We start from the raw sequence: 56,670 nt of genomic DNA on the forward strand, positions 1-56,670 counted from the left end.
AGTGGCTGATGTTTATCGCGAGAACGCGCCGAAAGCCGACGCGCCGAAAAATCGCGTAATCAATGGCGTGGTAGAACTGCCAAAAGATCAGGCTATCGCGCTTGAGCCTTATGACACCGTGACCGTTCAGGGCTTCTACCGCAGCCAGCCGGAAGTGAACGACGCCATCACCAAAGCGGCGAAAGCCAAAGGCGCAGCCTCTTTCTGGATCGTGCGCCAGGTTGATACCAACCAGGGCGGCAACCAGCGCATCACCGCGTATATCTATAAAGCCGACGCTAAAAAACGCGTACTACAAAGCCCGGATGCGATTCCGGCGGATTCCGAAGCGGGCCGCGCGGCGCTCGCCAAAGGCGGCGAAGAAGCCAAAAAAGTGGAAATTCCGGGCGTTGCCACCACCGCTGCGCCAAGCAGCGACGTAGGCCGCTTCTTTGAAACCCAGGAATCCAAAGGCGGACGTTACACTGTCACTCTACCGGACGGAACCAAAGTCGAAGAAGTGAACAAAATCACCGCGGCGCAGATGGTGCCGTTCGACAGCGTCAAGTTCACCGGCCACTACAGCAGTATGACCGATATCTCCTACAACGTGGCGAAACGTGCCGCGAAGAAAGGAGCTAAGTACTACCACATCACCCGTCAGTGGGAAGAGCGCGGCGGCAACATGACCATCAGCGCCGACCTCTACAAGTAAGACTCAGTCTCAAAACCAAGCGGCTACGGCCGCTTTTTTTGTTTTTCCGCTACATTTTGTGTACGTCGCATTGCAAGCGAGCTTCGCACTCCGTAAAATCCCGCGCCTTAGTGCGATCCACCATTTTTATGCGCTCTGGCACAATAATTATTCTGGATCTTTCCTTTTGCAAAACAGGTTGTCTATGGAAAAGAAGCTGGGCCTCGCCGCGTTAACCGCGCTTGTTTTAAGCTCTATGCTGGGTGCCGGAGTTTTTAGTTTGCCGCAGAATATGGCCGAGGTGGCGAGTCCTGCGGCGTTGCTGATTGGCTGGGGCATTACCGGCGCGGGGATCCTGCTGCTGGCGCTGGCGATGCTGTTTTTAACGCGCCTGCGACCTGACCTCGACGGCGGCATCTTCACCTACGCCCGCGAAGGGTTCGGTGAACTGATTGGCTTCTGCTCCGCCTGGGGTTACTGGCTGTGCGCCGTGATCGCCAACGTCTCATATCTCGTTATCGTCTTCTCCGCGCTGAGCTTCTTTACCGACACGCCGCAGCTGCGCCTGTTTGGCGACGGCAACACCTGGCAGGCGATTGTTGGCGCGTCAGTGCTGCTGTGGGTGGTGCATTTTCTGGTGCTGCGCGGCGTGCAGACCGCCGCGAGTATTAACCTCGCGGCGACGCTTGCTAAACTCCTGCCGCTCGGCCTGTTTGTGGTGCTGGCGATTATCGCGTTCCGCCTGCCGACCTTTACGCTGGATTTCACTGGCGTCGATCTCGGCGTGCCTGTCTGGGAACAGGTGAAAAACACCATGCTGATTACGCTGTGGGTATTTATCGGCGTGGAAGGCGCGGTGGTTGTCTCTGCCCGTGCAAGGCAGAAAAAAGATGTCGGCCTGGCGACGCTTCTGGCCGTGCTTGCGGCGCTCACGGTCTATCTTCTGGTGACGCTGTTGTCGCTCGGCGTACTGGCGCGCCCGGAACTGGCGCAGATGCGTAACCCATCAATGGCGGGCCTGATGGTCCAAATGATGGGCCCGTGGGGCGAAGTGATTATCGCAGCCGGGCTGATTGTTTCGGTGTGCGGCGCGTACCTGAGCTGGACCATTATGGCGGCGGAAGTACCGCTACTGGCCGCGCAGTATAAGGCGTTCCCGCGTCTTTTCGCCCGCCAGAACGCGCGTAACGCGCCGTCGGCCTCGCTGTGGCTGACGAACGCCAGCGTGCAGATCTGTCTGGTGCTTATCTGGGCGACCGGCTCGGATTACAACACCCTGCTGACCATCGCCTCCGAGATGATTCTGGTGCCCTATTTCCTGGTCGGCGCTTACCTGCTCAAGATCGCAAAGCGTCCTTTACATCAGGCGATTGCTGTCGGGGCGTGCATTTATGGCCTATGGTTGCTGTATGCCTCAGGCCCGATGCATCTGCTGCTTTCCGTTGTCCTGTACGCGCCTGGGGTGGTGTTTTTCCTCTATGCGCGCCGTACCCATGTGGATAACGTGGCGCTGAAAGGTCAGGAGAAAATCGTCATCGGCCTGCTGCTGATTGCCGCGCTGCCGGCGACCTGGATGCTGGTGCGCTAATCTCCTGCCGCTAACGCTAAAGGAGAGTTGTGGTGAAAAAACTGGATAAACCCATTGTTATCACCGGCGCGGGCCGCCGTATCGGCCTTGCGCTGGCGCACCATTTCCTGGCGCAGCATCATGATGTGATTGTCAGTTACCGCACCCGTTACCCGGCGATTGACGTGCTGGAAGAGGCAGGCGCGGTGTGCATCGAAGCCGATTTCTGCCATGACGAGGGCATTCTGGCGTTTGCCGACGCCGTAAAAGCGCGCACCACGCATATTCGCGCGCTGTTGCATAACGCCAGCACCTGGCAGGATGAAAGCCCGCCTGTGCCGCCCGCTGAGGTGCTGAACGCCATGCTGCAAATTCACGTTCACGCGCCCTATCTTCTTAACTTTGCCCTGGAGCCGCTGATGCGCGGCCAGGGCCACGCCGCCTGCGATATTATTCACTTTACCGATTATGTCGTGGAGCGCGGCAGCGCGAAGTATATCACCTATGCCGCCAGTAAAGCGGCGCTCGATAATCTCACCCGTTCGTTTGCCCGCAAGCTCGCGCCGGAGGTGAAAGTTAACGCTATCGCCCCGTCGCAAATCCTCTTTAACGAACATGACGACCCGGAATACCGGCAGAAGGCGCTGAATAAATCGCTGATGAAAATCGCGCCCGGTGAAAAAGAGATTATCGACCTGGTGGATTATCTCCTCACCAGCCGTTACGTGACGGGCCATAGCTACCCGGTGAACGGCGGCCGCCCGTTGCGTTAAGCGGTTGAGTTGCCGTTGCTGGCGCGTTGCGTCTGCCCGGTGTATCCTGGTGTTTTTACCGCAACGCAGAAACCTATGAGCAAGATCGTTTTTGTTGAAGATGACCCGGAAGTCGGCGAGCTTATCGCCGCCTATCTGGGCCGCCACGATATCGATGTGATTGTCGAAAGCCGCGGCGATCGCGCCGAGGCGGTGATTGAGCGTGAGAACCCGGATCTGGTGCTGCTGGATATTATGCTGCCCGGCAAAGACGGCATGACGCTGTGCCGCGATCTGCGTACCCGCTGGCAGGGGCCGGTGGTGCTGTTAACGTCGCTCGACAGCGATATGAACCATATTTTGTCGCTTGAAATGGGTGCCAGCGACTACATCCTCAAAACCACGCCGCCTGCGGTGCTGCTGGCGCGCCTGCGTCTGCACCTGCGCCAGCATATGACCGCCGCGCCCGTGACGGCGGATAGCGCCCCGACGCTTCAGCCTCACAAGGCGCTGCGTTTCGGCACGCTGTGTATCGATCCGTTAAACCGCCAGGTCACTCTGGTGGGCGAACAAGTGGCGCTCTCAACAGCGGATTTTGACTTACTCTGGGAGCTTGCGACCCATGCCGGACAGATCATGGATCGCGACGCGCTGTTAAAAAACCTGCGCGGCGTGACGTATGACGGGCTGGATCGCAGTGTAGACGTGGCGATTTCAAGGCTGCGTAAAAAGCTTAACGACAGCGCGACCGAGCCTTATCGCATCAAGACGGTGCGCAACAAAGGGTATCTGTTCGCGCCGCATGCCTGGGAAAGCGAGACGTAACGCAACGCGCCGCGCTTCCCGCGCGGCGCTGACGCTTAAATTTGCACCATCCCGCCATCGGCAAACAGCTCAACGCCATTCACAAAACTCGCCTCGTCAGACGCCAGGAACAGCACCGCTTTGGCAATCTCCTCGGGTTTGCCGACGCGTCCGAGCGGGATCTGCGCGGTGAGTTCGTTTTTCACCGCTTCCGCCTGCTCACCTCCGCCGAAAAGGTCATTAAGACCCGCCGTATTGACCGGCCCGGGGCTAATGGCGTTGACGCGAATGTGACGGTCTTTTAAATCAAGTATCCAGTTGCGCGCAAAACTGCGTACCGCGGCTTTGCTCGCGGCATAGACGCTGAAGGCGGGCGTGCCGCTGGAACCGGCGGTGGACGCGTTCAGCACCACGGCGGCCCCGTCACGCAGCAGCGGCAGCGCTTTCTGTACGGTGAACAGTACGCCTTTCACGTTGGTGTCGAAGGTATCGTGATAATGCGCCTCGGAAATCGCGCCGAGAGGTGCCAGCTCACCGCCGCCCGCGTTGGTAAAGACCACATCGATATGGCTGTGGCGCTGCTGCACCGCCTCATACAGGCGGTCGATATCTGCAAGCTGGCTCATATCGCCGCGCACGCCGGTGACGTTGTCACCTAATTGCTGTAATGCCGCGTCAAGCGCCGCCTGCCGACGCCCGGTAATAAACACGTGCGCGCCTTCGTCGGCGAACGCTTTAGCGGTAGCAAGGCCAATGCCGCTGGTGCCGCCGGTCACAATAACCACCTTATTGCTGAAACGTGCGTTCATAGTTTTATCCTCAGTGAATGATGACCTCTGTCATCGGCTGAGAATAAGCGCTTTCCATCGGGCTGTGTACTAGGACAAAATGGCACCCTGCGTTCTGTCTGAGGAACGATAATGCAAAGCGATCTTAACGACTATTTTTACTATGCCGAAGTGGTGAGCCACGGCGGTTTTGCCGCCGCCAGCCGGGCGCTGAAGCAGCCGAAATCAAAGCTCAGCCGCCGCGTGGCGGGGCTTGAGGCGCAGCTTGGCGTGCGCCTGATTGAGCGTTCCAGCCGCCGTTTTCGCGTCACCGATATCGGCCAGGCGTTTTACGACCAGTGCCGCGCGATGTTGCTGGAGGCGGAAAAAGCGCAGGCGATCATCGCCCAGGCGCGTAAGGAGCCGCAGGGCGTGGTGCGTTTCAGCTGCCCGACGGGCATGGTGGAGATTATCCAGGCCATGCTGCCCGCGTTTATGCACCGCTACCCGCAGGTAAAGCTGCAAATCATCGCCATCGACCGCCCTGTCGATTTAATCGAAGAGCGCGTGGATGTGGCGCTGCGGGTGCGCACCGAACTGACCAGCGACGCCGAGCTGATTATGCGCACGCTGGGCACGTCCAACCGTATCCTGGTAGCCAGCCCGCAGCTTGCCAGTAAACTTAGCGGAGCTGTCGACACCCTCGCCTGCCATCCGACGCTTGGCACCAGCGACGAGCCGGGTGAAATCAGCTGGGCGCTGGAACATGAACAGGGAAAACGGTGTCTGATTCGCCATCAGCCGCGGCTCAGCTGCAGCGATTTTACGGCTGTCCGCGCGGCGGCTATCGCCGGGCTGGGCATTGCGCTACTGCCGGATCACGTTTGCGCCAAAGCGCTGAAAACCGGCGAACTGGTGCATGTTTATCGCGGCTGGCAGGGCCAGCGCGGAATTGTGCATCTGGTGTTTACCACGCGTCGTGGTCTGCCGCCCGCGGTCAGAGCGTTTATCGATCATCTGGCCGCGCACTTTCCGCACACCACATCGGCTTTCCAGTAACCGCGCCGCTGGCGTGAGAGATTGTCATGAAAAAACTCTTTATACAGTTCTATTTGCTGCTGTTTGTCTGCTTTCTGGTAATGACGATGCTGGTTGGGCTGGTCTATAAGTTCACCGCCGAGCGCGCCGGGCGTCAGTCGCTGGATGACCTGATGAAAAGCTCGCTCTACCTGATGCGCAGCGAACTGCGTGAAATCCCGCCGCATGAGTGGAACAAAACCATTAAAGAACTGGATTTGAACCTGTCGTTTAAGCTGCGTATCCAGCCGCTGAATCAGTATCACCTTAACGACATCAACAGCCGCCGCCTGCGCGAAGGCGAGATTGTGGCGCTGGACGATGAATATACATTTATCCAGCGGATCCCGCGCAGCCACTATGTGCTGGCGGTCGGCCCGGTGCCCTATCTTTATTTTCTGCACCAGATGCGGCTGCTGGATATCGCCCTGATTGCGCTGATCGCGATTTCTCTGGCGCTGCCGGTGTTTATCTGGATACGCCCGCACTGGCAGGAGATGCTGCGCCTTGAGACCGCGGCGCAGCGGCTCGGCGAAGGGCATCTGGATGAGCGCATTCATTTTGATAAAGCGTCGAGCTTTTCGCGGCTCGGCGTGGCGTTTAACCAGATGGCCAACAATATTAACGCGCTGATCGCCAGTAAAAAGCAGTTGATTGACGGGATAGCTCATGAGCTTCGCACGCCGCTGGTGCGCCTGCGTTACCGGCTGGAGATGAGCGATAACCTGAGTACCGCAGAATCGCAGGCGCTGAACCGCGATATCGGCCAGCTGGAAGCGCTTATAGAGGAGTTGCTGACTTACGCGCGGCTGGACCGCCCGCAAACAGAGCTCCATCTGACGCACCCGGAACTGCCGCGCTGGCTGCATGACTATGTGGACGACGCGCGCCTGCTGCACCCGGAGCGCGAGTTAATTCTCGCGCGCGTTGACCAGGGCGATTACGGCGCGCTGGATATGCGTCTTATGGAGCGCGTGCTGGATAATCTGGTGAATAACGCGCTGCGCTACAGCGAGCAGCGGCTGCGAATTGGCTTATCGCTTGAGGGCGAGCAGGCGACGCTTGAAGTGGAAGATGACGGCACAGGCATACCGGAAGATGAGCGCAGCCGGGTGTTTGAGCCGTTTGTGCGCCTCGATCCGAGCCGCGATCGCGCCACCGGCGGGTGCGGTCTGGGGCTTGCGATTGTGCATTCCATCGCCACCGCCATGAGCGGTGAAGTGAGCGTCACGCAAAGCGAACTCGGCGGCGCGCATTTTCGTTTTCGCTGGCCGGTGGTGGCGTTGCCCACAGAAGGCGTGTAAGGGTTACGGCGTGTCTGGCGGGTGCGCTTTGCTTACCCGCCCTACGGTTAACTGCATTTTGCGTTATATCCTGTTTTGCGGCGGGTGCGCTGCGCTTACCCGCCCTACGGTTAACTGCACTGGCGTTATCTTCTGTTTTGCGGCGGGTGCGCTACGCTTACCCGCCCTACAGTTAGCTACACTGGCGTTATCTCTTGTTTTGCGGCGGGTGCGCGGGCTTACCCGCCCTACGGTTAGCTGCACTGGCGTTATCTCTTGTTTTGAGGCGGGTGCGCTTTGCTTACCCGCCCTACGTTACTGCGAATCTCATGCACTGTGTTTTGTAGGGTGGGTAAGCGCAGCGCACCCACCACTTTCCTCATATTCACATTTCCCGCCTCGCCAATTTTCCTGCCCGGCTTTTAACTCGCTATGGTCAAACCTGGCGAAACTGTGCTAAACATAAAGTATGTTGTAACTAATGTGAGAGCATCATGGCCCGTTACGATCTCGTTGAACGCCTTAACGTCACTTTTCGCGAATTAGAACATGCATTAATGGAGATGCGGGATGGCCTCGCGGCCTGCCGTCTGCTGGCGGCGCGGGTATTTAGCCTGCCCCAGGTGGAAAAAGGCAAAGAACATGACCCGCTGCTCACCATATCGGTGACGCAAAAAATCGGCAAAGAGGCGCAGGAGGCGGCGCTGCGTCACTTTACGCACCTGTTCATCCAGCAGCAGTCGGAAAAGCGCAGCAGCAAGGCGGCGGTGCGCCTGCCGGGCGCGGTCTGTTTCAGCGTCGATGACGCGCAGCACGAGGCGCTGCACGCGCTGGCCGATAAAATCAACGCGCTGAAAACGCAGCTGGAAGAGATTATCACCGTGGAATCGGGCCTGCCCTCCACCCAGCGTTTTGAGTGGGTGCACCGCTATCTACCAGGGCTGATTACGCTCAACGCGTATCGCCGTCTCACGGTGCTGGATAACCCCGCCACGCTGCGTTTCGGCTGGGCGAATAAGCACATCATTAAAAACCTGACGCGCGACGAGGTGCTGGCGACGCTGGAGCGCGGGCTGAAAGCGCCGCGCGCGTTGGGCGGATTAACCAAAGAGCAGCGGCACGCGCGCCTCACGCAGGAATATAACGATATCGCCGCCCTTCCGCAGAATGCGCGGCTGAAGATTAAACGTCCGGTGAAAGTGCAGCCGGTGTCGCGCGTCTGGTATGCGCAAAACCAGCGGCAGGTGCAGTATGCGTGCCCGTCGCCGCTGATTGTGCTGTGCCATGAAACGCGCGGCGGCGCGGTGCCGGATATTGGCGAACTGCTGAACTATGACGCCGAAAACGTGCAGCACCGCTACAAGCCGCAGGCGGAAGAACTCGTCATGATGATCCCCCGCCTGCACCTTTACCTCGCGCCCTGATCAGGGCTTCATGCTGCCCACCATCTCTTCCGGGCGTACCCAGGCGTCAAACTCCTCCTCGCTGAGATAACCGAGTTTCAGCGCGGAGGCTTTCAGCGTCAGCCCCTCTTTATGCGCTTTTTTAGCAATCTCGGCGGCTTTGTCGTAGCCAATATGCGTATTGAGCGCCGTCACCAGCATCAGTGATTCGTTAAGCAACTGGCTAATGCGGTCACGGTTCGGCTCAATCCCGATGGCGCAGTGATGGTTAAAGCTCTCCATGCCGTCGGCCAGCAGACGCACCGATTGCAGGAAGTTATGAATGACCATCGGGCGGAACACATTGAGCTCAAAGTTGCCCATCGCCCCGCCCATATTGACCGCGACGTCATTACCCATCACCTGACAGCACAGCATGGTCAGCGCTTCGCACTGCGTCGGGTTCACTTTGCCCGGCATGATGGACGAACCGGGTTCGTTTTCAGGAATCGAGATTTCGCCGATGCCGCAGCGCGGGCCGCTTGCCAGCCAGCGCACGTCGTTGGCGATTTTCATCAGCGAGGCGGCGAGCCCTTTCAGCGCGCCGTGGGCATGCACCAGCGCGTCGCAGGTGGCGAGCGCCTCAAATTTATTAGGTGCGGTGACGAACGGCTGGCCGGTAAACGCGGCGAGCTCTTTGGCCACGCGCTCCGCGTACTCCGGGTGCGTATTCAGCCCGGTGCCGACCGCTGTGCCGCCAAGCGCCAGCTCCGCCAGATGCGGCAGGCTGTTATTGATATGCTTCAGGTTATGCTCAAGCATCGCCACCCAGCCGGAGATCTCCTGGCCGAGCGTCAGCGGCGTGGCGTCCTGCAGGTGGGTACGGCCAATTTTCACGATATCGCTGAACGCGCTCGCCTTGTCGCTGAGCGTTTTGTGCAGCACGTTAAGCTGCGGGATCAGCTGTTCGCGCAGCGCGATCACCGCCGCGACATGCATCGCCGTCGGGAAGACATCGTTCGAGCTCTGGCTCTTGTTAACGTCATCGTTCGGATGCACTTTGCGCGCCATGCCGCGCTCGCCGCCGAGAATTTCGCTCGCGCGGTTCGCCAGCACCTCGTTCATGTTCATGTTAGTCTGGGTACCGGAGCCGGTTTGCCAGATAGCGAGCGGGAACTCCTGCGGATGCGCGCCTTCCAGCACTTCGTCGGCGGCCTTAATGATGGCCTCGCCGCGCTCTGCGGGCAGTAAGCCGAGATCCATATTGACCTTCGCGGCGGCGCGTTTGGTGAGCGCCAGCGCCTCAATCAGCGCGGTCGGCATTTTCTCGGTGGAAATGCGGAAGTGCTCCAGCGAACGCTGCGTCTGCGCGCCCCAGAGTTTATCGGCCGGCACGTCGATAGCGCCCATGGAATCTTTTTCACTGCGGTAGGCGGTCATTACTTTCTCCTTGATAACAAAGATGGGATTGCTCGCATGCTTCAGGAATAAGTATTGATGGCTTCGGGGAAATTGTATGGCGCTTTGTGCGCTCTTTTTTGCGGTCAAAAGGCCGGGCGGCTGCGCCTTACCCGGCCTGCATCAGGGTCTGTTACGTTACTTCAGGCACGCCGAGCACTGCCCGGCCTGGATTTGCTGGAAGAAATCGTTGCCTTTGTCATCCACCAGGATAAACGCCGGGAAATCTTCAACCTCGATTTTCCAGATAGCTTCCATGCCCAGTTCCGGGTATTCGACGCACTCCAGATGCCGGATGCTGTTCTGCGCCAGCACCGCCGCCGGGCCGCCGATGCTCCCGAGATAAAAACCGCCATGTTTCTTACAGGCGTCCGTCACCTGCTGGCTGCGGTTGCCTTTAGCGAGCATGATCATGCTGCCGCCGTTGGCCTGAAGCAGATCCACGTAGGAGTCCATGCGTCCGGCCGTTGTCGGGCCGAGCGAGCCGGAGGCATACCCTTCCGGGGTTTTGGCCGGGCCTGCGTAGTAGATCGGGTGATCTTTCACGTACTGCGGCAGCCCTGCGCCGCTGTCGATGCGCTCTTTGAGTTTCGCATGGGCGATATCGCGCGCCACGATGATAGTGCCGGAGAGCGACAGGCGCGTGGAGACCGGGTACTGCGAGAGCTGCGCGAGGATTTCGCTCATCGGACGGTTGAGATCGACGCGCACCGCTTCGCCCTCGCCCGCGCGACGCAGCGCTTCGGGAATGTATTTGCCGGGGTTGCTTTCGAGCTTCTCGATCCAGATACCGTCGCGGTTGATTTTGGCTTTGATATTACGGTCTGCCGAACAGGAGACGCCCATCCCCACCGGGCAGGACGCGCCGTGGCGCGGCAGGCGGATGACACGGATATCGTGCGCGAAATATTTACCGCCGAACTGCGCGCCAAGGCCGAGATTGCGCGCCTCCTGCAACAGCTCTTCTTCCAGATGGACATCGCGGAACGCTTGGCCGTGTTCGTTACCTTCGGTCGGCAGGCCATCGTAATATTTGGTTGAGGCGAGTTTAACGGTTTTGAGCGTCGCTTCCGCCGACGTGCCGCCAATCACAAACGCCACGTGGTACGGCGGGCAGGCCGCGGTACCGAGCGTGCGCATTTTCTCCACCAGATACGCTTTCAGCTTGCCGGGCGTGAGCAGCGCTTTGGTTTCCTGGTACAGGTAGGTTTTGTTCGCGGAGCCGCCGCCTTTGGCGATGCACAGGAATTTGTACTCTTCGCCGTCAACGCTGTAGAGGTCAATCTGCGCCGGCAGGTTGGTGCCGGTGTTGACCTCTTTGTACATATCGAGCGCCGCGTTTTGCGAATAACGCAGGTTATCCTGGGTGTAGGTCTCGTAGACGCCCTGCGCCAGCGCGGCTTCATCGCCGCCGCCGGTCCAGACGCGCTGGCCTTTTTTGCCCATGATAATGGCGGTGCCGGTGTCCTGGCAGGTCGGCAGAATGCCTTTGGCGGCAATCTCCGAGTTGCGCAGGAATTGCAGCGCGACATATTTGTCGTTTTCGCTGGCTTCCGGGTCGCTCAGGATATCCGCCACCTGCTGCTGATGCGCCGGGCGCAGCATAAACGAGGCGTCGTGGAAGGCGTGGCGGGCCAGCAGGGTCAGCGCCTGCGGCTCGACTTTCAGGATTTCCTGGTCTTCAAATTCGGAAACGGAGACGTGATCGCGGGTTAACAGGTAATACTCGGTCTCGTCCTTTTTCAGTGGAAAAGGCTCTTGCCAGAAGAAGGGTTTGCCAGACATTGCACTCTCACTTACAGCTACAGTTAAGAAATTTGTCGTTCCGCCACTGAGTCCGTGTGCGGCATGAAAAAGCGAGTCGCTACATCGTACACAATTTTTTAACAAAAACTGAGACTAAACCGACTTTTTACCCAGCCGGGTTACTTCGGGGCACTTTATTGGTTTAATACCGAAAAGTGTTTTCCTTCGAATACAGGGACTGATCATGCAGAAACTCATTAACTCGGTGCAAAACTACGCCTGGGGCAGCAAAACGGCGTTAACGGAACTCTATGGCGTGGCGAACCCGGAAGGCCTGCCGATGGCGGAGCTGTGGATGGGCGCTCACCCGAAAAGCAGCTCGAAAATTCAGGATGCGCAGGGCCAGACCCGCGCGCTTCGCGAGGTGATCGACGCGGATAAAACCGCCCTGCTCGGCGCGCCGGTGGCGGAGCGCTTCGGCGAGCTGCCGTTCCTGTTTAAAGTGCTGTGCGCCGACCAGCCGCTCTCCATTCAGGTACATCCGAACAAGAAAGCTTCCGAAGACGGCTTCGCGCGTGAAAACGCGGCAGGCATTCCGCTGGACGCCGCCGAGCGTAACTACAAAGATCCGAACCACAAGCCGGAGCTGGTTTTTGCACTGACGCCGTTCCTCGCCATGAACGCGTTCCGTGAGTTTTCTGAGATTGTATCCCTGCTGCAGCCGGTCGCGGGCGCACATACCGCTATCGCGCATTTCCTCGCCGAGCCGAATGCCGACCGCCTGCGTGACCTTTTCGCCGGGCTGCTGAATATGCAAGGCGAGGAGAAATCCCGCGCGCTGGCGGTGCTGAAAGCGACCGTCGCAAGCCAGCAGGGCGAGCCGTGGGACACCATTCGGTTTATCGCGCAGTTCTACCCGGACGACAGCGGTCTGTTCTCCCCGCTGCTGCTGAACGTGGTGAAACTGAACCCTGGCGAGGCGATGTTCCTGTTTGCCGAAACGCCGCACGCCTATTTGCAGGGCGTGGCGCTGGAAGTTATGGCCAACTCCGACAACGTGCTGCGCGCAGGCCTCACCCCGAAATATATCGATATTCCTGAGCTGGTCGCCAACGTGAAGTTTGTCGCTAAACCGGCGGGCGAACTGCTGACGCAGCCGGTGAAGAAGGAAAGCGCGCTGGAGTTCCCGATCCCGGTCGAGGATTTCGCCTTCTCGCTGCACGATCTCCATTCGCAGCCGCAGAGCCTTGCGCAGGAGAGCGCCGCGATCCTGTTCTGCGTCGAGGGCGAAGCGGTGCTCAGCAAAGGCGACGAGCGTCTGACCCTAAAACCCGGCGAATCGGCTTTCGTCGCGGCCAGTGAATCGCCGGTCAGCGCAAGCGGTGTGGGCCGTCTCGCGCGCGTCTATAATAAGCTCAACTAAGTTACTGATCTTTTAAGCAAGGATTGCTAAGCTTGGTAACATCTTTACCAGTCATGCCAGACGGACCGCCGTCTGGCTTCGTTTTAAGGGAACTGAACTATGAAAAAATCACTGGTTGCCGTGGGCGTGATTGTCGCCCTCGGGGTCATCTGGACAGGTGGGGCGTGGTACACCGGTAAGCAGTTTGAGAAACATGTCGGCGAGATGGTGGCAGAAGCCAACGCGCAGCTTAAGCGCAGCGCGCCGCAGGCGGGGCTTGAGCTAAGCTACCAGGATTACCAGCGCGGGCTATTCAGCAGCCATCTGCAACTGGTGGTAAAACCGGCGGCCGGACAGCAGGAAGCGCTGCTGAAGCCGGGCCAGAGCGTCGTGCTTGACCAGGTGGTAAGCCACGGTCCGTTCCCGCTCGCCGATCTGAAAAAGCTCAATATTCTGCCGGCAATGGCGTCTGTGCATACCACGCTTGTGAACAATGACACCACCAAAGCGCTGTTCGATATGGCGAAAGGCAAATCGTTCGCCGACGTGCAGACCCGCATCGGCTACGGCGGCGCGACCTCCAGCGACATTCAGTTCCAGCCGCTCAATTACGAAGCCGCGGATGAGAAAGTGGCGTTCAGCGGCGGCGAATTCCAGCTCGATGCCGACAAAGACGGCAATGACGTGAGCCTGAAAGGCGAAGCGTCCAGCGGCCTGGTCAGCGCGGTGAATGAGTATGGCCAGCATGTGCAGTTGACCTTCAACGGCCTGAAAGCTGACGGCAACACCAAAATGACAAGCTTTAACGAGCGCGTCGGTGAACAGAAACTGGATCTCGAAAAACTGGCGATTGCGATTGAAGGCCAGGAGATGGCGCTGCTGGAAGGCATTAGCCTGAACGGCAAATCCGACGTGGCTAAAGATGGCAAGAGCATCGACAGCCAGATGGATTACGTCATGAAAAGCCTGAAAGTGCAGAATCAGGATCTGGGCAGCGGCAAGATGACGCTGAAAATCGGCAACATCGACGGCCAGGCGTGGCATCAGTTCAGCCAGCAGTATAACGAACGCAGCCGCTCGCTGATGGCGCAGCCGGGCATTATGGATAACCCTGAGCAGTATCAGCAGCAGGCCACCGAAATTCTGGTCTCTTCCCTGCCGCTGCTGCTGAAAGGCAACCCGGTTATTACTATCGCGCCGCTGAGCTGGAAAAACGCCAAAGGCGAAAGCACCTTTAATATGTCGCTATTCCTGAAAGATCCGGGCCAAACGCCGGTGAGCGCGACCCAGGCCGCGCCTGCCGAACAGCTCGATCGCGTGGTGAAAAGCCTCGACAGCAAGCTGGTAATTCCGGTGGATATGGCGACCGAGATGATGACGCAGGTGGCGAAACTGGAAGGCTACCAGCAGGCCGATGCCGAGAAGCTGGCGAGCCAGCAGGTGAAAGGCCTTGCGGCGATGGGCCAGATGTTCCGTATCACCACGATGCAGGACAACAGCATCGTCACCAGCCTGCAATACGCTAACGGCCAGGTGAATCTGAACGGGCAGAAAATGCCGCTTGCGGAATTTGTCGGCATGTTCGGTCTGCCGGGCATCACTGCGCCAGAGCCGCAGGCGATGCCGGCACCCGGTGCGCCGGGTGTGACGCCGCCAGTCGCGCCGCAGCAGTAAAAAGAAAACGGCCTCTCAGGAGGCCGTTTTTTATTGCGCCTGTCAGCGCCGCGCCACCAGCCGCGGGCCGAGGATCAGGCTGCCGGTGGATTCATCGCCGTGCTGAATGCGCTGCATCATGCGCTCTGCCACGCAGTGCCCCATTTCACGCGCGGGCGTCGTCACCCAGGTCAACGGCACATCATCCAGCCGTGCCTCCGGCACCTCTGCGAACGCCGCCAGCGTCACGCTGTTCTCAAAATAGCTCTCATACCCGCCTTCACCGCTCTGCCGCCCGGCACGCATCAGGCCGAACCACGCGCCCATCGCCACGGTGCTGTTATGACACAACACGGCGGTAATGGTCGGGTTTACGCGCAGCAGTTCGTTAATGGCCTCCGCGGCCTGTTTCTGCCCCGCCGCACATTCGACTATCCACTCGCTGTGAAACGGCAGGCCGTACTGCAAAAGCGTCGCGCAATAGCCGCCGAGCCGTTCGGCGCGGGTCAGCGACGAGCTCGCCCCGCCAAGCCAGGCGATGCGCTGATGGCCGCGGTGAATAAGATGTTCGGTTAACAGCCGCGCCGCCTGCTGGTTATCCGGGCGCACCGTGTCCACTTCATCGTGATGGCTGGCGCGGGAGGCAAAAAGCAGCGGAATATTACGCGCGCGGGCCTGCGCCTGCCACGCAGTGACCTGCCCCGCGCCGCCTGCCACCACCACGCCGTCAACGCCCTGGTCGAGCAGCGTATCAAAACAGCGCTGCATTTGGGCTTCATCCCGGCCGCCCTGGAGCAGGAACAGCATTCGCCCCTGTGCTTCCAGCGCCTCGGAGAGCCCTGCAGTGAGTTCGGCGTAAAACGGCGTAGTGAGATCGCGCACGATAAGCCCAATCACGCCGCTTGGCCCGCCGCGCAGCGCCGACGCCTGCCGGTTGCGCACAAACCCGAGCTGCTCAATGGCCTCGTTCACCCGCTGGCCGGTGGCGCTGGAGATCCGTCCTTTACCGCTCAGCACCAGCGAAACGGTGGCGACCGACACCCCCGCCGCCTGTGCGACATCATTAATAGTGATTCTTTTCGCCTGACTCATTGGCTACGCTTTTTGCTCCACAACTGGCAGATAAAACCTTTTACCTGTCCCACTATTATAACTGTCAGGCTTGGGTAATGTTCTGTGATTCAACGCGCATTAAAGTTTGATAAAACGTTTTATCTTGCGATCCTTCGTTCAGGGGCTGGGATCATTTAACGCGAGGTGTCGTTTATGACGGCGAATACAGGTCAAAAAAATACGCTTTGGGGATTTATGCAGCAGCTCGGCAAGACGTTTATGTTGCCGGTGGCGCTGCTGTCGTTTTGCGGCATTCTGATGGGCATCGGCAGTTCGCTCAGCAGTCATGACGTCATCACGCTGATGCCGTTACTCGGTAATAGCGTGTTGCAGCTCATTTTTACGTGGATGAGCAAAATGGGCTCTTTCGCCTTTAGTTTTCTGCCGGTGATGTTCTGTATCGCCATTCCGCTGGGGCTGGCGCGTGAAAACAAAGGTGTTGCTGCATTTGCCGGTTTTGTCGGCTACGCGGTGATGAACCTGGCGGTTAACTTCTGGCTCACCGCCAAAGGGATTCTGCCGACGCAGGACGCGGCGCTATTGAAAGCCAACAACGTCCAGTCGGTGCTCGGCATTCAGTCTATCGATACCGGTATTCTGGGCGCAGTGATCGCAGGCGTGATCATCTGGCTGCTGCATGAGCGCTTTCACAAAGTGCGTCTGCCGGACGCGCTGGCGTTTTTCGGCGGCACGCGTTTTGTACCTATCGTTACCACCGTGGTAATGGGCCTGGTCGGGTTGACGATTCCCCTCATCTGGCCATTCTTCGCCAAAGGCATTAACGCGCTGGGCTGGCTGATTAACAGCACCGGCAGCTTCGCGCCGATGATTTTCGGCACCGGCGAGCGCCTGCTGTTGCCGTTCGGCCTGCAACATATCCTGGTGGCGCTGATCCGCTTTACCGAGGCGGGCGGCACAATGGATGTCTGCGGGCATAGCGTCTCTGGTGCGCTGACCATCTTCCAGGCGCAGCTTAACTGCCCGACGTCTCACGGCTTTGCCGAAAGCGCCACCCGTTTCCTGTCGCAGGGGAAAATGCCAGCGTTCCTGGGCGGCTTGCCTGGCGCTGCGCTCGCCATGTACCACTGCGCGCGACCGGAGAACCGTCATAAGATCAAAGGGCTGCTGATTTCCGGCGTCATCGCCTGCGTGGTGGGCGGCACCACCGAACCGCTGGAGTTTCTGTTCCTGTTTGTGGCGCCTGCGCTCTACCTCATCCACGCGCTGCTGACCGGGCTGGGCTTTACCATGATGGCGCTGCTTGGCGTGACCATCGGCAATACCGACGGCAATATTATCGATTTTGTGGTTTTCGGCGTACTGCACGGGCTTTCCACCAAATGGTACTGGGTGCCGGTCGTGGCGGGTGTCTGGTTCGTGGTCTATTACACCATTTTCCGCTTCGCTATTGCCCGCTTTAACCTGAAAACGCCGGGCCGTGAAGCTGAAACCGCAGCCGTGAATGTCGCGCCTTCAGGCCACACGGGCAAATCCGGCTATGACGTCCCGGCCATTTTGCAGGCGCTCGGCGGCGCGGAGAATATTACGTCGCTCGATAACTGCATTACCCGCCTGCGTCTTTCGGTAAAAGATATGTCGCGGGTGGACAGCGCCGCGCTCAAGGCGAACCGCGCCATCGGCGTGGTGCAGCTTAACCAGCACAATTTGCAGGTGGTGATTGGCCCACAGGTGCAGTCGGTCAAAGATGAAATGGACAGCCTGATGCAGACCGTGCAGGCATAAACCAGGAGGCGACATGTTCGATTTTTCACAGGCGGTGGATCGCCGCGGCACCTGGTGCACCCAGTGGGATTACGTAGCCGACCGGTTTGGCGTGGACGATCTTCTGCCCTTTACCATTTCCGATATGGATTTCCCGACCGCGCCCTGCGTGCTGGAAGCCATATCGACGCGGCTGGCTCACGGCGTACTCGGCTACAGCCGCTGGCAAAACCCGGAGTTTACCGGCGCAATTGCGCACTGGTACGCCACGCGTTTTGGCTGTGACATTCCGCGCGAGGCGCTGGTTTACGGGCCGTCGGTGATTTACATGGTGTCGCAGCTGATTCGTCAGTGGTCAGCGCCGGGTGACGAGGTGCTGATCCACACGCCCGCTTATGACGCATTCTGGAAAACCATCGAGGGCAACGGGCGCCGTGTGCTCGGCGCGCCACTCACTCAAACCGCAAACGGCTGGCAGTGCGACATGACCTCGCTTGAGGCGCTGCTGGCACGTCCTCAATGCAAAATCATGCTGCTGTGCAGCCCGCATAACCCGACCGGAAAAGTGTGGCGACGTGACGAGCTGGAAACCATGGCGGCGCTCTGCGCGCGCCACGGCGTGCGGGTAGTGAGCGACGAAATTCATATGGATATGGTCTGGAGCGAACGCCCGCATATTCCGTGGTGCGACGTTGGCCAGGGGCACTGGGCACTGTTTTCGTCAGCATCAAAAAGCTTCAACATTCCGGCGCTGACCGGCGCCTGGGGGCTTATCGCGATGGAAGAAGACCGTCAGGCGTATCTTCAGGCGCTGAAAGGCCGCGACGGGCTATCTTCACCTGCCGTGTTATCGCTGGTCGCGCATATCGCGGCTTACCGCGACGGCGCGCCCTGGCTTGATGCGCTTCGCGATTACTTACGGGAGAACCTGAATTTTGTGGCGCAGCAGCTTAATGGCGCGTTTGCGCAACTCAACTGGCAACCGCCCGAGGCGACGTATCTCGCCTGGATCGATTTACGGCCTCTCGGCATTAATGACGAGGCGCTACAAAAGGCGCTGATTGAACGCGAGAAGGTCGCGATAATGCCCGGATACACCTACGGAGAAGAAGGACGCGGCTTCCTGCGCCTGAATGTGGGCTGCCCGCGCAGCAAACTCGAGCAGGGCGTAGAGCGGCTAATTTGCGCAATTCGTTCACTTTAAGTGCAAAAAGGGCCGCTATGGCCCCTCTTTTGTTGCGCAACGTAGCATTTGTGCGGCAATTATTTTTATAATGGTATGCACTTTATTCTAAAAAAGAGTGCCATCATGATTGATACCCGCCTTCCCCTTACCGACCTTCATCGCCATCTTGACGGCAACATTCGCGCGCAAACCATTCTTGACCTGGGCCGCCAGTTTAATCTCGCTCTGCCCGCCGATTCGCTGGAGACGCTGCGCCCGCACGTACAGATAACTAAAAATGAACCGGATCTCGTGAGTTTTCTCGCCAAACTCGACTGGGGCGTGAAGGTGCTTGGCTCGTTAGACGCCTGCCGCCGCGTGGCGTATGAAAATATGGAAGATGCCGCGCGCAACGGTCTGCATTATGTGGAGCTGCGTTTCTCGCCTGGCTATATGGCGATGACGCACAACCTGCCGGTAGCCGGCGTAGTGGAAGCCGTGATTGACGGTGTGCGTCAGGGCAGCCGCGACTACGGCGTGGACGCCCGTCTTATTGGCATCCTGAGCCGCACCTTCGGTGAAGAGGCGTGCCTTGCGGAGCTGGACGGCCTGCTGGCGCATCGCGACCACATCACCGCGCTGGATCTGGCGGGCGATGAGCTGGGCTTCCCCGGCAGCCTGTTCCTCAACCATTTTAACCGTGGACGTGACGCGGGCTGGCATATCACCGTTCACGCCGGTGAAGCCGCTGGCCCGGAGAGCATCTGGCAGGCGATTCGCGAGCTGGGTGCCGTGCGTATCGGCCACGGCGTGAAAGCAGTGGAAGATCCGGCGCTGATGGATTTCCTGGCGGAACAAGGGATCGGCATCGAATCGTGCCTGACCTCGAATATCCAGACCAGCACGGTCGCGTCCCTGGCGCATCACCCGCTGAAGACGTTCCTGGAGCATAATATTCTCGCCACCATTAACACCGACGATCCGGGTGTGCAGGGCGTCGATATTCGCCATGAGTATGACGTCGCGGCACCCGCCGCCGGGCTGAGTGCGGCGCAGATCCGCACCGCGCAGGAGAATGGCCTGAAAATCGCGTTTCTGACCGACGCGGAAAAACAGGCGCTAATCGCGAAAGTCAGCGCGGCGTAAACCGCGCCGCCAGGTCAGGAGGTTGCCGCCTTCTGGCCTGTCTTCTCTTCACTGCGTCTCGCGTAGCGCTGGGCCATCACCGCGCAGACCATCAGCTGAATTTGATGGAAAATCATCAGCGGCAGCACCATGATCCCCACCTGACTTGCCGGAAACAGCACGTTCGCCATCGGCACGCCGTTCGCGAGGCTTTTCTTGGAGCCGCAGAAAACGATGGTTATCTCATCTTCTTTATTAAAGCCGAGCAGTCGCGACACCCAGACGTTAACTACCAGCACAATCGCCAGCAGCACCAGCGACACAACGACAACCGCCAGTAGCGCAAGCCCCGTCACCTGATGCCAGATGCCCTCCACCACCGCTTCACTGAAGGCGACATAAACCACCAGCAGAATTGATGAGCGGTCCGTCATATTGATTAGCTTTTTATGTCTGTCGACCCAGCGGCCAATCAGCGGACGCGAGAGATGCCCTACCACAAACGGCACCATCAGTTGCAGAATAATTTTCCCGATAGCTTCAAGCGTATCGGTCTCGCCCTGCTGGGCCTGCATCATGACGCCCACCAGCACCGGCGAGAGAAAAATCCCGAGAATGCTGGACGCCGACGCGCTGCACACCGCCGCCGCCACGTTACCGCGCGCCACGGAGGTAAACGCGATAGCGGACTGTACTGTCGCAGGCAGCGCGCAAAGATAGAGGAACCCCATATAAAGCGACGGTGGCAGCACGCTTTGCGGAATAAACTTCATCGCCAGACCGATCAGCGGAAAGAGCACGAACGTACTGAGAAACACCATGAGATGCAGCCGCCAGTGCCCTATTCCGGCCAGAATCGCCTCGCGGGAGAGCTTCGCGCCATGCATAAAAAACAGCAGCGCGATGGCGGCAGTCGTCAGATATTCAAACACCGTTTTAACTCGCCCCTCGCAGGGAAACAGCGAGGCGACAATCACTACGCCAATCATAATCAGTAAAAACGTGTCGATTTTCAGGCGCTTCAGCCAGTTCATTGTCAGTTCCTTGTCATGTTGCAGGTTAATCTACTTTGCAACAAAAAGCCGATCCTTGCGAGTAATGCGGGTGAAACCGCGCGTCTGAGTGACGCGCCGTTTAAAGAGGAAGAAGAATTGCACCGGCGACGGTGCGCCGGCGCGTAAGGCTTAACTGCGCAGACATACCGCGGTGCGGCGTTTTGCGGATTCAATCCCCGCTTCAATCAGTTCCATTACCACGATGGCCTGGCTTGCCGGCACCGGGTTTTCACCTTCGCCACGGATAGCGCTACGCACAGCGGCGTAATAGGCCGGATAGTTACCCGGCACCGTCAGCAGCGTCTGCTCATCCAGCATCTCGCCGCGAGCCACCGTCAGCACGCCGTCGCGCATGTCGTAACCCCAGTTTTCCTGCGGCGGACGCGTACCCGATTTCAGGCTTTCCTCCTGAGGATCAAGGCCAAACTTGACGTAGCTGCCGCGGGTGCCGTGCACGATATAGCGCGCGGATTCCGCCGCCGCCAGCATCGTACCGTGTAAGACAACGCGCCGCTCCGGGTAGGCCAGCACCGCGTGGAAATAGTCGGTCGCCTGCGCGCTCGGACGCAGCTCCGCGAGATCGACGTTGATACTGACCGGCACCCCGAAAAGCTGCACCGCCTGATCCAGCAGATGCGGTGCCAGATCGTACCAGATGCCGCTGCCCGGCCCGGCCTGTTCGCGCCAGCGATCGCGCACCTGAGGGCGGAAGCGGTCAAAATGGGATTCGAAATAGGCGATTTCGCCAATCTGCCCTTCGGCGATAATCTGTTTCAGCGTCAGGAAATCGCTGTCCCAGCGGCGGTTATGAAACACCGACAGCACCAGGCCTAAACTTTTTGCCAGCGTTTCCAGCTCGCGCGCCTGCGACAGCGTAACCGTAAAGGGTTTATCCACCACCACATGTTTCCCGGCTTCCAGCGCCGCTTTGGCCAGCGGGAAGTGGGTATCATTCGGCGTGGGAATGACAATCAGATCGAGATGCGGATCGTTGAACAGCTGTTTGGGATCGGACACGACCGGCATTCCCGGCCAGTCGGCGTGGACTTTCGCGGCGTCGCTGCTGGAGACGGCGGCAAGCTCCATCCCTGGCGTACCTGCGATAAGCGGCGCGTGAAAAGTTTTACTGGCGTAGCCGTAACCGATTAATCCCACCCGGACATTATCTTTCATGGTCATTCCTCTGCTGAGTTAACCCCTGTATTTGACACCATTCGCAACGCCGCCTCAACGCTTTCATAACCAAGCGAAAATAAACGGCTTATTTCAGAATTTTCATCATCTTTTCTGCCTTTACCAGAATCTTTCTGGCGATTCGGTTAAGGTTTTGCCCTTCTTTGATACACAATAGCGAACAGGCTCTGACGTGACGAGGCGTGAGCGCTTTATTGTTTTGATGAAATAAGCAACATAACTTAAAAGAAATAGTGTGGTCTTTCTTGCGCGATTATTGATATTGCTTCAGGCAGAATAAAAACAGAACATGCCTGAGGCCGTTTGTAAAACACCTGGAAATAGCAGGTGTATCCCTGAAAACATGTGCTGATGCTGGTGCGCCGGTGCCCGGAGGCCGTTTACATATTGTCGTAAAAAGCCGTTAAAGAGGCACAGAAGGGATATTGCCAGCTCTGGCGAAGCGCGTTACTCTTTCTCCTCCGAAAGTCGGGCCTGCGTTAATTCTCAAGGAAAACTCTTAAATGTTATTCAGGCTTTTATTAAACCTGCATAACCCGCTTTTTGCGTTTATTCTTTTACCCGGCCCGCCTCATCTGGCGAAATCTCTTTATTATTTTATTGCGCGGATAACGATTAACATGACCGTTCAGGACTATTTATTAAAGTTTCGTAAAATCAGCACGCTTGAAAGTCTGGAAAAATTGTTCGACCACCTTAATTACACCCTTACGGATAATCAGGAAATTATCAATATGTATCGCGCCGCGGATCATCGTCGGGCGGAGCTGGTGTCAGGCGGCCGTCTGTTCGATCTCGGCCAGGTGCCGAAAACCGTCTGGCGTTACGTGCAGTAAGGCGTAAAGGTAGCAATCAGACAGAAAATCTTTATAATCTTTGCGCTGTAATTAATCTTTAGCCATTTGTTGAATTTATATCCCGGGAGGTTATATGTCCGACGCGTCCCCGATGCGTATCGGAGGCTGGTTGCTCGCCCCTCTCGCCTGGTTATTGATGTCGTTACTCAGCACCACGCTTGCCGTCGCGCTCTATGTGATGGGACTTGCTTCCCCGCAAGTCCATCAGGCGATCAGCGCGCAAGGCACTACGCAAGTGCTTTTCTGGTATGGCTCGATGCTGTGCGCCATGGCGATGTGGGGCTATACGCTCTGGCTGACCGTCGCTTTTTTCAAACGCCGTCAGGGTGTGCCGCGCCACTATATTATCTGGCTGTTGCTGACCGTCCTGCTGGCGATAAAATCTTTTGCGTTCTCGCCGGTGAGCGACACGCTGGCGGTGCGTCAGTTGCTGTTCCCGCTGCTGGCCGCGGCGCTGCTGGTGCCCTATTTTAAGCGCTCGGCGCGCGTGAAGCAGACCTTTGTCAGGGCAAAATAACCTTACAGATTCTCCGTTGTCGCCCCTTGTCGTATGTCCGATAATGAGCGGCTTTTTTCGTTTCAGGTCGAATAATGTCTGATTATTTGCTGTTATTTGTTGGAACGGTGCTGGTCAATAACTTCGTTCTCGTGAAGTTTCTCGGCCTGTGTCCGTTTATGGGTGTTTCCAAAAAGCTGGAATCCGCGATCGGCATGGGAATGGCGACCACGTTCGTGATGACCCTTGCAACGATTTTTTCGTGGATTATCGATCACCTGATTCTGGTGCCGCTTGAGCTGGTCTACCTGCGCACGATGGCCTTTATTCTGGTTATCGCGGTGGTGGTGCAGTTCACCGAAATGGTGGTGCGTAAAACCAGTCCGGCGCTCTATCGCCTGCTGGGCATCTACCTGCCGCTGATCACCACTAACTGCGCCGTACTGGGCGTGGCGCTGCTTAGCATCAATCTAAACCATACCTTTTTGCAGTCGGCGCTGTACGGTTTTTCCGCCGCGGTCGGCTTCTCGCTGGTCATGGTGCTGTTCGCCGCCATTCGCGAGCGTCTGGTTGTCGCCGATGTCCCGCTGCCGTTTCGCGGCAACGCGATCGCGCTGGTCACTGCGGGCCTGATGTCTCTGGCCTTTATGGGCTTTAGCGGGCTGGTGAAGTTCTGATGGAAATGATTGTTATCGCGGTTATCGCGCTGACGCTGCTGGCTCTGCTTTTCGGCATGCTGCTGGGCTACGCCTCGCGCCGCTTCGCCGCGGAAGAAGATCCGGTGGTCGATCAGGTCGACGAACTGCTGCCGCAAAGCCAGTGCGGACAGTGCGGCTACCCAGGCTGCCGCCCGTATGCCGAAGCAGTCGCGAATAACGGCGAGCAGATCAACCGCTGCGTGCCCGGCGGCGAGCCGGTGATGCAAAAAATCGCCACGCTGCTTAACGTCGAGCCGCAGCCGCTGGACGGCGACGCTGCCATGGCCGAGCCGGTGCGTATGCTGGCCGTGATCGACGAGCCGAACTGCATCGGCTGCACCAAATGTATTCAGGCCTGTCCGGTGGACGCTATCGTCGGTGCTACGCGCGCCATGCACACCGTGATGAGCGACCTCTGCACCGGTTGTAATCTCTGTGTAGACCCCTGTCCGACGCAGTGCATAGAACTGCGCCCGGCCGCCACCACGACGGATAACTGGAAATGGGATCTCAACACCATTCCGGTGCGTAACATTCCTGTGGAACAACATGCTTAAGTTATTTTCTGCGTTCAGAAAAGAGAAAGTCTGGGATTTCAACGGCGGCATTCATCCGCCGGAGATGAAAACCCAGTCTAACGGCACCCCGCTGCGCCAGTTGCCGCTGCCGGGCCGTTTTATTATTCCGCTCAAACAGCATATCGGTAGCGAAGGCGAGATTTGCGTAGCGCCAGGCGATAAAGTTCTGCGCGGCCAGCAGCTCACCGTTGGCCGTGGCCGTATGCTGCCGGTACATGCGCCCACCTCAGGCACCGTAACGGCAATTATGCCGCACCCGACGGCGCATCCTTCCGCCCTGCCGGAACTCTCCATAATTATCGACGCCGACGGCGAAGACAGGTGGATTGCCCGCGACGGCTGGAGCGACTACCAGTGCCGCAGCCGCGAAGCGCTGATCGAACGTATTCATCAGTTCGGCGTCGCAGGGCTTGGCGGCGCGGGATTCCCGACCGGCACTAAGCTTCAGGGCGGCGGCGATAAAATCGAAACGCTGATTATCAATGCCGCGGAGTGCGAGCCATATATCACCGCCGATGACCGCCTGATGCAGGATTGCGCCGCGCAGATTATCGACGGTGTGCGTATTCTTGCGCATATTCTTCAGCCGCGCGAAGTGCTGATCGGCATCGAAGATAACAAGCCGCAAGCGATCTCGATGATGCGCGCCGTGCTGCACGGCGAGCATAAAATTCGCCTGCGCGTGATCCCGACCAAATACCCGTCGGGCGGCGCTAAACAGCTCACCCAAATCCTGACCGGCAAACAGGTGCCGCATGGCGGTCGCTCCTCTGATATCGGCGTGCTGATGCAGAACGTCGGCACCGCGTTTGCCGTCAAGCGCGCGATTATCGATGGTGAGCCGCTGACCGAACGCGTAGTGACGCTGACAGGCGAAGCCGTCGGCCGTCCGGGTAACGTCTGGGCGCGTATCGGGACGCCGGTGCGCCACCTGCTGGAACACGCCGGGTTTATCCCGACCAGCGAGCAGCTGGTTATCATGGGCGGCCCGCTGATGGGCTTCACCCTGCCCGGCCTTGACGTGCCGGTGGTGAAAATCACTAACTGCCTGCTGGCGCCTTCCGCCACTGAAATGGGCGCGCCGCAGGAAGAGCAGCACTGCATCCGTTGCAGCGCCTGCGCCGACGCCTGCCCGGCCGACCTGCTGCCGCAGCAGCTTTACTGGTTCAGCGTCGGCCAGCAGCATGATAAAGCCACCGCCCACAATCTGGCGGACTGTATCGAATGCGGCGCGTGTGCGTATGTCTGCCCGAGCAATATTCCGCTGGTGCAATATTTCCGTCAGGAAAAAGCGGAAATTCGCGCTATCGCCGAAGAAGAAAAACGCGCCGCGGAAGCTAAAGCGCGCTTTGAAGCGCGCCAGGCTCGTCTTGAGCGTGAAAAAGCCGCGCGCCTTGAGCGCCATAAAAAATCTGCCGTACAGCCTTCAGGCCAGGATCAGGACGCCATTCAGGCGGCGCTGGCACGTGTTCGCGAGAAGAAAGGCGATGATCAGCCGATCATAGTGGCCGCCGGGGCGAAACCGGATAACAGCGCGGTGATTGCCGCCCGTGAAGCCCGTAAAGCGGAAGCCCGCGCACGTCAGGCGGAGAAAGTGCAGCAGGAAATGGCCGCGAACAGCTCCGTACCTGCACACGAAGCAACGGAACCGGAAATTGACGCCAGCGCGGAATCCGTCGACCCGCGCAAAGCCGCCGTTGAAGCCGCCATCGCCCGCGCTAAAGCCCGCAAAGCGGCGCAGGCCGGGGAAAACGCGACTGCCGACGCAACGCCTGCCGAGCCGGTCGACCCGCGCAAAGCCGCCGTCGAAGCCGCCATTGCCCGTGCCAAAGCCCGTAAAGCGGCGCAGGCCGGGGAAAACGCGACTGCCGACGCGACGCCTGCCGAGCCGGTCGACCCGCGCAAAGCCGCCGTGGAAGCGGCCATCGCCCGTGCCAAAGCCCGCAAAGCGGCGCAGGCCGGGGAAAACGCGACTGCCGACGCAACGCCTGCCGAGCCGGTCGACCCGCGCAAAGCCGCCGTGGAAGCGGCCATTGCCCGTGCCAAAGCCCGTAAAGCGGCGCAGGCCGGGGAAAACGCGACCGCAGACGAAAAACCTGCCGAGCCGCTCGACCCGCGCAAAGCTGCCGTGGAAGCCGCCATCGCCCGTGCCAAAGCCCGCAAAGCGGCGCAGGCCGGGGAAAACGCGACCGCAAACGAAAAACCTGCCGAGCCGGTCGACCCACGCAAAGCCGCTGTAGAAGCCGCTGTTGCCCGCGCCAAAGCGCGTAAAGCGGCGCAGGCGAATGAGCGCGCGCAGGCGGCGAATGAAGAAGATGAAGCGGACGATCCGCGCAAGGCTGCCGTTGCCGCCGCGATTGCCCGCGTGCAGGCGCGCAAGGCTGCCGAAAAGGTTGTTAACGAGGATTAAATGGTTTTCAGAATCGCGAGTTCCCCTTATACCCATAACCAGCGCCAGACGTCGCGTATCATGATGCTGGTGACGCTGGCCACCGTGCCGGGCATCGCCGTGCAGTGGTACTTTTTCGGCTACGGCAGCCTGGTGCAGATTCTGTTAGCCATCGTCAGCGCGCTTGCCAGCGAAGCGCTGGTATTGCGTATGCGTAAGCTGCCGCTGAAAAGCCATCTTGGCGACAACTCCGCGCTGCTGACCGGCCTGCTGCTGGGGGTGAGCATTCCGCCGCTGGCACCTTGGTGGATGGTCGTACTCGGCACCGTATTCGCCGTTATTATCGCCAAGCAGCTCTACGGCGGGCTGGGCCATAACCCGTTTAACCCGGCGATGATTGGCTACGTGGTGTTGCTTATCTCCTTCCCCGTACAGATGACCAACTGGCTGCCGCCGCAGCAGATCGCCGCCACGGCGCCGGGCTTTCTCGACGCGCTACAGGTGATTTTCCATGGCGTTACCGCCAGCGGCGACACCATGACGCAGCTGCGTCTCGGCATTGATGGCGTAAGCCAGGCCACACCGCTTGATACCTTTAAAACCGGCCTGCACGCCGGACATCCGGCAGGCGAACTGCTGGCACAGCCGATTTATGGCGGCGCGCTGGCGGGCCTCGGCTGGCAGTGGGTGAATCTCGCGTATCTGGCGGGCGGCCTGTTCCTGCTCGCGCGCGGCACCATCCGCTGGCATATTCCCGTGAGCTTTATCGTGACGCTCGCCGTGTGCTCAACGCTCGGCTGGCTTCTCGCGCCGGAAAAATTTCTGTCGCCGCTGATGCATCTGCTGTCGGGCGCGACGATGCTTGGCGCGTTCTTTATTCTTACCGATCCGGTCACGGCCTCGACCACCAATAAAGGCCGTCTGGTCTTCGGCGCGCTGGCGGGCCTGCTGGTGTGGCTGATTCGAAACTTCGGCGGCTACCCGGACGGCGTGGCGTTTGCCGTGCTGCTGGCGAATATCACCGTGCCGCTCATCGATTACTACACCCGCCCGCGGGTTTATGGTCACCGGTAAGGAATGCTCATGCTTAAGACGATTCAAAAACATGGCGTGACGCTCGCCGTTTTCGCGGCTCTGACGACCGGTCTGACAGCGATGGTCAACGCGCTGACGAAAACCACGATTGAAGGCCAGGCGGCGCTTCAGCAGAAACAGCTGTTCGATCAAGTGCTGCCGCCAGAGATGTATGACAATGATATTCAGCAGAGCTGCTATCTTGTTACTGCCCCCGCGCTGGGCAGCGGCGAAAAACAGCTGTGGGTGGCGCGTAAAGGCGATACGCCAGTGGCGGTCGTCATGCAGGCGACGGCGCCGGATGGCTACTCCGGCGCGATTCAGTTGCTCGTTGGTGCAGATTTCAAAGGTACCGTGCTCGGCACGCGCGTGACGGAACATCATGAGACGCCAGGGCTTGGCGATAAAATCGAAACCCGCATCAGCAACTGGATCACCGGTTTTGCCGGTCAGGTGATCCAGGGGCCGAATGATACCCGCTGGGCGGTGAAAAAAGATGGTGGTCAGTTCGATCAGTTTACTGGCGCGACAATTACGCCGCGTGCGGTCGTGAACGCGGTGAAACGCGCAGGCCTGTATGCGAAGACGCTGGAGCCGCAGCTTTCCACCCTGCCTTCCTGTGGAGAAAACCCATGAATGACGTGAAATCGATTCTGGTAAACGGGTTATGGAAAAATAACTCGGCGTTGGTGCAGTTGCTCGGCATGTGTCCGCTGCTGGCTGTGACGTCCACCGCCACTAACGCGCTCGGCCTTGGCCTTGCAACTACGCTGGTGCTGACGCTCACCAACGCCTCTATTTCAGCGTTTCGCCGCTGGATGCCGGGCGAGATCCGCATTCCTATTTACGTGATGATTATCGCGGCGGTAGTGAGCATCGTGCAGATGCTGATTAACGCCTATGCGTTCGGGCTGTACCAGTCGCTCGGCATTTTTATCCCGCTTATAGTGACGAATTGTATTGTCGTTGGGCGCGCGGAGGCGTTTGCCGCCAAAAACGGCCCGCTGCTCTCGGCGCTCGACGGTTTTGCCATCGGCATGGGCGCGACCGGCGCGATGTTCGTACTTGGCTCACTGCGTGAGATCCTTGGCAACGGTACGCTGTTTGACGGTGCAGATGGTCTGCTGGGTAGCTGGGCTCGCGTGCTGCGCATCGAAGTGTTCCATACCGACACGCCGTTCCTGCTGGCGATGCTGCCGCCTGGCGCGTTTATCGGCCTTGGTATGATGCTGGCAGTGAAATACCTGATTGACGAACGGATGAAACGTCGCGCCGCGAAACCGGTGGTGGTGGAGGCCGCAGCGGAAAAAGCGTCATGAACCAGGCTAAACGTATCGAAATCCTTACCCGGCTTCGTGCGAACAATCCGCATCCGACGACGGAGCTGCACTTCACCAGTCCGTTTGAGTTGCTGATAGCCGTTCTGCTTTCGGCGCAGGCCACTGACGTGAGCGTGAACAAAGCCACAGCGAAGCTCTACCCTGTCGCCAACACGCCTGAGGCGATGCTGGCGCTCGGCGTGGACGGCGTGAAGGAGTACATCAAAACTATCGGGCTGTTTAACAGCAAAGCGGAGAACGTGATTAAGACCTGCCGCATTCTGCTTGAACAGCACGGCGGCGAGGTGCCGGAAGATCGCGCGGCGCTGGAGGCGCTGCCGGGCGTCGGGCGCAAAACGGCGAATGTGGTGCTTAACACAGCCTTCGGCTGGCCGACTATCGCCGTTGATACGCATATTTTTCGCGTCAGCAACCGCACAAAATTCGCGCCCGGCAAGAATGTCGAAGCCGTCGAAGAAAAGCTGTTAAAAGTGGTGCCGGCGGAGTTTAAAGTCGATTGTCACCACTGGCTTATCCTTCACGGGCGGTATACCTGCATCGCTCGTAAGCCGCGCTGCGGCTCGTGCATTATTGAAGATCTCTGCGAATACGCGGAGAAAGTTTACGAATAATACACAAGGCGGTGGATGTCACGTTTGTCACATCTGCCGCGCAATAATGTTCCTGCAACCCGTCTCATTAACGTTTTTAGCCGTCCGAAATCCCGCCTTAAATCAGTTCGCCAGGTTGATCGTTTTTTTTCGACAGGAATTTTCTATAGATTTGTGAGAATTATCACACTTGCAACATCCTGTTAAATTTCGGTTGCATTATTGGGCGCAAAGCCTTGTGACGCCTCGGTTATCACCATCACCGATAATATATATATCGGGCATTTTCTGATATTCAGGTCTATATGACTGCCTGAGCGGTCTTATAGCAGAACATATAACCAAAAGCCGCTTCAGCATCTGTTTCAGCAGTTAAAAAATCTACAATAGCGTTTATCATGAAATTTAACGCTAACTCTTAGCGAAACGCATGGCTGATTATGCCGTCCGGCTTATATGTAACAGATTATTACAAAAGCCTTGTGCCAGCGGTCAGGATAGTGAACATTACCCGCCGTTTCTCACTTCATATAACAATAAAAGCGCATGCCGCCAGGCACCACGCGCATACCACCCCCGCGGTTAATGCGGGCTGTAAAAAAAGAGGTATATGTGTCGACTGCAAACAAAAAACCAGCAGAAAGCGTAAGTATGAACGCTTTTAAACAACCGAAATCGTTTTATCTGATTTTCTCGATTGAGTTATGGGAGCGTTTCGGTTACTACGGCCTGCAAGGGATTATGGCTGTTTACCTGGTGAAACAACTGGGTATGTCGGAAGCGGATTCCATTACGTTGTTCTCCTCCTTCAGCGCGCTGGTGTATGGCCTGGTAGCTATTGGCGGCTGGCTGGGCGATAAGGTGCTCGGCACCAAACGCGTGATTATGCTCGGCACCATTGTGCTGGCTATCGGCTATGCGCTGGTGGCGTGGTCTGGTCACGATGCCGGTATCGTTTACTTTGGTATGGCGACCATCGCGGTGGGTAATGGCCTGTTTAAAGCCAACCCGTCATCCCTGCTCTCTACCTGCTATGAGAAAGATGACCCGCGTCTCGACGGCGCGTTCACCATGTATTACATGGCGATCAACATCGGTTCGTTCTTCTCCATGCTGGCTACCCCGTGGCTCGCTGAGAAATTCGGCTGGAGCGTGGCGTTCTCGCTGAGCTTTGTCGGTATGCTCATCACCCTCGTGAACTTCATTTTCTGCAAGAAGTGGGTGAAAGATTACGGCTCTAAACCCGACTTCGCGCCGCTGCACGTAGGTAAACTGCTGGCGACTATCGCGGGTATCGTGGTGCTGGTCGCTATCGCCACCTGGCTGCTGCATAACCAGGGCATCGCGCGTATGGTGCTGGGCGTGGTCGCTCTTGGTATCGTGATTATTTTCGCGAAAGAAGCCTTTGCGATGCAGGGTGCCGCGCGCCGCAAAATGATCGTGGCGTTTATCCTGATGCTGGAAGCGATTGTCTTCTTCGTGCTGTATCAGCAGATGCCGACGTCCCTGAACTTCTTCGCTATCCGTAACGTCGAACACTCAATTCTGGGTATCGCGTTCCAGCCGGAGCAGTTCCAGGCGCTGAACCCGTTCTGGATCATGATTGGCAGCCCGATTCTGGCCGCTATCTATAACAAGCTGGGTGACCGCCTGCCAATGCCGTTTAAGTTCACCATCGGTATGATGCTGTGCTCTGGCGCGTTCCTGGTGCTGCCGCTGGGCGCGAAATTCGCCTCTGAAGCCGGTATCGTGTCCGTGAACTGGCTGATTCTGAGCTACGCGCTGCAGAGTATCGGTGAGCTGATGATTTCCGGCCTCGGCCTTGCGATGGTTGCGCAGCTCGTGCCGCAGCGTCTGATGGGCTTCATCATGGGTAGCTGGTTCCTGACCACCGCTGGCGCGGCGATGATTGCCGGTAAAGTCGCTAACCTTATGGCAGTGCCGGAAAACGTCACCGACCCGCTGCAGTCGCTGGACGTTTACGGCCGCGTCTTCATGCAGATTGGTATCGTCACGGGCGTTATCGCCGTGCTGATGCTGCTCACGGCTCCCCTGCTGAACCGCATGACGCAGGATGATAAAGCGACAGAAACAGACACCGCACACGCGTAACCGTTCGGGAAACGTTGTTCAGGCCGTCAGATTTTATGCTGACGGCTTTTTTTTTGCCCGTACGCGCTCTACCATAATTTGGTTTATTCATGAGAAGGGAGCATTGCCATGAAACTGTTTTACAAAGCCGGCGCGTGTTCGCTTTCGCCGCACATTATTCTGCGCGAAGCCAATATCGATTTCACGCTGGTGGCGGTGGATCTGGCCGCTAAACGTACGGAAACCGGCGAAGACTATCTGACCATTAACCCGAAAGGCCAGGTGCCGGCGCTGCTGCTGGATGACAATACGCTGCTCACGGAAGGCGTGGCTATCGTGCAGTACATCGCAGATCTTGTCCCGGACCGCCAGTTGCTCGCGCCGGTTGGCAGCATGACCCGTTATCATACGCTGGAGTGGCTGAACTATATCGCCACCGAGCTGCATAAAGGCTTCACGCCGCTGTTCCGCCCGGATACACCGGACGAGTACAAGACCATTGCTCGCGCGCAGCTGCAGAAGAAATTCGCGTACGTGAATGAGGCATTGGCGCAGAAACAGTGGCTGATGGGGCTACGTTTCAGCGTGGCGGATGCGTATCTGTTTACCGTGCTGAACTGGGCGAAAGCGGTCGGGCTTGAGATGCAGGCGTTTGACAATATTGCTGACTACCAGGCGCGCGTCAAAGCGCGTCCTGCCGTCGAGGCGGCGCTCAAAGCGGAAGGCCTGAGCGCGTAACGCATGTCAGCGCCGCGTCTGTTGCAGACGCGGCGCTTTTTTACAGTTTTACCGCCGTAAAGTAGTGCTCCGGCTGCGCGATACCCTCCTGCGCCGCCACAACCTGCAATTCATACTCTTCCATGCGTTTGGTGGTCACCATGATGTCGTAGACCGCCGCCGTTACATGCTCCAGCGCCTCGCGAAGCGTCGCGCCCTGTAGCAGTTTCACCAGCAGCAGACCGCTCGTCACGTCGCCCACGCCGACCGGCTGACGCGCGCCGAAATCCACCAGCGGACGGCTGATGTGCCAGGCCTCGTCAGAGGTCACCAGCAGCATCTCAAAACGGTCCTGCTGATAGCCTGCGCGCGCCAGATGTTTCACCAGCACAATCTGCGGGCCGCGGGCGATAAGCTCGCGTGCGGTCGCGACAGCCTCTTCGACGCTCGCCACCGCATGGCCGCTCAGCATCTCCAGTTCCAGCAGGTTCGGCGCAATGATATCGCTTGCCGGCAACGCGAAACGCGCGTGAAACTCCGCCACACCCGGCGCCACGATGCAGCCCTTTTCCGGGTGGCCCATCACCGGATCGCAGAAATATTTCGCCTGCGGATTGGCCGCCTTCACCTGACGGACGATCTCCAGAATATGCTCGCCCTGCTCCGCCGATCCCAGATAGCCGCTCAGCACCGCGTCACAGCGCGACAGCTGGCCGATAGCCGCGATGCCCTGCACGATTTCCGTCAGGTGCGACGGCGGCATCACGGCGCCGGTCCACTGACCATATTGCGTGTGGTTGGAAAACTGCACCGTATTAAGCGGCCAGACATTGGCGCCCAGACGGCGCATCGGGAATTCAGCCGCGCTGTTGCCGGCGTGACCAAACACCACGTGAGACTGAATGGCGAGAATATTCTTCATGATTTTCCGGGTGAAACGTGAGGTCGGGTTAAAAATAAAGGGCGTGGTTTCCCACGCCCTTGACTGGCTGAGTGTTATTTCCAGCAGACGAGGCAGTAGTTTTTCTTACCGCGACGCAACAGCGTATAACGGCCAAACAGGCGATCGCTGTCGCTGAAGGTGTACTCCGGGTCTGCCTGCTTTTCGCCGTTGATGGTGATAGCGTTAGACGCGATGGTTTTACGCGCCTGACCGCGGGACGGTTGCAGCTCGGAATCCACCAGCGCCTGCATCAGATCCGCGCCTTTTTCCATCTCGATCATCGGCACGCCGTCCTGCGCGAGCTGCTCGAAATCCGCTTCGCTCAGCGCGTTGAGGTTGCCGTTAAACAGGCTTTCGGTAATGCGCTTCGCGGCGGCAAGGCCCTCTTCGCCATGCACCAGACGCGTCACCTGCTCCGCCAGCACGTACTGGGCGCGCGGCGCTTTACCGCTGTTTTTGTCTTCTTCTTCCAGCGCGTTGATCTCATGAATGCTCATAAAGGTGAAGAACTTCAGGAAGCGGTAGACATCTGCGTCCGCGGTGTTGATCCAGAACTGGTAGAACTTGTACGGGCTGGTTTTCTTCGGATCCAGCCACACCGCGCCGCCTTCGGTTTTACCGAATTTGGTGCCGTCAGATTTGGTGATAAGCGGAACGGTCAGGCCAAAGACCTGGTTCTGGTGCAGACGACGGGTCAGGTCGATGCCTGAGGTAATGTTACCCCACTGGTCGGAGCCGCCGATTTGCAGCGCCACGCCATGCAGTTTATTCAGGCAGGCGAAGTCATAACCCTGCAACAGGTTGTAGGAGAATTCAGTAAAGGAGATGCCCACGTCGTCGCGGTTCAGGCGCTGCTTCACCGCTTCTTTGTTGATCATCTGGTTGACCGAAAAATGCTTGCCGATATCGCGCAGGAAGGTCAGCACGTTCATGTTGCCGAACCAGTCATAGTTGTTCGCCGCGATAGCGGAGTTTTCGCCGCAATCGAAATCGAGGAACGGCGCGACCTGGCGGCGGATTTTATCCACCCACTCCTGGACGGTGTCTTCGGTATTGAGTTTACGTTCGGTCGCTTTGAAGCTTGGATCGCCAATCAGACCGGTGGCGCCGCCAACCAGTGCAACCGGCTTGTGCCCCGCCATCTGAAAGCGTTTCAGGCATAACAAGGGAACCAGATGGCCCAAGTGCAGGCTGTCGGCGGTGGGATCGAAGCCGCAATAAAGGGCGATCGGCCCCTGCGCCAGTCGCTGCGCTAACGCTTCTTCATCCGTCACCTGAGCCACAAGGCCCCGCTCCTGCAATTGTTTAATCAAATTGCTGCTTGCCATCGATTTCTCCATGTATTTACGACTGCACCTTTGCCGGTACACGGCTTTTCGCCCACTGGCGAAGAATAAAATTCAGGGAGGCATAGAATAAAGCGCAAGCCCTGGGAGCGCCAGCGCTTGCATAAGAAAATCGCTCACTTACGGGGCGAGACGGTCGATTTTCCAGCCGTCGCCGTCGCGCTGGTATAAAAAGCGGTCGTGTAGCCGGTGCTCGCCGCCCTGCCAGAATTCCACCTGCTCCAGCGAAACGCGAAAACCGCCCCAGAAACTCGGCAAGGGGATTTCGCCCTGCTGGAACTTCTGTTTCAGTTCAAGGAATTTGCTCTCCAGCACGCCGCGCGCGGAAATACGGCTCGACTGCTTTGAGACCCAGGCGCCAATCTGGCTGTCGCGCGGGCGGCTGTGGAAATATTTCACGACTTCCAGCGTTGAGAGACGCTCGGCTTTGCCCGTCACCATCACCTGGCGCTCCAGCATATGCCACGGGAACAGCAGACTGATGCGCGGATTGTGTTCGAGATGATGCGCCTTGCGGCTGCCGAGGTTGGTGTAAAACACCATGCCGCGCTCATCGAAATGTTTAAGCAGCACGATACGCTGGTACGGCTGGCCGTGTTCATCAACGGTGGCGACGACCATAGCGGTAGGATCGGCGAGTTTCGCTTCGCACGCCTGGGCGAGCCAGCGTTCAAACAACGGCAGCGGCGTCTCGGTGAGGTCGCGGCGGCGCAGCCCGCCTTTGGTGTATTCGCGGCGCAGATGCGCAATCTGTTGCAGATGGTCAATATCAGACATAGCGTTGAACCAGTGAGGATCGGGTGGCGCTATTGTGCGCCCCACCCGTTAAAATCTCAACGCTTCGGATTTTGTAACTGACAGTGATTTAACACAATATTGTCGCGATAGTAGACCGTGGCTTCATCACCTTTCGACCAGAACGCATAGATGCCGTCGGTGTAGCGCGTACCCGAGGCGGCGCGTCCCTGATTCAGATGCAGCATTTTATCATCCAGCACGAAACTGACCTGTTCGCGCTGTTTGTTGAGCGAGACCGTCAGCGGTTTTTCATCGCAGCGATATTCGAGTGTGTCGGTGTTCATGCGCTCAACCATAGCGTCATAGTAGCTACAGCCAGCCAGCAGCGTGGGGAGCAAAACGACAAGCAGTTTCTTCATGGCATATCCTGAAAGCGTATTTCTGAAGGGGGCCGGACGCCCCCGTAACGCATTCAGTCTATCGGCTTAGCGGAGCAGGAAAAGTCGGCAAACTCCGATTATTTAAGGGGTTGGCGGGAAAGACCGCGCCGAGCACGCTTGCTTCGCGCGCGCCGGTCACTGACGGCAGATTTCCCGCCTTGCCGCTGAGGGTACGGTACGCAAGCCAGGCGAAGGCCAGCGCTTCCATATCATCGCCGCGAATGCCCATCTCATCGGTTGAAGAAACTTCGATGCCCGGCAAAAGCGCGGCCAGACGCGCCACCAGCCGCGGGTTGCGCCCGCCGCCGCCGCAAATCATCAGCCGTTCCGCGCCGCCGCTCAACAGGACGTCGCGCGCGATGGTGCTGGCGGTCAGCTCCAGCAGCGTCGCCTGCACATCCTGCGCTGGCAGCCCGGCGAAGGACGAAAGCTGACGCTCTATCCAGCCGTAGTTGAAATATTCGCGCCCGGTGCTTTTCGGCGCAGGCGTCGAGAAATACGGATCGCTCAGCATTTTTTGCAGCAGCGGCTGTACGACGTTGCCGCTGGCAGCCCACTCGCCGTCTTTATCAAACGGTTTACCTTTCTGGCGCCAGATCCAGGCGTCCATCAGCATATTGCCAGGACCAGTATCAAAGCCTTTTACCGGCTGGCCCGGAAACAGCAGCGAGAGATTCGCGATACCGCCAATATTCAGCACCATGCGCCGCTCCGTCGGGTGCGCCAGCAGCGCCTGATGGAAGGCGGGCACGAGCGGCGCGCCCTGCCCGCCGAGCGCCATATCGCGACGGCGGAAATCACCCACGACGCTGACGCCGGTGCGCGCCACAATCTGATTGTTATCGCCTATCTGCATCGTGTGCGGCGCGCTGCCGGTCGGCTCATGCCAGACGGTCTGGCCGTGGCAGCCAATCGCCATGACATCTTCGGGCTTCAGTTTTTGCTGCTCCATCAGCGCGCTGACCGCATCGGCAAACAGACAGCCGAGCTGATGGTCGAGCCTGCCGAGCTGGGAGAGCGTCAGCGGTTGTCCCTGACAGATATCCAGGATCGCCTTTTTAATGGCCGTCGGCATCGGCCAGCTCAGGCTCGCCTGCTGCGCCACCATATGTTCATCAATGGCGGCCAGCACGACGTCCACCCCGTCGAGGCTGGTGCCGGACATCACTCCAATGTAGCGACCTGATTTCATACGCAATCCTTAAGCCCTGTTTGAAAACGTGCGAAGCGACCTTCAATCATAAACATTCACCCTGATTGAGCAACGGAATAATCCCGCCGGGGGCAAAAAGCGCGTTTTTACTGCCGCTGTTGATTTACCGTTCAGGCAGAATATTTTAGGATTTTTATCATCGGCTCCGTGAAGAATGTGAAATATCGCGGTCTTATGCCATATAATTTGAATATGATGGATGCTCAGGGGAGCATTTGTTGGTGAACAGGAGATTTACATGATTTCACGTGTACTGGTTGTTGCACTGGCAGGTTTCACGCTGGCGGGCTGCGTCAACAACGATAGCCTTTCCGGTGACGTTTACACCGCCTCTGAAGCCAAACAGGTACAGAACGTCACGTACGGTACTGTCGTGAACGTGCGTCCGGTGAAGATCCAGGGCGGGGATGATACCAACGTTATCGGCGCGCTCGGTGGTGCTGTGCTGGGCGGTTTTCTTGGCAATACTGTCGGCGGCGGCACAGGTCGTTCGCTTGCGACGGCAGCGGGCGCTATTGCTGGTGGCGTTGCAGGCCAGGGCGTTCAGGGCGCAATGAACAAAACGCAGGGCGTTGAGCTGGAAATCCGTAAGGACGACGGCAACACCATTATGGTGGTACAGAAACAGGGCAACACTCGTTTCTCTGCTGGTCAGCGCGTGGTGCTGGCGAGCAACGGCAGCCAGGTTACCGTTTCTCCGCGCTAAGGCGCGCGGTTTAACTGGTTAACCAAAAAAAACGGAGGAGCATCAGGCTCCTCCGTTTTTTATGCGCGCTATTTTGGTTGCGATGTTGTTGCTTCACACGGTCGTCATACAGACCTTTTACTCTTTCGCAGACAACGCCTGAATGTTCTTCTCAAGACGCGCCACGATATGCAGCATCTGGTCGTGCTCTTCCTGCGAGATACCCGAGAGAATTTCACCGCGCGTTTTCAGAATCACTTCTTCGAGTTGCGTAATGATCGGCGCCGCTTTTTCCGTCAGCTTGATGCGCTTGGCGCGCCGGTCGCTGGCGCAGGTATGGCGGGCGATAAGCCCCTTCTCTTCGAGCTGGTCGAGCGTGCGCACCAGTGACGGCTGCTCGATACCGATGGCCTTGGCCAGTTGAATTTGCGACTGATCGGGCGGCAGCGAGTGGATATGATGAAGTGTCACCCAGTGGGTCTGCGTTAATTCCAGAGGCTTCAGGCGATGGTCAATCAGAGCACGCCAGATGCGCACCAGTCTTGTCAGGTCAGAGCCTAATGGCGATTCCAATTTCATCTCCTTATAATTAGCTTGCTAAGTTATTATGCTGATTTTAGACTAGTGTGCAGCATTTAGGTAGCTAAAACAAATGGCCACACTGGCGATGAATACCGCGACGTCTATAATTTTAGACCACAACGGCGTATCTGAAACGGGTGCCATCTCTCCGATTTTCAAGGATTATCTTTCGTGATATCGCGCTTCTTCACATCAGGGTTTGCGCTTTCGGATCTTGTCGCCGGCGCGTCGGTCTATTTCCCTCCGCTTTTTAAGGCCGTTATTCTCGGTTTTTTTATCTGGTTGATGGTGCACCGTCTGCTGCGTGACTGGATTTACGCGGGCGACATCTGGCACCCGACCCTGATGGATCTCTCGCTGTTTGTCTTATCAGTCAGCCTCGGGCTGCTGATCCTGATTGTGTGGTAAGCTCATGCGCCTGAAAACTCTCAAATATTTTTCCACGCTTTTCGTGGTGGCCGCCGCCCTGCTGGCGGGCTGGCTGGTCTGGAATTACTACATGCAGTCGCCCTGGACGCGTGATGGCAAGGTGCGGGCCGAACAGGTCAATATTACGCCGCAGGTCTCCGGCACCATTACCCGCCTGCTGGTGCGCGATAACCAGAAAGTGAAAGCGGGCGAACTGCTGTTTGCTATTGATGATACGCCCTACCGCATCGCGGTGCTGAACGCCGAAGCACAACTCGCCCGCGCGCAGACCGATCTCGCCAAAGCCAACAACGAGGCGAACCGCCGCCGCCATCTGCCGCATAACTATATTTCCGCCGAAGATCTCGACACCGCGAATATCAGCGTTAAGGCTGCCCAGGCTGCGCTAAAAATGGCAGAGGCTTCGCTTGAGCAGGCGCGCTGGCAACTTGAGCAGACGCATGTGGTAGCTCCTGTCGACGGCTGGGTGACCAATCTCTCGAGCCGCGTGGGGAATTACGCAAGCCAGGGCCAGCCTGTGTTTGCACTGGTGGACAGCCACTCGTTCTACGTGGTGGGGTATTTTGAAGAGACCAAACTGCGTCACATCCGCGAAGGTGCTCCCGCCAGAATCCTGCTTTACAGCACCCATACGCCGTTGCATGGCAAGGTGGAGAGCATCGGACGCGCTATTTACGATCAGAGCGTCGAGAGCGACAGCAGCCTGGTCGCGGATATCAAGCCTAACGTGCCGTGGGTACGGCTCGCGCAGCGCGTGCCGGTGCGTATCGCACTCGACAACTTGCCCGATGGCATCACGCTGGTGTCCGGCACTACCTGCACCGTCTCGCTCACCGACTAAGCGCCGCTCATGAATCTCGAATGGCTCACCTGGCAGCGCTCCCCGTGGGGCAAAGCGACGCCCGCGCAGTGGCGCTATGCGCTGCGCAACGGCATCGCGATGTCACTCGCGCTGACCATCGCCTACGTGCTGGAACTCGACGAGCCCTACTGGGCGATGACCTCCGCCGCCGTGGTGAGTTTCCCGACGGTGGGCGGCGTTATAAGCAAAAGCCTGGGACGCATCGCTGGCAGCCTGATTGGAGCCAGCGCCGCCCTGATTATCGCCGGGCATACGCTTAACGATCCGTGGTTATTCACCTGGGCAATGGCGCTGTGGCTGGCATTTTGTACCTGGGTTTCGGGCTATTTTCACAACAACGCCGCCTATGCCTTTCAGCTTGCGGGTTACACCGCCGCCATCATCGCTTTTCCGCTGGTCAATACCATTGAAACCTCAGAGCTGTGGGATATCGCCCAGTCGCGCGTCTGCGAGGTCATTGTCGGTATTTTGTGCGGTGGCCTGATGATGATGGTGATGCCAGGCCCGCCCGACAGCGTGACGTTTCTCGGCGCGCTGCGCAAAATGCAGGCGCGGCTGCTGGAGCATGCCAGCCTGCTGTGGAAGCCGCAAACCACGGACGCCATCCGTACCGCCCATGAGGGCGTCATTACCCAGGTGCTTACGCTAAACGTGCTGCGCATTCAGGCGTTCTGGAGCCATTATCGTATCCGCCAGCAGAACCAGTTGCTGAATTATTTGCTGCACCAGCAGCTGCGCCTGACCAGCTATATCTCCGGCCTGCGCCGCCTGCTGATGAACTGGCCACAGCCGCCGCAAAGCCTGTGGGCCGGGCTTGAGGCGTTGCTGGAAGAGCTGGGGCATCCGAAGCCCTGCACGCTGCGGGTGGCGCGTCTTCTGGCCGCGCTCGCCCCTGATGAAAACAGTGATTTTCGCCATCAGGCGTTCTGGCTGCGGCTGCGCGATTTCTGCCGCGTCTGGATGAACTGTCAGCGCTGGATAGCCCGTCTCGACACGCCTATCCCCGACGATACGCTAAGCGTGCCCGCCGCCCCACCGCTGGCGCGCCATACCGATAACGCCGAGGCGCTGTGGAGCGCGCTGCGTACCTTTTGCGTCATCACGCTGATTGGTGCCTGGGCGATTAACACCCGATGGGAGTCAGGCAGCGGCGCGCTGACCCTGGCGGCGATAAGCTGCGTGCTCTATTCCGCGTCGCCCTCGCCCCATAATTCGCTTAATCTTCTCCTGCGCACGCTGTTACTCCTGACGCTGTTTAGCTTTGTGGTGAAATTCGGGTTGATGGTGCAGGTCACCGATCTCTGGCAGTTTCTGCTGTTTCTTTTTCCGCTGCTGACCACCATGCAACTGCTGAAGCTTCAGCAGCCGCGGTTTGCCGGGCTGTGGGGCCAGTTGATTGTGTTTATGGGATCGTTTATCGCGGTGACGAACCCGCCGGTTTACGATCTGGCGGATTTTTTAAATGACAATCTGGCGAAGATTTGCGGCGTGGCGTGCTGCTGGGTAGCGTTCGCCGTACTGCGACCCGGATCTGACAGGCGTAAAGGGCTGCGCCATATCCGCGCCCTGCGTCGCGGGTTTATCGATCAGCTAAGCCGTGTTCCCCAGCGCGGCGAGGCGGCGTTTGAGTCGCTGGTTTATCATCACATCAGTCAGCTTAGCAACAGTAAAGATGAGGCCACCCGCCGCTGGCTGCTGCGCTGGGGCGTGGTGCTGCTTAACTGCTCGCACGTGGTCTGGCAACTGCGCGAATGGGAAACCCGCGCCGACCCGCTCTCCCAGGTGCGCGATATCTGTATTGAAACGCTACGGGATGTGATGAGCGTTAAAGGGGTGCGTCAACGGCCGCTGGCGGCGGCGCTCGGCGAGCTTGAACGTATCAGCTTTACGCTTGCGCGCCATCATCAGCCCGACGCGCGGCGGCTGGCGGGAATTATCTGGCGTCTGTGGTGTTCGCTGTCACAGTTGGAACAGGCGTCGCCCTCACCGCAGGAGGACAACGCCCGGGGTGCGGTTAAATAACGCCGCAGGCGTAACGGGCACCACCGCCACCCAGCGGTTTCGGATGATCGGACAGGTTATCGCCGCCGACGTGTACCATCAGCGCTTTACCCTTCACTTCGTCCAGTGTTTTGATACGCGGCGCGGTGACCGGGTCGGTGGCTTTGCCATCGTTATTAACGGCAAGGACCGGCAGATCGCCTAAATGTCCGTCGCCTTCCGGCCCGGCGTGTTTACCGGTATTTTGCGGGTCGAAATGACCGCCAGCCGCTTCTGCCGCGACCATTTTGCCGTCTTTCATGGCGGGTTCGCAGCTGCCTTTGGCATGAATGTGGAAGCCGTGATCGCCTGGCGGCAGGCCCTTGAGATCGGGCGCAAACTCCAGGCCTTTCTCGGTTTCGGTGATTTTAACCATGCCGACTGACTCACCGACGCCTTTGTCAGTGGCCAGACGCAGTTCCACTTCTTCGCTGGCGGCCTGTGCGGCGCCGCATGCCAGCAGCACCATCGCCGCCAGTGTCAATCGCTTCATATTCCCTCCAGTTTCAGGTGATTCCCGTTAAGTCTATAACAAGGTGTACGGTTTCACCGGAAAGGAGGGAATTAAGCGGTCACGGAACGTCGTAACCCAGTGCGGCCTTGCGAATACGGAACCACTGCTGGCGCGACATTTCCAGCGACAGCGCGCCCACCGCGCTTTGCACGCGCTCGATTTTCCCGGAGCCGATGATCGGCAGCGGGCGCGACGGCAGACGCATCACCCAGGCATAGACCACCTGTTCGATAGTCTGTGCGCCCGTCTCTTCTGCGACCTGTTGCAGCTCCGCGCGCAGCGGCCCAAAGCTTTCATCACTGAACAGCCGCCCGCCGCCCAGACATGACCAGGCCATCGGGCGAATGCGCAGTTGCTGAAGCAGATCCAGTGTCCCATCCAGCAGCAGCGGCTGGTGCACCGGCGAAATCTCAACCTGATTGGTGGCAAGCGTAAACGGCAGGCGCGACTGCAACAGCGAGAACTGCGCTGGGGTGAAGTTAGAAACGCCAAAGTGGCGCACTTTGCCGCTTTTATGGAGATCCAGAAACGCCTCGGCGATTTCGTCGGCATCCATCAGCGGATCGGGGCGATGAATAAGCAACAGATCCAGCACGTCAGTATGCAGATGGCGCAGCGAGTTTTCGGCGCTCTGCACAATGTGTCCGCGATCGGTAATGTAATGACCAATCACGTTTTCCGGCTTCGCGGTCGTGGCGATACCGCATTTGGTGACGATTTCCATTTTGTCGCGCAGGTGCGGTGCCAGACGCAGCGCCTCGCCAAAGGCCGCTTCGCACTGATAGTTACCATAAATATCCGCGTGATCGACGGTGGTGATGCCAAGCTCCAGATGCTGCTCGATAAACCCGACCAACTCGCGGGCGGAGTAATTCCACTCCATCAAACGCCAGTAGCCCATCACCAGACGCGAAAACGTCGGCCCCTGGGGCGCCATAAGAATACGCTCAACCATAAATACTTACCTCAGAAAGGAAAACTGTCGGGGATTATACGCGAGCGACGCGGTTAGAACAGTGAAGGCTGCTGTGGTTCTTCGTCAGGTTCGGCGCGTCCGGCGCGCAATTTACGGAGCATACGCTGACGGCAGAGGCGCAACACCTCCTGCTTTTGCGAGTCGTTCATTTTCTGCCAGTTGAAGCGCTCGTCGCGGCTGCGCATGCAGCCACGGCAGTAGCCGCGTTCATCCGACTGGCAGATCCCGCGACACGGGCTGGGAACGGGGAAAAACTCAAGCTGCTCGGCCACAACGGCTCCTCGTTAACATGATAGTTACAATTGAAGCCTGAACTGCGCGGGGATGCAAGTCCACCTGTTACCACGCCGATTTATTATCCTCATTCCTGTATTGTTGACCTGCCGTTTACTCTCCGGCTCCCAATCTTAAAAAGGGATTAAGGTTTAACTAATCTTTACGTCTTACACTGATGTCATCATTAATGGAGCTTACTGATGGCAAAGATTAAAAAATGGCGCTGGAGCGATTTACGTTTTAACCTTTTTAGCGCCCTGCTTTTCACCCTGATAAATGCACTGTTTATCGCCCGTTGCTGGACGATTATCGCTCCGCATCATTTTCACGATATCCTGTTTGCCGCGAGCGTACCGCTGGTGCTGTTCTGCGCCTGGCTGGTGATTTTCAGCATCGTCAATTTGCCGTGGCTGCGAAAACCCGTTCTGGTGATATTACTGCTCGGCTCGGCGGCCAGTAGCTACTTTATGTACACCTATGGTGCGGTGATTGACCAGAACATGATGGTCAATATCTTTGAAACCAACACCCAGGAGGCCGGAGCGCTGATTACGCCCCAGTTGATCGGCTGGTTGCTTATCGCGGGTGTGGTGCCTGCATTACTGTTTAGCCGTATTGAAGTGATTTCAGGCAGTCTGCTGTGGACTGCGCTGCGCCGTCTGGTCAGCATTCTCGCGAGCCTGCTGATTATCATTCTGGTGGCCTCGCTCTTTTATAAAGACTACGCCTCGCTGTTTCGCAACAATAAAAACATCGCCAAAATGGTGACGCCGCCCAACTACATCAGCGGCATCGTAAAATATACCCATTCACGGTATTTTGCAGGCGATCAGACGCTGGTGCGCATCGGCGAAGACGCCAAAAAAGGCCCTGTTATCCGCCAGCAGGCGAAGAAAACCGTGCTGGTGGTGGTGATTGGCGAAGCCTCACGCGAACAGAACTATTCGCTCGGCGGTTATGAGCGCGAGACCAATCCGCAGCTTAAAAAACAGGGCGTGGTGTTCTATCCGCACGCCACCTCCTGCGGGACGGAAACGGCGGTATCCGTCCCCTGCATGTTCTCCGGGATGCCGCGCGCGCATTACGACGCAGAGCTTGCGCATCATCAGGAGGGGCTGATGGACGTGCTGGCGCATGCGGGCGTCAATGTGCTGTGGCGTGATAACGACGGCGGCTGTAAAGGTGCCTGCAACCGAATTCCACATACAGACATGACTGAATGGAAGCTTAACGCTCTGTGTAAAGAAGGCTCCTGCCTCGATGACGCGCTGCTGTGGCGTTTCGATAACGTGCTGGACGGCGTGAAACAGGACTCAGTGATTGTACTGCATCTGATGGGCAGCCACGGCCCGGCCTATTACCGCCGCTACCCGGATAATTTCCGCCGCTTCACGCCAACCTGCGATACCAACGAAATCCAGAATTGCGACCGCCAGGCGCTCATTAACACCTATGACAACACCATTCTCTATACCGACGATGTGCTGAGCCGCACTATTGACGCGCTGCGTAAGCGTCAGGATACGATGAACACGGCGCTGGTCTATCTCTCCGACCACGGCGAATCGCTTGGTGAAAATGGCATATATCTGCACGGCGCGCCCTATATGCTGGCACCAGAGCAACAGACGCATATCCCGATGCTGTTCTGGCTCTCCGGTGATTACGCGCGTCAGTACGGCGTCGATACAGCCTGTCTCGGCAAACGCGCGGCGACGGATCAGGTCTCTCAGGATAACCTTTTCTCGACGGTGCTTGGCATCATGAATATCCAGACTTCGCTTTATCAGCCGCAGGAGGATATGCTTAGCGCCTGCCGGAAAAGTTAACGTTTCTGGCGGTTTTCATTAAGGCGACTTGCATTAGACCGACCGGTCTATTAGATTGGATTGTATGAACCGAACACCTGAACACGACACGCGCGAACATCTCCTTGCCACTGGCGAGCAGCTCTGCCTGCAACGCGGTTTTACCGGCATGGGATTAAGCGAGCTGTTAAAAACCGCGGGCGTACCGAAAGGCTCCTTCTACCACTACTTCCGCTCTAAAGAGGCGTTTGGCGTGGCGATGCTGGAGCGCCATTACGCCCGGTATCAGGCATGCCTTGAGCAGCACTTCGACCCGGCAGGGCCCGCGCGCGAGCAGCTGATCGCCTGGTTTGAACAGACGCTTCATCATTACTGCCAGACGGGCAAGATGATGGGCTGCCTGACCGTGAAGCTCTCGGCTGAAGTGTGCGATCTGTCGGAAGATATGCGCGGTGCGCTTGATAAAGGCGCGGCGCAGGTCATCGCCCTGCTGGCAGAGGCGCTTGAGCGCGGCCGTGAAGCGCAGGCGTTAACCTTTACCGGCAACGCGCAGCAGCGGGCGCAGGTGTTGTACGTGCTCTGGCTTGGCGCAAGCCTGCAGGCCAAAGTGTCGCGCAGCGGCGCGCCGCTCGAAAACGCGCTGGCGCACGTTAAAGAAATCCTTTGAAGAGAGCGCCTGCCGCAAGGCAGCGCTTTTTTATTTCGCTCATTACAAGACGACCGGTCTACTCAGGAGTGACTATGCAAGACGAAAAGCTGTTTACCCCGCTGAAAGTGGGTGCTGTTACCGCCCCTAACCGCGTATTCATGGCCCCGCTGACCCGCCTGCGCAGCATTGAGCCGGGCGACATTCCGACGGCGATGATGGTGGAGTATTACCGCCAGCGCGCCAGCGCCGGGCTTATCATCAGCGAAGCCACCCAGATTTCCGCGCAGGCTAAAGGCTACGCGGGCGCGCCGGGCCTGCACAGCGATGAACAGATCGCCGCGTGGAAGAAAATTACCGCTGCCGTACATGAGGCCGATGGCCGCATCGCCGTTCAGCTGTGGCACACTGGCCGTATCTCGCACAGCAGCATTCAACCGGGCGGCGAAGCGCCGGTCGCACCTTCTGCCATTAACTCCGGCACCCGTACGTCGCTGCGTGATGAAAACGGCAAGGCAATTCGTGTAGACACTACGACGCCGCGCGCGCTGGAAACGCACGAAATTCCGGGCATTGTGGATGATTTCCGCAAGGCAGTCGGCAATGCGCGCGACGCGGGTTTCGATATGGCAGAGTTGCACTCCGCCCACGGTTATCTGCTGCACCAGTTCCTCTCGCCTTCCTCTAACCACCGCACCGATCAGTATGGCGGCAGCGTGGAAAACCGCGCGCGTCTGGTGCTGGAAGTGGTCGATGCCGTCTGTAAAGAGTGGAGCGCCGACCGCATCGGCATTCGCGTGTCGCCGATTGGCTCCTTCCAGAACGTCGACAACGGCCCGAACGAAGAAGCCGACGCGCTCTACCTGATTGAAGAGCTGAACAAACGCGGCATCGCGTACCTGCATATGTCCGAGCCGGACTGGGCGGGCGGCGTGCCTTACACGGACGAATTCCGCCAGAAAGTGCGTGAGCGTTTTGATGGCGCGATCATTGGCGCTGGTGCCTACACCCGTGAGAAAGCCGAAGCGCTGATCCAGAAAGGGCTTATCGACGCGGTGGCGTTTGGCCGCGACTATATCGCCAACCCGGATCTCGTTGAGCGTCTGCGTAAAAAAGCCGATCTTAACCCGCAGCGCCCGGAATCCTTCTACGGCGGCGGCGCGGAAGGCTACATCGATTACCCTACCCTGTGATCCAAATTGATAGCGGCGGCCTTCCGCCGCTATACTAAAATCCTGTTTCACCCAAAGTGTTATCACAAGCCGTTTATTTAAGAGGATCTTATGCGCTTACTTCATACCATGCTGCGCGTTGGCGACCTGCAACGCTCCATCGACTTCTACACCAACGTTCTCGGCATGAAACTGCTGCGCACCAGTGAAAACCCGGAATACAAATATTCCCTGGCGTTTGTTGGTTACGGTCCGGAGAGCGAAGAAGCGGTGATCGAGCTGACTTACAACTGGGGCGTTGAGAGCTATGAACTCGGCACGGCTTACGGCCACATCGCCATCAGCGTCGATAACGCCGCAGAAGCCTGCGAGCGCATCCGCAACAACGGCGGCAACGTCACCCGTGAAGCGGGCCCGGTAAAAGGCGGCACCACGGTTATCGCGTTTGTTGAAGATCCGGATGGTTACAAAATCGAACTTATCGAAGAGAAAGACGCGGGTCGCGGCCTCGGCAACTGATCCCTCCGGCGGGCGTTCTGCCCGCCTTGCTGCATCCCGCCGTGAAATTTGCCATAATGCGCGCTGCTTTAATTCCCCAAACTTAAGAGACGCTGATGTCCGATAACGCTCAACTGACCGGTCTGTCCGACCGTTTTCGTGGCTTTTACCCTGTTGTCATCGATGTGGAAACCGCCGGTTTTAACGCCAAAACCGACGCGCTGCTGGAAATCGCCGCCGTGACGCTGAAAATGGATGCTGACGGCTGGCTCACCCCCGATGAAACGCTGCATTTTCACGTTGAGCCTTTTGAAGGCGCGATTCTCCAGCCGGAAGCGCTGGCCTTTAACGGTATCGATCCGCACAACCCGCTGCGCGGTGCCGTCAGCGAATATGACGCGCTGCACGCCATTTTTAAGATGGTGCGCAAGGGGATGAAAGAGAGTAACTGCAACCGCGCGATTATGGTGGCGCACAACGCCACGTTCGATCACAGCTTTATGATGGCGGCAGCCGAGCGCGCGTCGCTCAAGCGTAATCCGTTCCACCCGTTTGTGACGTTCGACACTGCGGCGTTAAGCGGGCTGGCGCTCGGCCAGACGGTGCTTGCGAAAGCCTGTATCGCGGCGGGTATGCCGTTTGACAGCACCCAGGCGCATTCGGCGCTCTATGACACCGAGCAAACCGCCCTGCTGTTTTGCGAAATCGTCAACCGCTGGAAGCGTCTGGGCGGCTGGCCGTTGCCGCCGCTCCCCGCAGAAGATGCGACGCCGCAGGACGGCGAATAAGCTAACGCAGCGCAAAAAAAAGCGGCCTCTCAGGGCCGCTTTTTTGTCTGCGCGATAACGCGCGACGGGATTACTCTGCGTCCGGCGTGGCCGAATTATATTTCGCCGCCGTCTCTTTGATCAGCTGCTGCAGTTCGCCGCGTTGATACATTTCGATAACGATGTCGCAACCGCCGACCAGCTCGCCATCCACCCACAGCTGCGGGAAGGTCGGCCAGTTAGCGTATTTCGGCAGTTCCGCGCGGATATCCGGGTTTTGCAGGATATCGACATACGCAAAACGCTCGCCGCAGGCGGACAGCGCCTGTACCGCCTGTGCGGAGAAGCCGCAGCTCGGCAGTTTCGGGGAGCCTTTCATGTACAGCAGAATCGGGTTTTCAGCGATCTGGCGTTGAATTTTTTCAAGCGTAGTGCTCATTGTCTTACTTCCTCAAGCGTCATTACGGCGTTAGCTTTACATTGTAGCGGCTCCGGAGCGTCCCGAAAATGCATAATCTTGCGCTTAAGCCCGGTGCCGTGCCGTGGTGAAAGAGAAGCAAATAATAACACTTTTCTGTAAGCTGCCGATATTCTCCTCTGAGAAGGCGCGCTAAAATGCGCGTCGGCGCAGCGGCAACTGGCGAAAAAGAGTGCGCCGGTTAACGAAACTACGCTCACAAGACGATTTGCTGCTTAACTTTGGACATTTTTTTAGATTAGAATCAGCAAGCTCTTAAAATTCATCCGTTGGCATGATTGCCGGCTTTATGCAGGGGAATGCTCAGTGGCGCGCAAAACAAAAATTGCTCTCACGCTCTGTGCTTTATTAATGACTTCATCACTGGCTTTTGCACCGTTCGCGCAGGCGTCGGAGCAGACGCGCGCCTCGAAGGTGCAAAAAGCGCACGCCAGCACGGTGAAAAAGAAAACCAGCACAAAAACCGCCAAGAAAAGTAACAACGCAACGAAAACCAAAACGGCGAAAACCGCCAGCGAGAAGCGAAGCACCACCGCAAAACGCACCAGTAAAACCACCTCTTCCGTTAGTAAAACCGCTTCCCGCCGCGCTTCCACCACTTCACCAAAACAGGCCAGCAGCCGCCTGAGCGCGCAGACCTGTACCAAAACGCGTAAAAACCGCAAAACCAAATGCGTCAACGGGCCACTCACAATTGCCGATGCCCACAAAGCGCGCGTGAAGAAAGCCCAGACCACCGCCATGAACAAGCTGATGAACCAGATAGGCAAGCCGTACCACTGGGGCGGCACGTCGCCGCGCACCGGTTTTGATTGCAGCGGCCTCGTCTGGTACGCCTATAAAGATCTGGTGAAGTTCCGCATTCCGCGCACCGCCAACGAAATGTATCACCTGCGCGACGCCGCGCCGGTTAACCGTGGCGAGCTGGAAAGCGGCGATCTGGTGTTCTTCCGCACTCAGGGCCGTGGCACTGCCGATCACGTGGGCGTCTATGTCGGCAACGGCAAATTTATTCAGTCACCGCGCAGCGGTCAGGAAATCCAGATAACGTCTTTGAGTGAAGATTACTGGCAACGTCACTATGTCGGCGCGCGCCGGGTAATGACGCCGCGCACCATTCGCTAATCCGCTTATCCTCATAACAAAACGGAGAAGGTCGCCCTTCTCCGTTTTCTTTTTTACGGCGCTTACGTTATTCAGCGCTGCACGCCATTTGCGCCTCGCGACGGCTGGAGATCAGCACCAGCAACAGGCCGAGTGCGGCAATCAGCGCGCCCATCACCGGCACCACGCTATAACCGAAGCCCGCATGGATGACAGCGCCACCCGCCGCAGCACCAAGTGCGTTACCGAGGTTAAACGCCCCGATATTCACCGATGACGAGAGACCCGGCGCTTCGCTGGCGACACGCATCACGCGCATCTGCAGCGGCGGCACCACCGCGAAGGTTGCCGCTCCCCATACCACCATACTCACCGCCGCGCCGATTTCCGTTTTTGCAAGCCACGGAATAGCCGCCATAATGACGATAAGCAGCATCAGGAAGCCTTTCAGCGTACCACTCACCGAGCGGTCCGCCAGGCGGCCGCCCAGATAGTTGCCGATGGAAAACCCGACGCCAATCAGCACCAGCATGGCGGTGACGAACGCCGCGCTGGCGTCAGTGATGTGGTGCAACACCGGCGCGATATAGGTATAGAGCGTAAACATCGCGCCCGCGCCGAGCACGGTTGTCAGCAGCGCGCTCACCACCTGCGGGCGCATCAGCACCGCGAGTTCGCTTTTCACATCCGGGCGCTCGCCGCTGCCGCCTTTCGGCAGTGAGAACCAAAGGCTCGCCATCGCCACAAGGCCAAGTCCGGCCGTCGCCAGAAACGACATTCGCCAGCCGATGGTTTCACCAAGCCAGGTTGCCGCCGGCACGCCACCGATATTGGCGATGGTCAGGCCCATAAACATCGTCGCGACGGCGCTCGCCTGTTTATGCTTCGGCACGACGCTTGCCGCCACCACCGAGCCGAGGCCGAAGAACGCCCCGTGGTTAAGACTGGTGAGAATACGCGAGGCCATCAGCGTCATGTAATCCGGCGCCAGTGCCGAGAGCACGTTGCCGAGCGTAAAAATCGCCATCAGAAAAATCAGCGCGCTACGCCGTGCTCGGTGCGACAGCAAAAGCGTCATCAGCGGCGCGCCCACCATCACGCCGACCGCGTAGGCGCTTATCAGCATACCGGCGGCCGGAATCGAGACGTTGACGCCATTCGCTATTACCGGCAATAAGCCCATCGGAGAAAACTCGGTCGTGCCAATGCCAAAAGCACCAATAGCCAGTGCCAGTAACGGGAAATTGACTTTCATTCATCGCTCCAGAAATTGTACAACAGCGCCGGAATACCCGACGTTACAGCAGGATGCAGAAAAGGATGGCAGTTTCAGTCAGAAAAGATAAGTGACAAAAACAGCAAAATATTATTGCGTGGGTGTTAAAGAACACGCAAAAGTTGTTATTAGCGAATGATAAGGGAATAACGAGAAAAAGAAAGGAAACGGCGAGCGGGCAGCGCTTAAGCGCAAGAGAAGTATAAGAAAGCGGGAGAACCGATACGCGCTCCCGCCTGACGCTTAATGCAGGATGGCGGTAAAAGCGCCCGCCACAATAAGACCCAGCACAACAATGGTGGTGACCAGCGAAAATTTCAGATCGGTACTCATGGTATTCTCCTTAAAGACCCCATAAAAATCAGGTAGTGGGCATTTTTGCATAAACAATCCGAAAAATCCTGCGACATTTAACCAGATATGCGTTTTCCCTCTTCCCCTTTCGATAAAGATAAGCCAAAATTCGTCGCTACTTTATTCGGTACCGGCCATCGACCCCTCCTCACGATAAATGTCGCGTTTCCCGGCATGCCGCACTCTCCTCGCGGCAGTCAGGGGTGTATACAGGCAAACGATTAACCCGTGATTTTACACGGCTCAGCCAGGGGTCTGGAGTGATTATTAATGGCAACAATTAAAGACGTCGCGAAGCGAGCCAACGTTTCCACAACAACAGTCTCACATGTAATTAACAAAACCCGTTTTGTGGCGGAAGAGACGCGCAACGCGGTTTGGGCGGCTATTAAAGAATTACACTATTCGCCAAGCGCCGTGGCGCGCAGCCTGAAGGTGAACCACACCAAATCTATCGGGCTGCTGGCGACCAGTAGCGAAGCGCCCTATTTCGCCGAAATCATCGAAGCGGTTGAGAACAGCTGCTTCGCCAAAGGCTATACGCTAATTTTGGGCAACGCGCATAACAATCTGGAAAAGCAGCGCGCGTATCTGTCGATGATGGCGCAAAAGCGCGTCGACGGCCTGCTGGTGATGTGTTCGGAATACCCGCAGCCACTGCTCGCCACGCTTGAAGAGTATCGTCATATCCCGATGGTGGTGATGGACTGGGGCGAAGCGAAAGCCGATTTCACCGACTCGGTTATTGATAACGCGTTCCAGGGTGGTTATCTCGCCGGGCGTTATCTTATCGAACGCGGCCATCGCGATATCGGTGTGATCCCGGGGCAGCTTGAGCGCAACACCGGCGTCGGGCGCTTCTCCGGCTTTATGAAAGCGCTGGAAGAAGCGGCTATCAAAGTACCGGAAAACTGGATCGTGCAGGGCGATTTCGAGCCGGAATCTGGTTACCGCGCGATGCAGCAGATCCTCTCGCAGCCGCAGCGTCCCACCGCTATCTTCTGCGGCGGCGATATTATGGCGATGGGCGCTATCTGCGCCGCCGATGAGATGGGCCTGCGCGTGCCGCAGGATATTTCCATCATCGGCTACGACAACGTACGCAACGCGCGTTTCTTTAGCCCGGCGCTGACGACTATCCATCAGCCCAAAGAGACGCTCGGCCAGACCGCGTTCAATATGCTGCTCGACCGCATCGTGAACAAACGCGAAGAGTCGCAGACCATTGAAGTGCACCCGCGCCTGATCGAACGCCGCTCGGTGGCGGATGGCCCGTTCCGCGACTATCGCCGTTAATCCTTCCGGGAGCCGTATTACTGCGGCTCCCGCAGCCACTCCTTGTTCAGCGTTTCACTGTCCCCCAGATAATCGAGCAGCCAGCGCAGCGCGGGCGAGGCGTCGCTTTGCCGCCACGTCAGGCAGCAGGCGGCATCCGGAAACGGGTTTTCGAGCGTTAGCGCGCGCCACTCTCCGCTGTCGAGCCACGGCTTCGCAAAGTGCGTCGGCACCATGCCGATACACAACCCTTCGCTCAGCGCATCGGCGGCGCAGTACCAGTCCGGCACCACCACGCGCCGCTGGTTATCCAGCAGCCAGGTGATACGCTTGGGCAGCGATCGCGACGTATCTTCCAGCACCAGTGAGGGGTAATCGCGTAGCCTGTCGTCGCTGAGCGCGCCCGCGTGCTGCGCCAGCGGATGATGGTGCGCCACCACGCAGCGCCAGCTCAGCATGCCCATATCGCGAAACGCGAAGCGCCCGCCAACCGGAATCGCCTGTGTGGCCCCGATGGCAAGTTCCACGCGCCCGTCCGCCAGCGCGTCCCAGACGCCGTTAAACACCTCCTGCGACACCTGCAACTCCACATCAGAGAAGTGCCGGTAGAAATCGAGCACCAGCCGCCGGACGCGTTCCGGGCGCACGATATTGTCCACCGCGATGGAGAGCTGCCCGCGCCAGCCGTTGGCAATCTGCTGGCACTGCTGTCTGGTGATCATCATTTTTTTGATGACAGAACGCCCCTCGCGCAAAAACCAGGCCCCGGCGGGTGTCAGAACCACATCACGATGGCGGCGCTCGAAGAGCGACACCGCAAGCCACTCCTCAAGCTGGCGCACCGTATAGCTGACGGCAGAAGGCACGCGGTGCAGTTCTGCCGCTGCCGCGGTGAAACTGCCGGTGCGCGCCACGGCGTCCACCACTTCGAGGGAATATTCAGACCACATTTTTTGCCTGCAAATTTTTTGAATGGAACCGGCAAATATTAGCGTTTCACAAGCGGGATTGCACTCCGTACACTCCTGGCTCTTTCGCGTAATAAGAAGTGAGTTAATGTGATGCGACCTGATAAAGGATTTCTTTGCTGGCTGGCCGGGCTGAGCGTGCTCGGTTTTCTGGCGACCGACATGTACCTGCCCGCATTCGCCGCTATCGAGGCGGATCTGCACACAGTGCCTTCGGCTATCAGCGCCTCGCTGAGCCTGTTCCTGGCCGGATTCGCCCTGGCGCAACTCGTCTGGGGCCCGCTCTCTGACCGTTTTGGCCGTCGTCCGGTTTTGCTGGCGGGGCTGGGAATTTTCGCACTTGGCTGCCTTGGCACCGTCTGGGTAGAGAGCGCGGGCGCGCTGCTGGCCCTGCGCTTTATTCAGGCCGTGGGCGTTTGTTCCGCTGCGGTAAGCTGGCAGGCGCTGGTAACTGACCGCTACCCGGCGCAGCAGGCGCGTCGTATCTTCGCGACCATCATGCCGCTGGTGGGGCTTTCGCCTGCGCTGGCACCGCTGCTCGGCAGTTGGATCCTGAATCACTTTTCCTGGCAGGCGATTTTCGTTGTGCTGTTTGCCATCACGGTACTGCTGATTATTCCGGCGCTGCGTCTGCCTTCCGGCGCGCCGCAGGGTAACAAAAGCGGCGAGCCGCTGAGCTTTATGATGCTGCTGCGCTCGCGCGTCTACAGCGGCAATGTGCTGATTTACGCCGCCTGCTCCGCGAGCTTTTTCGCCTGGCTCACCGGTTCGCCGTTTATCCTGCATGAGATGGGCTATAGCCCGGCGGTGATCGGCTTAAGCTATGTCCCGCAAACCATCGCGTTCCTCATTGGCGGCTATGGCTGTCGCAGCGCGCTGCAAAAATGGAATGGCGAAGCCCTGCTGCCGTGGCTGCTGGCAGGCTTCGCGCTGAGCGTGCTCGCCACCTGGCTTGTGGGTTTGAGTGATGCTGTTACGCTCACCACGCTGCTTATTCCCTTCTGTCTGATGGCGATGGCGAACGGGGCGATTTACCCTATCGTGGTCGCCGCCGCGCTGCTGCCGTTCCCGCAGGCCACCGGACGCGCCGCCGCGCTGCAAAACACGCTCCAGCTGGGGCTTTGTTTTGTGGCAAGCCTGGTGGTGTCGTGGCTGGTCGCGACCCCGCTGCTGTCGACCACCAGCGTTATGCTGGCGACCGTACTGCTGGCGGGTCTTGGCTTTTGGCTACGCGGGCCTCAGCAAGTCACGCAGTCATCAGCCGCGTGATAATATGAAATTTTTGTGATTAGCTTGCTAACGGTCAACAGTTGAATCATCGTAAAGCGAGGCCTATACTGATTCGCGGCTCTACAATAATTAGCATAAATATTATGTAGTAACGGGAGCCGCTGGCTCCCGTTTTTATCTGGAATGACATTTCTGGCAAGGGTCATCTCCCTTCCTCTGTTCTACGTCGATATCAGGCTCGCGGACCTTTCCGTGATATTTCTCACATACCGAAAATTGCGACTACGCTGTTTGAAGGTTCTGATCACATCAGTGATGGAGAAGCTATGAGTTCATCGTGTATAGAAGAAGTCAGCATACCGGACAACCACTGGTATCGCATCGCAAGTGAACTACTCAGCCGGGCCGGGATCGCTGTTAACGGCGCTGCCCCTTCCGACATTCAGGTGAAGAATCCTGACTTTTTTAAACGGGTGTTACAGGAAGGTTCTCTCGGTCTTGGCGAAAGCTATATGGACGGCTGGTGGGAGTGCGAGCGGCTCGATCTCTTTTTCACCAAAGTGCTGCGCGCGGGCCTGGAAGACCAGTTGCCCCACCACCTCAAAGATACGCTGCGCATTCTGGGCGCTCGCCTGTTTAATCTGCAAACCAAAAAACGCGCCTGGATTGTCGGCAAAGAGCATTACGATCTCGGCAACGATCTGTTCAGCCGCATGCTCGACCCGTACATGCAGTACTCCTGCGGCTACTGGAAAGAGGCGGATAACCTTGAGGACGCCCAGCAGGCGAAGTTAAAACTTATCTGCGAAAAGCTTCAGCTTAAGCCTGGCATGACGCTGCTTGATATTGGTTGCGGATGGGGCGGACTGGCGTCGTTTGCCGCGCAGCATTATGGCGTGTCGGTCACCGGCGTGACCATTTCTGCCGAGCAGCAGAAAATGGCGCAGGAGCGCTGCCAGGGGCTGGATGTCACTATTCTGTTGCAGGATTACCGCGATCTCGATTCGCAGTTTGATCGCATCGTCTCGGTGGGCATGTTTGAACATGTCGGGCCGAAAAACTACGCCACCTATTTTGATGTTGCTGACCGCAATCTCAAGCCTGACGGGCTTTTCCTGCTGCATACCATCGGCTCGCGTAAAACCGATAACAATGTCGATCCGTGGATCGACAAGTACATTTTCCCGAACGGCTGCCTGCCGTCGGCGCGCCAGATAGCCGCCGCCAGCGAACCGCATTTCGTGATGGAAGACTGGCATAACTTTGGGGCGGACTACGATAA

The 56,670-nt window shown here is 58.1% G+C and carries 55 protein-coding genes (2 of these 55 only partly in view); 36 read left to right on the forward strand and 19 right to left on the reverse strand.

What is annotated here, in order from left to right; all coding sequences use genetic code 11:
* From ydgH to rstA, 4 genes are all read left to right on the forward strand, one after another.
* On the forward strand, nt 1–694 hold the 3' portion of the coding sequence (gene ydgH, locus AFK66_RS10255; RefSeq protein ID WP_007774700.1) for a DUF1471 family protein YdgH. It extends 251 nt beyond the left edge of the window; 694 of the gene's 945 nt are visible here — the last part of the coding sequence; its start codon lies off the left edge, out of view; its stop codon occupies nt 692–694.
* A 184-nt stretch (nt 695–878) separates the two neighbouring features.
* Nucleotides 879–2,261 carry an amino acid permease gene (locus tag AFK66_RS10260; protein WP_007774698.1) on the forward strand — a complete coding sequence of 461 codons (1,383 nt, stop codon included), beginning with the start codon at nt 879–881 and terminating at the stop codon, nt 2,259–2,261.
* Nucleotides 2,262–2,290: 29 nt separating this feature from the next.
* Nucleotides 2,291–3,013: a dihydromonapterin reductase gene (gene folM, locus AFK66_RS10265; protein WP_007774696.1), complete on the forward strand. Its 723-nt coding sequence runs from the start codon at nt 2,291–2,293 to the stop codon at nt 3,011–3,013.
* A gap of 75 nt (nt 3,014–3,088) precedes the next feature.
* Nucleotides 3,089–3,817 (forward strand): two-component system response regulator RstA, encoded by a 729-nt coding sequence (rstA, locus tag AFK66_RS10270; RefSeq protein ID WP_007774692.1) that lies wholly within the window; start codon nt 3,089–3,091, stop codon nt 3,815–3,817.
* 35 nt (nt 3,818–3,852) lie between these two features.
* Here rstA and AFK66_RS10275 read toward each other — a convergent pair whose 3' ends face one another.
* Nucleotides 3,853–4,605, reverse strand: coding sequence for a glucose 1-dehydrogenase (locus AFK66_RS10275; RefSeq protein ID WP_007774690.1), 753 nt, complete (start codon nt 4,603–4,605; stop codon nt 3,853–3,855).
* Between the two features lie 111 nt (nt 4,606–4,716).
* Between AFK66_RS10275 and AFK66_RS10280 the strand changes: the two genes are divergently transcribed.
* From AFK66_RS10280 to tus, 3 genes are all read left to right on the forward strand, one after another.
* Nucleotides 4,717–5,622, forward strand: a complete 906-nt coding sequence (locus tag AFK66_RS10280) for a LysR family transcriptional regulator (protein ID WP_007774688.1) — start codon at nt 4,717–4,719, stop codon at nt 5,620–5,622.
* 26 nt (nt 5,623–5,648) lie between these two features.
* On the forward strand, nt 5,649–6,944 hold the full coding sequence (rstB, locus tag AFK66_RS10285; protein ID WP_023898828.1) for a two-component system sensor histidine kinase RstB: 1,296 nt from the start codon (nt 5,649–5,651) through the stop codon (nt 6,942–6,944).
* A gap of 473 nt (nt 6,945–7,417) precedes the next feature.
* The gene (gene tus / locus AFK66_RS10290; protein ID WP_023898830.1) at nt 7,418–8,347 is read left to right on the forward strand and encodes a DNA replication terminus site-binding protein; all 930 of its coding nucleotides are present in this window, start codon (nt 7,418–7,420) and stop codon (nt 8,345–8,347) included.
* Here the strand turns inward: tus and fumC are convergent, their stop codons facing one another.
* Complete coding sequence (fumC, locus tag AFK66_RS10295; RefSeq protein WP_007774676.1) at nt 8,348–9,745, reverse strand: class II fumarate hydratase; 1,398 nt, start codon at nt 9,743–9,745, stop codon at nt 8,348–8,350. It abuts the gene before it with no gap.
* A 156-nt stretch (nt 9,746–9,901) separates the two neighbouring features.
* Nucleotides 9,902–11,548, reverse strand: a complete 1,647-nt coding sequence (gene fumA, locus AFK66_RS10300) for a class I fumarate hydratase FumA (protein ID WP_007774674.1) — start codon at nt 11,546–11,548, stop codon at nt 9,902–9,904.
* Nucleotides 11,549–11,753: 205 nt separating this feature from the next.
* Between fumA and manA the strand changes: the two genes are divergently transcribed.
* Both manA and AFK66_RS10310 read left to right on the forward strand, forming a co-directional pair.
* A complete protein-coding gene (manA, locus tag AFK66_RS10305) occupies nt 11,754–12,932 on the forward strand; it encodes a mannose-6-phosphate isomerase (protein WP_023898832.1) in 1,179 nt (392 codons plus the stop codon).
* A 99-nt stretch (nt 12,933–13,031) separates the two neighbouring features.
* A complete protein-coding gene (locus AFK66_RS10310; protein ID WP_023898833.1) occupies nt 13,032–14,585 on the forward strand; it encodes a YdgA family protein in 1,554 nt (517 codons plus the stop codon).
* A gap of 42 nt (nt 14,586–14,627) precedes the next feature.
* Here AFK66_RS10310 and AFK66_RS10315 read toward each other — a convergent pair whose 3' ends face one another.
* Nucleotides 14,628–15,656 carry a Mal regulon transcriptional regulator MalI gene (locus tag AFK66_RS10315; protein WP_007774665.1) on the reverse strand — a complete coding sequence of 343 codons (1,029 nt, stop codon included), beginning with the start codon at nt 15,654–15,656 and terminating at the stop codon, nt 14,628–14,630.
* 174 nt (nt 15,657–15,830) lie between these two features.
* Here AFK66_RS10315 and malX point away from each other — a divergent pair, with 174 nt between their 5' ends.
* From malX to add, 3 genes are all read left to right on the forward strand, one after another.
* Nucleotides 15,831–17,420, forward strand: coding sequence for a maltose/glucose-specific PTS transporter subunit IIBC (gene malX, locus AFK66_RS10320; protein WP_007774664.1), 1,590 nt, complete (start codon nt 15,831–15,833; stop codon nt 17,418–17,420).
* A gap of 13 nt (nt 17,421–17,433) precedes the next feature.
* Nucleotides 17,434–18,603, forward strand: coding sequence for a MalY/PatB family protein (locus AFK66_RS10325; protein ID WP_023898835.1), 1,170 nt, complete (start codon nt 17,434–17,436; stop codon nt 18,601–18,603).
* A 105-nt stretch (nt 18,604–18,708) separates the two neighbouring features.
* Nucleotides 18,709–19,710, forward strand: a complete 1,002-nt coding sequence (gene add, locus AFK66_RS10330; protein WP_032968163.1) for an adenosine deaminase — start codon at nt 18,709–18,711, stop codon at nt 19,708–19,710.
* Nucleotides 19,711–19,724: 14 nt separating this feature from the next.
* On the opposite strand, the gene AFK66_RS10335 is transcribed toward add, so the two are convergent.
* Nucleotides 19,725–20,723, reverse strand: a complete 999-nt coding sequence (locus AFK66_RS10335) for a bile acid:sodium symporter family protein (RefSeq protein WP_007774658.1) — start codon at nt 20,721–20,723, stop codon at nt 19,725–19,727.
* Nucleotides 20,724–20,873: 150 nt separating this feature from the next.
* The gene (locus AFK66_RS10340) at nt 20,874–21,917 is read right to left on the reverse strand and encodes an oxidoreductase (RefSeq protein WP_007774656.1); all 1,044 of its coding nucleotides are present in this window, start codon (nt 21,915–21,917) and stop codon (nt 20,874–20,876) included.
* A gap of 641 nt (nt 21,918–22,558) precedes the next feature.
* Here AFK66_RS10340 and ydgT point away from each other — a divergent pair.
* The 11 genes from ydgT (at nt 22,559) to gstA (ending at nt 32,789) form a co-directional block, all read left to right on the forward strand.
* Nucleotides 22,559–22,774: a transcription modulator YdgT gene (gene ydgT / locus AFK66_RS10345; RefSeq protein ID WP_004384910.1), complete on the forward strand. Its 216-nt coding sequence runs from the start codon at nt 22,559–22,561 to the stop codon at nt 22,772–22,774.
* 94 nt (nt 22,775–22,868) lie between these two features.
* Nucleotides 22,869–23,312 carry a DUF2569 domain-containing protein gene (locus AFK66_RS10350; RefSeq protein ID WP_007774652.1) on the forward strand — a complete coding sequence of 148 codons (444 nt, stop codon included), beginning with the start codon at nt 22,869–22,871 and terminating at the stop codon, nt 23,310–23,312.
* A 74-nt stretch (nt 23,313–23,386) separates the two neighbouring features.
* Nucleotides 23,387–23,968 (forward strand): electron transport complex subunit RsxA, encoded by a 582-nt coding sequence (gene rsxA / locus AFK66_RS10355; RefSeq protein ID WP_007697473.1) that lies wholly within the window; start codon nt 23,387–23,389, stop codon nt 23,966–23,968.
* The gene (rsxB, locus tag AFK66_RS10360; protein WP_007697469.1) at nt 23,968–24,546 is read left to right on the forward strand and encodes an electron transport complex subunit RsxB; all 579 of its coding nucleotides are present in this window, start codon (nt 23,968–23,970) and stop codon (nt 24,544–24,546) included. Before rsxA ends, rsxB begins: the two co-directional genes overlap by 1 nt.
* Nucleotides 24,539–26,977, forward strand: coding sequence for an electron transport complex subunit RsxC (gene rsxC, locus AFK66_RS10365; protein WP_059223198.1), 2,439 nt, complete (start codon nt 24,539–24,541; stop codon nt 26,975–26,977). Before rsxB ends, rsxC begins: the two co-directional genes overlap by 8 nt.
* Nucleotides 26,978–28,030 (forward strand): electron transport complex subunit RsxD, encoded by a 1,053-nt coding sequence (rsxD, locus tag AFK66_RS10370; protein ID WP_038882506.1) that lies wholly within the window; start codon nt 26,978–26,980, stop codon nt 28,028–28,030.
* A 9-nt stretch (nt 28,031–28,039) separates the two neighbouring features.
* A complete protein-coding gene (gene rsxG / locus AFK66_RS10375) occupies nt 28,040–28,666 on the forward strand; it encodes an electron transport complex subunit RsxG (RefSeq protein WP_007774645.1) in 627 nt (208 codons plus the stop codon).
* Nucleotides 28,663–29,349 (forward strand): electron transport complex subunit E, encoded by a 687-nt coding sequence (locus AFK66_RS10380; protein ID WP_007774642.1) that lies wholly within the window; start codon nt 28,663–28,665, stop codon nt 29,347–29,349. The genes rsxG and AFK66_RS10380 overlap by 4 nt, the downstream gene beginning before the upstream one ends.
* Nucleotides 29,346–29,981 (forward strand): endonuclease III, encoded by a 636-nt coding sequence (nth, locus tag AFK66_RS10385; protein ID WP_007774639.1) that lies wholly within the window; start codon nt 29,346–29,348, stop codon nt 29,979–29,981. Before AFK66_RS10380 ends, nth begins: the two co-directional genes overlap by 4 nt.
* Before the next feature lie 591 nt (nt 29,982–30,572).
* The gene (gene dtpA / locus AFK66_RS10390; RefSeq protein WP_032968819.1) at nt 30,573–32,072 is read left to right on the forward strand and encodes a dipeptide/tripeptide permease DtpA; all 1,500 of its coding nucleotides are present in this window, start codon (nt 30,573–30,575) and stop codon (nt 32,070–32,072) included.
* A 108-nt stretch (nt 32,073–32,180) separates the two neighbouring features.
* The gene (gene gstA, locus AFK66_RS10395) at nt 32,181–32,789 is read left to right on the forward strand and encodes a glutathione transferase GstA (RefSeq protein WP_007774634.1); all 609 of its coding nucleotides are present in this window, start codon (nt 32,181–32,183) and stop codon (nt 32,787–32,789) included.
* Nucleotides 32,790–32,829: 40 nt separating this feature from the next.
* Here the strand turns inward: gstA and pdxY are convergent, their stop codons facing one another.
* From pdxY to anmK, 5 genes are all read right to left on the reverse strand, one after another.
* The gene (gene pdxY / locus AFK66_RS10400) at nt 32,830–33,690 is read right to left on the reverse strand and encodes a pyridoxal kinase PdxY (RefSeq protein WP_007774631.1); all 861 of its coding nucleotides are present in this window, start codon (nt 33,688–33,690) and stop codon (nt 32,830–32,832) included.
* 74 nt (nt 33,691–33,764) lie between these two features.
* Complete coding sequence (gene tyrS / locus AFK66_RS10405; protein WP_032968160.1) at nt 33,765–35,039, reverse strand: tyrosine--tRNA ligase; 1,275 nt, start codon at nt 35,037–35,039, stop codon at nt 33,765–33,767.
* A gap of 138 nt (nt 35,040–35,177) precedes the next feature.
* Entirely contained in the window at nt 35,178–35,834 is a 657-nt protein-coding gene (gene pdxH, locus AFK66_RS10410; protein WP_023898841.1) for a pyridoxamine 5'-phosphate oxidase, read from the reverse strand.
* Nucleotides 35,835–35,890: 56 nt separating this feature from the next.
* Nucleotides 35,891–36,214 (reverse strand): C-type lysozyme inhibitor, encoded by a 324-nt coding sequence (gene mliC, locus AFK66_RS10415; protein WP_007774623.1) that lies wholly within the window; start codon nt 36,212–36,214, stop codon nt 35,891–35,893.
* A gap of 58 nt (nt 36,215–36,272) precedes the next feature.
* Nucleotides 36,273–37,427: an anhydro-N-acetylmuramic acid kinase gene (anmK, locus tag AFK66_RS10420; RefSeq protein WP_032982286.1), complete on the reverse strand. Its 1,155-nt coding sequence runs from the start codon at nt 37,425–37,427 to the stop codon at nt 36,273–36,275.
* Between the two features lie 259 nt (nt 37,428–37,686).
* Here anmK and slyB point away from each other — a divergent pair, with 259 nt between their 5' ends.
* Nucleotides 37,687–38,154, forward strand: a complete 468-nt coding sequence (gene slyB, locus AFK66_RS10425; RefSeq protein WP_007774619.1) for an outer membrane lipoprotein SlyB — start codon at nt 37,687–37,689, stop codon at nt 38,152–38,154.
* Nucleotides 38,155–38,271: 117 nt separating this feature from the next.
* Here slyB and slyA read toward each other — a convergent pair whose 3' ends face one another.
* The gene (gene slyA / locus AFK66_RS10430) at nt 38,272–38,712 is read right to left on the reverse strand and encodes a transcriptional regulator SlyA (RefSeq protein ID WP_032968159.1); all 441 of its coding nucleotides are present in this window, start codon (nt 38,710–38,712) and stop codon (nt 38,272–38,274) included.
* 174 nt (nt 38,713–38,886) lie between these two features.
* Between slyA and AFK66_RS10435 the strand changes: the two genes are divergently transcribed.
* The 3 genes from AFK66_RS10435 to AFK66_RS10445 are packed head-to-tail and all read left to right on the forward strand — an operon-like array spanning nt 38,887 to nt 42,028.
* Nucleotides 38,887–39,123 (forward strand): DUF1656 domain-containing protein, encoded by a 237-nt coding sequence (locus AFK66_RS10435; RefSeq protein ID WP_007774604.1) that lies wholly within the window; start codon nt 38,887–38,889, stop codon nt 39,121–39,123.
* A 4-nt stretch (nt 39,124–39,127) separates the two neighbouring features.
* The gene (locus AFK66_RS10440) at nt 39,128–39,985 is read left to right on the forward strand and encodes an efflux RND transporter periplasmic adaptor subunit (RefSeq protein ID WP_007774600.1); all 858 of its coding nucleotides are present in this window, start codon (nt 39,128–39,130) and stop codon (nt 39,983–39,985) included.
* Nucleotides 39,986–39,994: 9 nt separating this feature from the next.
* On the forward strand, nt 39,995–42,028 hold the full coding sequence (locus AFK66_RS10445) for an FUSC family protein (RefSeq protein ID WP_023898846.1): 2,034 nt from the start codon (nt 39,995–39,997) through the stop codon (nt 42,026–42,028).
* Here AFK66_RS10445 and sodC read toward each other — a convergent pair.
* From sodC to AFK66_RS10460, 3 genes are all read right to left on the reverse strand, one after another.
* Nucleotides 42,021–42,539, reverse strand: coding sequence for a superoxide dismutase [Cu-Zn] SodC (gene sodC, locus AFK66_RS10450; RefSeq protein WP_023898848.1), 519 nt, complete (start codon nt 42,537–42,539; stop codon nt 42,021–42,023). The genes AFK66_RS10445 and sodC overlap by 8 nt on opposite strands.
* Before the next feature lie 79 nt (nt 42,540–42,618).
* Nucleotides 42,619–43,515 carry an aldo/keto reductase gene (locus AFK66_RS10455; RefSeq protein WP_007774591.1) on the reverse strand — a complete coding sequence of 299 codons (897 nt, stop codon included), beginning with the start codon at nt 43,513–43,515 and terminating at the stop codon, nt 42,619–42,621.
* A 53-nt stretch (nt 43,516–43,568) separates the two neighbouring features.
* Entirely contained in the window at nt 43,569–43,808 is a 240-nt protein-coding gene (locus AFK66_RS10460; RefSeq protein WP_007774589.1) for a DUF1289 domain-containing protein, read from the reverse strand.
* A gap of 204 nt (nt 43,809–44,012) precedes the next feature.
* Between AFK66_RS10460 and eptA the strand changes: the two genes are divergently transcribed.
* The 5 genes from eptA (at nt 44,013) to rnt (ending at nt 48,724) form a co-directional block, all read left to right on the forward strand.
* Complete coding sequence (gene eptA, locus AFK66_RS10465) at nt 44,013–45,641, forward strand: phosphoethanolamine transferase EptA (protein WP_007774586.1); 1,629 nt, start codon at nt 44,013–44,015, stop codon at nt 45,639–45,641.
* 64 nt (nt 45,642–45,705) lie between these two features.
* The gene (locus AFK66_RS10470; protein ID WP_023898849.1) at nt 45,706–46,287 is read left to right on the forward strand and encodes a TetR/AcrR family transcriptional regulator; all 582 of its coding nucleotides are present in this window, start codon (nt 45,706–45,708) and stop codon (nt 46,285–46,287) included.
* 74 nt (nt 46,288–46,361) lie between these two features.
* Nucleotides 46,362–47,459, forward strand: coding sequence for an alkene reductase (gene nemA, locus AFK66_RS10475; protein ID WP_007774584.1), 1,098 nt, complete (start codon nt 46,362–46,364; stop codon nt 47,457–47,459).
* A 90-nt stretch (nt 47,460–47,549) separates the two neighbouring features.
* Entirely contained in the window at nt 47,550–47,957 is a 408-nt protein-coding gene (gloA, locus tag AFK66_RS10480) for a lactoylglutathione lyase (protein WP_004385022.1), read from the forward strand.
* A 95-nt stretch (nt 47,958–48,052) separates the two neighbouring features.
* A complete protein-coding gene (gene rnt / locus AFK66_RS10485) occupies nt 48,053–48,724 on the forward strand; it encodes a ribonuclease T (protein ID WP_007774582.1) in 672 nt (223 codons plus the stop codon).
* A 70-nt stretch (nt 48,725–48,794) separates the two neighbouring features.
* Here rnt and grxD read toward each other — a convergent pair whose 3' ends face one another.
* Nucleotides 48,795–49,142, reverse strand: coding sequence for a monothiol glutaredoxin 4 (gene grxD / locus AFK66_RS10490; protein WP_007774579.1), 348 nt, complete (start codon nt 49,140–49,142; stop codon nt 48,795–48,797).
* A 345-nt stretch (nt 49,143–49,487) separates the two neighbouring features.
* Here grxD and AFK66_RS10495 point away from each other — a divergent pair, with 345 nt between their 5' ends.
* Nucleotides 49,488–50,306: a C40 family peptidase gene (locus AFK66_RS10495; protein ID WP_023898851.1), complete on the forward strand. Its 819-nt coding sequence runs from the start codon at nt 49,488–49,490 to the stop codon at nt 50,304–50,306.
* Nucleotides 50,307–50,373: 67 nt separating this feature from the next.
* Here AFK66_RS10495 and AFK66_RS10500 read toward each other — a convergent pair whose 3' ends face one another.
* Nucleotides 50,374–51,540, reverse strand: a complete 1,167-nt coding sequence (locus tag AFK66_RS10500; RefSeq protein WP_012124921.1) for an MFS transporter — start codon at nt 51,538–51,540, stop codon at nt 50,374–50,376.
* A gap of 264 nt (nt 51,541–51,804) precedes the next feature.
* Nucleotides 51,805–51,894, reverse strand: a complete 90-nt coding sequence (gene cydH, locus AFK66_RS22390) for a cytochrome bd-I oxidase subunit CydH (RefSeq protein WP_032968151.1) — start codon at nt 51,892–51,894, stop codon at nt 51,805–51,807.
* Between the two features lie 291 nt (nt 51,895–52,185).
* Here cydH and purR point away from each other — a divergent pair, with 291 nt between their 5' ends.
* Nucleotides 52,186–53,211, forward strand: a complete 1,026-nt coding sequence (gene purR / locus AFK66_RS10505) for an HTH-type transcriptional repressor PurR (protein ID WP_007774560.1) — start codon at nt 52,186–52,188, stop codon at nt 53,209–53,211.
* A 17-nt stretch (nt 53,212–53,228) separates the two neighbouring features.
* Here the strand turns inward: purR and punR are convergent, their stop codons facing one another.
* Nucleotides 53,229–54,140, reverse strand: coding sequence for a DNA-binding transcriptional activator PunR (punR, locus tag AFK66_RS10510; RefSeq protein ID WP_007774559.1), 912 nt, complete (start codon nt 54,138–54,140; stop codon nt 53,229–53,231).
* 111 nt (nt 54,141–54,251) lie between these two features.
* On the opposite strand from punR, the gene punC reads away from it, so the two are divergent.
* On the forward strand, nt 54,252–55,427 hold the full coding sequence (punC, locus tag AFK66_RS10515) for a purine nucleoside transporter PunC (RefSeq protein WP_007774558.1): 1,176 nt from the start codon (nt 54,252–54,254) through the stop codon (nt 55,425–55,427).
* Nucleotides 55,428–55,714: 287 nt separating this feature from the next.
* Nucleotides 55,715–56,670 carry the 5' portion of a cyclopropane fatty acyl phospholipid synthase gene (gene cfa / locus AFK66_RS10520; protein ID WP_023898853.1) on the forward strand. It continues 193 nt past the right edge of the window, so 956 of the gene's 1,149 nt are visible here — the first part of the coding sequence; the start codon lies at nt 55,715–55,717; its stop codon lies off the right edge, out of view.

Origin of the sequence: Cronobacter malonaticus LMG 23826 (assembly GCF_001277215.2) — a bacterium.
GTDB classification, from domain to species: Bacteria; Pseudomonadota; Gammaproteobacteria; order Enterobacterales; family Enterobacteriaceae; genus Cronobacter; species Cronobacter malonaticus.

Excerpts from the sequence above, each read along its gene's own strand:
- rsxB (WP_007697469.1), top strand. The coding sequence starts at position 23,968 with ATGGAAATGATTGTTATCGCGGTTATCGCGCTGACGCTGCTGGCTCTG.
- gloA (WP_004385022.1), top strand. The coding sequence starts at position 47,550 with ATGCGCTTACTTCATACCATGCTGCGCGTTGGCGACCTGCAACGCTCC.
- punR (WP_007774559.1), bottom strand. The coding sequence starts at position 54,140 with ATGTGGTCTGAATATTCCCTCGAAGTGGTGGACGCCGTGGCGCGCACC.
- AFK66_RS10335 (WP_007774658.1), bottom strand. The coding sequence starts at position 20,723 with ATGAACTGGCTGAAGCGCCTGAAAATCGACACGTTTTTACTGATTATG.
- slyB (WP_007774619.1), top strand. The coding sequence starts at position 37,687 with ATGATTTCACGTGTACTGGTTGTTGCACTGGCAGGTTTCACGCTGGCG.
- tus (WP_023898830.1), top strand. The coding sequence starts at position 7,418 with ATGGCCCGTTACGATCTCGTTGAACGCCTTAACGTCACTTTTCGCGAA.
- fumC (WP_007774676.1), bottom strand. The coding sequence starts at position 9,745 with ATGACCGCCTACCGCAGTGAAAAAGATTCCATGGGCGCTATCGACGTG.
- fumA (WP_007774674.1), bottom strand. The coding sequence starts at position 11,548 with ATGTCTGGCAAACCCTTCTTCTGGCAAGAGCCTTTTCCACTGAAAAAG.
- nemA (WP_007774584.1), top strand. The coding sequence starts at position 46,362 with ATGCAAGACGAAAAGCTGTTTACCCCGCTGAAAGTGGGTGCTGTTACC.
- pdxY (WP_007774631.1), bottom strand. The coding sequence starts at position 33,690 with ATGAAGAATATTCTCGCCATTCAGTCTCACGTGGTGTTTGGTCACGCC.
- malX (WP_007774664.1), top strand. The coding sequence starts at position 15,831 with ATGACGGCGAATACAGGTCAAAAAAATACGCTTTGGGGATTTATGCAG.
- AFK66_RS10325 (WP_023898835.1), top strand. The coding sequence starts at position 17,434 with ATGTTCGATTTTTCACAGGCGGTGGATCGCCGCGGCACCTGGTGCACC.
- AFK66_RS10340 (WP_007774656.1), bottom strand. The coding sequence starts at position 21,917 with ATGAAAGATAATGTCCGGGTGGGATTAATCGGTTACGGCTACGCCAGT.
- AFK66_RS10380 (WP_007774642.1), top strand. The coding sequence starts at position 28,663 with ATGAATGACGTGAAATCGATTCTGGTAAACGGGTTATGGAAAAATAAC.
- AFK66_RS10445 (WP_023898846.1), top strand. The coding sequence starts at position 39,995 with ATGAATCTCGAATGGCTCACCTGGCAGCGCTCCCCGTGGGGCAAAGCG.
- ydgT (WP_004384910.1), top strand. The coding sequence starts at position 22,559 with ATGACCGTTCAGGACTATTTATTAAAGTTTCGTAAAATCAGCACGCTT.
- slyA (WP_032968159.1), bottom strand. The coding sequence starts at position 38,712 with ATGAAATTGGAATCGCCATTAGGCTCTGACCTGACAAGACTGGTGCGC.
- rstB (WP_023898828.1), top strand. The coding sequence starts at position 5,649 with ATGAAAAAACTCTTTATACAGTTCTATTTGCTGCTGTTTGTCTGCTTT.
- rsxG (WP_007774645.1), top strand. The coding sequence starts at position 28,040 with ATGCTTAAGACGATTCAAAAACATGGCGTGACGCTCGCCGTTTTCGCG.
- gstA (WP_007774634.1), top strand. The coding sequence starts at position 32,181 with ATGAAACTGTTTTACAAAGCCGGCGCGTGTTCGCTTTCGCCGCACATT.
- cydH (WP_032968151.1), bottom strand. The coding sequence starts at position 51,894 with ATGAGTACCGATCTGAAATTTTCGCTGGTCACCACCATTGTTGTGCTG.
- manA (WP_023898832.1), top strand. The coding sequence starts at position 11,754 with ATGCAGAAACTCATTAACTCGGTGCAAAACTACGCCTGGGGCAGCAAA.
- eptA (WP_007774586.1), top strand. The coding sequence starts at position 44,013 with ATGGCAAAGATTAAAAAATGGCGCTGGAGCGATTTACGTTTTAACCTT.
- AFK66_RS10275 (WP_007774690.1), bottom strand. The coding sequence starts at position 4,605 with ATGAACGCACGTTTCAGCAATAAGGTGGTTATTGTGACCGGCGGCACC.
- sodC (WP_023898848.1), bottom strand. The coding sequence starts at position 42,539 with ATGAAGCGATTGACACTGGCGGCGATGGTGCTGCTGGCATGCGGCGCC.
- AFK66_RS10280 (WP_007774688.1), top strand. The coding sequence starts at position 4,717 with ATGCAAAGCGATCTTAACGACTATTTTTACTATGCCGAAGTGGTGAGC.
- grxD (WP_007774579.1), bottom strand. The coding sequence starts at position 49,142 with ATGAGCACTACGCTTGAAAAAATTCAACGCCAGATCGCTGAAAACCCG.
- tyrS (WP_032968160.1), bottom strand. The coding sequence starts at position 35,039 with ATGGCAAGCAGCAATTTGATTAAACAATTGCAGGAGCGGGGCCTTGTG.
- rsxC (WP_059223198.1), top strand. The coding sequence starts at position 24,539 with ATGCTTAAGTTATTTTCTGCGTTCAGAAAAGAGAAAGTCTGGGATTTC.
- anmK (WP_032982286.1), bottom strand. The coding sequence starts at position 37,427 with ATGAAATCAGGTCGCTACATTGGAGTGATGTCCGGCACCAGCCTCGAC.
- purR (WP_007774560.1), top strand. The coding sequence starts at position 52,186 with ATGGCAACAATTAAAGACGTCGCGAAGCGAGCCAACGTTTCCACAACA.
- nth (WP_007774639.1), top strand. The coding sequence starts at position 29,346 with ATGAACCAGGCTAAACGTATCGAAATCCTTACCCGGCTTCGTGCGAAC.
- mliC (WP_007774623.1), bottom strand. The coding sequence starts at position 36,214 with ATGAAGAAACTGCTTGTCGTTTTGCTCCCCACGCTGCTGGCTGGCTGT.
- AFK66_RS10350 (WP_007774652.1), top strand. The coding sequence starts at position 22,869 with ATGTCCGACGCGTCCCCGATGCGTATCGGAGGCTGGTTGCTCGCCCCT.
- AFK66_RS10455 (WP_007774591.1), bottom strand. The coding sequence starts at position 43,515 with ATGGTTGAGCGTATTCTTATGGCGCCCCAGGGGCCGACGTTTTCGCGT.
- rsxA (WP_007697473.1), top strand. The coding sequence starts at position 23,387 with ATGTCTGATTATTTGCTGTTATTTGTTGGAACGGTGCTGGTCAATAAC.
- punC (WP_007774558.1), top strand. The coding sequence starts at position 54,252 with ATGCGACCTGATAAAGGATTTCTTTGCTGGCTGGCCGGGCTGAGCGTG.
- AFK66_RS10310 (WP_023898833.1), top strand. The coding sequence starts at position 13,032 with ATGAAAAAATCACTGGTTGCCGTGGGCGTGATTGTCGCCCTCGGGGTC.
- rstA (WP_007774692.1), top strand. The coding sequence starts at position 3,089 with ATGAGCAAGATCGTTTTTGTTGAAGATGACCCGGAAGTCGGCGAGCTT.
- pdxH (WP_023898841.1), bottom strand. The coding sequence starts at position 35,834 with ATGTCTGATATTGACCATCTGCAACAGATTGCGCATCTGCGCCGCGAA.
- AFK66_RS10470 (WP_023898849.1), top strand. The coding sequence starts at position 45,706 with ATGAACCGAACACCTGAACACGACACGCGCGAACATCTCCTTGCCACT.
- rnt (WP_007774582.1), top strand. The coding sequence starts at position 48,053 with ATGTCCGATAACGCTCAACTGACCGGTCTGTCCGACCGTTTTCGTGGC.
- AFK66_RS10440 (WP_007774600.1), top strand. The coding sequence starts at position 39,128 with ATGCGCCTGAAAACTCTCAAATATTTTTCCACGCTTTTCGTGGTGGCC.
- add (WP_032968163.1), top strand. The coding sequence starts at position 18,709 with ATGATTGATACCCGCCTTCCCCTTACCGACCTTCATCGCCATCTTGAC.
- AFK66_RS10500 (WP_012124921.1), bottom strand. The coding sequence starts at position 51,540 with ATGAAAGTCAATTTCCCGTTACTGGCACTGGCTATTGGTGCTTTTGGC.
- rsxD (WP_038882506.1), top strand. The coding sequence starts at position 26,978 with ATGGTTTTCAGAATCGCGAGTTCCCCTTATACCCATAACCAGCGCCAG.
- AFK66_RS10260 (WP_007774698.1), top strand. The coding sequence starts at position 879 with ATGGAAAAGAAGCTGGGCCTCGCCGCGTTAACCGCGCTTGTTTTAAGC.
- AFK66_RS10315 (WP_007774665.1), bottom strand. The coding sequence starts at position 15,656 with ATGAGTCAGGCGAAAAGAATCACTATTAATGATGTCGCACAGGCGGCG.